This is a genomic window from Acidovorax sp. (assembly GCF_016783915.1).
Taxonomy (GTDB): Bacteria; Pseudomonadota; Gammaproteobacteria; order Burkholderiales; family Burkholderiaceae_C; genus Acidovorax.
Genome location: NZ_JADHVT010000016.1, coordinates 1 through 54,124 on the forward strand (window position 1 = coordinate 1; position 54,124 = coordinate 54,124).

43 protein-coding genes are annotated in these 54,124 nt (G+C 65.9%); 21 read left to right on the top strand and 22 right to left on the bottom strand.

All coding sequences use genetic code 11. The annotated features are described in order from the left end of the window. Nucleotides 1–1,364: PAS domain S-box protein (locus ISS20_RS05440; RefSeq protein WP_291434480.1), on the bottom strand; the 1,364-nt coding region annotated here is incomplete at its 3' end. A 167-nt stretch (nucleotides 1,365–1,531) separates the two neighbouring features. Here ISS20_RS05440 and aceE point away from each other — a divergent pair. The 5 genes from aceE (at nucleotide 1,532) to ISS20_RS05465 (ending at nucleotide 11,104) form a co-directional block, all read left to right on the top strand. Next, entirely contained in the window at nucleotides 1,532–4,252 is a 2,721-nt protein-coding gene (gene aceE, locus ISS20_RS05445) for a pyruvate dehydrogenase (acetyl-transferring), homodimeric type (protein WP_291434482.1), read from the top strand. A 19-nt stretch (nucleotides 4,253–4,271) separates the two neighbouring features. Further along, entirely contained in the window at nucleotides 4,272–5,951 is a 1,680-nt protein-coding gene (gene aceF / locus ISS20_RS05450; RefSeq protein WP_291434484.1) for a dihydrolipoyllysine-residue acetyltransferase, read from the top strand. A gap of 18 nt (nucleotides 5,952–5,969) precedes the next feature. Then, nucleotides 5,970–7,820 carry a dihydrolipoyl dehydrogenase gene (gene lpdA / locus ISS20_RS05455; protein ID WP_291434486.1) on the top strand — a complete coding sequence of 617 codons (1,851 nt, stop codon included), beginning with the start codon at nucleotides 5,970–5,972 and terminating at the stop codon, nucleotides 7,818–7,820. 183 nt (nucleotides 7,821–8,003) lie between these two features. Further along, a complete protein-coding gene (locus tag ISS20_RS05460) occupies nucleotides 8,004–9,422 on the top strand; it encodes a hypothetical protein (RefSeq protein ID WP_291434488.1) in 1,419 nt (472 codons plus the stop codon). 260 nt (nucleotides 9,423–9,682) lie between these two features. Then, on the top strand, nucleotides 9,683–11,104 hold the full coding sequence (locus ISS20_RS05465; RefSeq protein WP_291434490.1) for an aspartate kinase: 1,422 nt from the start codon (nucleotides 9,683–9,685) through the stop codon (nucleotides 11,102–11,104). A 216-nt stretch (nucleotides 11,105–11,320) separates the two neighbouring features. Here ISS20_RS05465 and ISS20_RS05470 read toward each other — a convergent pair whose 3' ends face one another. Next, complete coding sequence (locus tag ISS20_RS05470) at nucleotides 11,321–12,292, bottom strand: DMT family transporter (protein ID WP_291434491.1); 972 nt, start codon at nucleotides 12,290–12,292, stop codon at nucleotides 11,321–11,323. A 168-nt stretch (nucleotides 12,293–12,460) separates the two neighbouring features. Between ISS20_RS05470 and ISS20_RS05475 the strand changes: the two genes are divergently transcribed. The 3 genes from ISS20_RS05475 (at nucleotide 12,461) to ISS20_RS05485 (ending at nucleotide 15,623) form a co-directional block, all read left to right on the top strand. Further along, nucleotides 12,461–13,375, top strand: a complete 915-nt coding sequence (locus ISS20_RS05475; RefSeq protein WP_291434493.1) for a LysR family transcriptional regulator — start codon at nucleotides 12,461–12,463, stop codon at nucleotides 13,373–13,375. A 113-nt stretch (nucleotides 13,376–13,488) separates the two neighbouring features. Next, a complete protein-coding gene (locus ISS20_RS05480) occupies nucleotides 13,489–14,439 on the top strand; it encodes a class I SAM-dependent methyltransferase (protein ID WP_291434495.1) in 951 nt (316 codons plus the stop codon). Between the two features lie 506 nt (nucleotides 14,440–14,945). After that, nucleotides 14,946–15,623, top strand: coding sequence for a cupin domain-containing protein (locus ISS20_RS05485; RefSeq protein WP_291434498.1), 678 nt, complete (start codon nucleotides 14,946–14,948; stop codon nucleotides 15,621–15,623). A 168-nt stretch (nucleotides 15,624–15,791) separates the two neighbouring features. Here ISS20_RS05485 and ISS20_RS05490 read toward each other — a convergent pair whose 3' ends face one another. Further along, a complete protein-coding gene (locus tag ISS20_RS05490) occupies nucleotides 15,792–16,313 on the bottom strand; it encodes an EVE domain-containing protein (protein WP_291434500.1) in 522 nt (173 codons plus the stop codon). 309 nt (nucleotides 16,314–16,622) lie between these two features. Between ISS20_RS05490 and ISS20_RS05495 the strand changes: the two genes are divergently transcribed. Next, nucleotides 16,623–17,735, top strand: coding sequence for a DUF3592 domain-containing protein (locus ISS20_RS05495; RefSeq protein ID WP_291434501.1), 1,113 nt, complete (start codon nucleotides 16,623–16,625; stop codon nucleotides 17,733–17,735). 25 nt (nucleotides 17,736–17,760) lie between these two features. Here ISS20_RS05495 and alkB read toward each other — a convergent pair whose 3' ends face one another. The 5 genes from alkB to ISS20_RS05520 all read right to left on the bottom strand — a co-directional run bounded on the left by alkB (nucleotide 17,761) and on the right by ISS20_RS05520 (nucleotide 24,383). Beyond that, nucleotides 17,761–18,414: a DNA oxidative demethylase AlkB gene (gene alkB, locus ISS20_RS05500; protein WP_291434559.1), complete on the bottom strand. Its 654-nt coding sequence runs from the start codon at nucleotides 18,412–18,414 to the stop codon at nucleotides 17,761–17,763. A 54-nt stretch (nucleotides 18,415–18,468) separates the two neighbouring features. After that, nucleotides 18,469–19,224, bottom strand: coding sequence for a 2OG-Fe(II) oxygenase (locus ISS20_RS05505; protein WP_291434503.1), 756 nt, complete (start codon nucleotides 19,222–19,224; stop codon nucleotides 18,469–18,471). Continuing rightward, nucleotides 19,221–20,354 (bottom strand): bifunctional DNA-binding transcriptional regulator/O6-methylguanine-DNA methyltransferase Ada, encoded by a 1,134-nt coding sequence (gene ada, locus ISS20_RS05510; RefSeq protein ID WP_291434561.1) that lies wholly within the window; start codon nucleotides 20,352–20,354, stop codon nucleotides 19,221–19,223. The genes ISS20_RS05505 and ada overlap by 4 nt, the downstream gene beginning before the upstream one ends. 223 nt (nucleotides 20,355–20,577) lie before the next feature. After that, complete coding sequence (locus ISS20_RS05515; RefSeq protein ID WP_291434505.1) at nucleotides 20,578–23,472, bottom strand: DEAD/DEAH box helicase; 2,895 nt, start codon at nucleotides 23,470–23,472, stop codon at nucleotides 20,578–20,580. Between the two features lie 38 nt (nucleotides 23,473–23,510). Next, a complete protein-coding gene (locus ISS20_RS05520; protein ID WP_291434506.1) occupies nucleotides 23,511–24,383 on the bottom strand; it encodes a LuxR family transcriptional regulator in 873 nt (290 codons plus the stop codon). Between the two features lie 162 nt (nucleotides 24,384–24,545). On the opposite strand from ISS20_RS05520, the gene ISS20_RS05525 reads away from it, so the two are divergent. The 3 genes from ISS20_RS05525 to ISS20_RS05535 all read left to right on the top strand — a co-directional run bounded on the left by ISS20_RS05525 (nucleotide 24,546) and on the right by ISS20_RS05535 (nucleotide 28,000). After that, on the top strand, nucleotides 24,546–25,022 hold the full coding sequence (locus ISS20_RS05525) for a DUF3237 domain-containing protein (protein WP_291434508.1): 477 nt from the start codon (nucleotides 24,546–24,548) through the stop codon (nucleotides 25,020–25,022). A 71-nt stretch (nucleotides 25,023–25,093) separates the two neighbouring features. Then, on the top strand, nucleotides 25,094–26,131 hold the full coding sequence (locus ISS20_RS05530) for a tripartite tricarboxylate transporter substrate binding protein (RefSeq protein WP_291434510.1): 1,038 nt from the start codon (nucleotides 25,094–25,096) through the stop codon (nucleotides 26,129–26,131). A gap of 189 nt (nucleotides 26,132–26,320) precedes the next feature. Next, nucleotides 26,321–28,000, top strand: a complete 1,680-nt coding sequence (locus ISS20_RS05535; protein ID WP_291434512.1) for a tannase/feruloyl esterase family alpha/beta hydrolase — start codon at nucleotides 26,321–26,323, stop codon at nucleotides 27,998–28,000. Nucleotides 28,001–28,082: 82 nt separating this feature from the next. On the opposite strand, the gene ISS20_RS05540 is transcribed toward ISS20_RS05535, so the two are convergent. The 3 genes from ISS20_RS05540 to ISS20_RS05550 all read right to left on the bottom strand — a co-directional run bounded on the left by ISS20_RS05540 (nucleotide 28,083) and on the right by ISS20_RS05550 (nucleotide 29,742). Continuing rightward, nucleotides 28,083–28,598, bottom strand: coding sequence for a hypothetical protein (locus ISS20_RS05540; RefSeq protein WP_291434514.1), 516 nt, complete (start codon nucleotides 28,596–28,598; stop codon nucleotides 28,083–28,085). Nucleotides 28,599–28,699: 101 nt separating this feature from the next. Next, nucleotides 28,700–28,951, bottom strand: a complete 252-nt coding sequence (locus ISS20_RS05545; RefSeq protein WP_291434516.1) for a GlsB/YeaQ/YmgE family stress response membrane protein — start codon at nucleotides 28,949–28,951, stop codon at nucleotides 28,700–28,702. 83 nt (nucleotides 28,952–29,034) lie between these two features. Then, on the bottom strand, nucleotides 29,035–29,742 hold the full coding sequence (locus ISS20_RS05550; RefSeq protein WP_291434518.1) for an adenylate/guanylate cyclase domain-containing protein: 708 nt from the start codon (nucleotides 29,740–29,742) through the stop codon (nucleotides 29,035–29,037). Nucleotides 29,743–29,911: 169 nt separating this feature from the next. Between ISS20_RS05550 and ISS20_RS05555 the strand changes: the two genes are divergently transcribed. Further along, the gene (locus ISS20_RS05555) at nucleotides 29,912–30,364 is read left to right on the top strand and encodes a hypothetical protein (protein WP_291434521.1); all 453 of its coding nucleotides are present in this window, start codon (nucleotides 29,912–29,914) and stop codon (nucleotides 30,362–30,364) included. 39 nt (nucleotides 30,365–30,403) lie between these two features. On the opposite strand, the gene ISS20_RS05560 is transcribed toward ISS20_RS05555, so the two are convergent. Beyond that, the gene (locus ISS20_RS05560; protein WP_291434523.1) at nucleotides 30,404–30,991 is read right to left on the bottom strand and encodes a C40 family peptidase; all 588 of its coding nucleotides are present in this window, start codon (nucleotides 30,989–30,991) and stop codon (nucleotides 30,404–30,406) included. A gap of 194 nt (nucleotides 30,992–31,185) precedes the next feature. Between ISS20_RS05560 and ISS20_RS05565 the strand changes: the two genes are divergently transcribed. From ISS20_RS05565 to ISS20_RS05580, 4 genes are all read left to right on the top strand, one after another. Further along, the gene (locus ISS20_RS05565; protein ID WP_291434525.1) at nucleotides 31,186–32,358 is read left to right on the top strand and encodes a PQQ-dependent sugar dehydrogenase; all 1,173 of its coding nucleotides are present in this window, start codon (nucleotides 31,186–31,188) and stop codon (nucleotides 32,356–32,358) included. A 222-nt stretch (nucleotides 32,359–32,580) separates the two neighbouring features. Further along, entirely contained in the window at nucleotides 32,581–34,110 is a 1,530-nt protein-coding gene (locus ISS20_RS05570; RefSeq protein WP_291434563.1) for a thymidine phosphorylase family protein, read from the top strand. Between the two features lie 2 nt (nucleotides 34,111–34,112). Then, nucleotides 34,113–35,027 carry a ribose-phosphate diphosphokinase gene (locus tag ISS20_RS05575; protein WP_291434527.1) on the top strand — a complete coding sequence of 305 codons (915 nt, stop codon included), beginning with the start codon at nucleotides 34,113–34,115 and terminating at the stop codon, nucleotides 35,025–35,027. Nucleotides 35,028–35,120: 93 nt separating this feature from the next. Next, on the top strand, nucleotides 35,121–35,729 hold the full coding sequence (locus tag ISS20_RS05580) for an isochorismatase family protein (protein WP_291434529.1): 609 nt from the start codon (nucleotides 35,121–35,123) through the stop codon (nucleotides 35,727–35,729). 84 nt (nucleotides 35,730–35,813) lie between these two features. Here the strand turns inward: ISS20_RS05580 and chrA are convergent, their stop codons facing one another. Further along, nucleotides 35,814–37,166: a chromate efflux transporter gene (chrA, locus tag ISS20_RS05585; protein WP_291434531.1), complete on the bottom strand. Its 1,353-nt coding sequence runs from the start codon at nucleotides 37,164–37,166 to the stop codon at nucleotides 35,814–35,816. 184 nt (nucleotides 37,167–37,350) lie between these two features. On the opposite strand from chrA, the gene ISS20_RS05590 reads away from it, so the two are divergent. Then, nucleotides 37,351–39,252, top strand: coding sequence for a propionate--CoA ligase (locus tag ISS20_RS05590; protein WP_291434533.1), 1,902 nt, complete (start codon nucleotides 37,351–37,353; stop codon nucleotides 39,250–39,252). A 48-nt stretch (nucleotides 39,253–39,300) separates the two neighbouring features. Here the strand turns inward: ISS20_RS05590 and ISS20_RS05595 are convergent, their stop codons facing one another. From ISS20_RS05595 to ISS20_RS05615, 5 genes are all read right to left on the bottom strand, one after another. Further along, nucleotides 39,301–39,747: a GNAT family N-acetyltransferase gene (locus ISS20_RS05595; protein ID WP_291434535.1), complete on the bottom strand. Its 447-nt coding sequence runs from the start codon at nucleotides 39,745–39,747 to the stop codon at nucleotides 39,301–39,303. Between the two features lie 98 nt (nucleotides 39,748–39,845). Then, the gene (locus tag ISS20_RS05600) at nucleotides 39,846–43,664 is read right to left on the bottom strand and encodes an EAL domain-containing protein (protein ID WP_291434537.1); all 3,819 of its coding nucleotides are present in this window, start codon (nucleotides 43,662–43,664) and stop codon (nucleotides 39,846–39,848) included. A gap of 160 nt (nucleotides 43,665–43,824) precedes the next feature. Continuing rightward, complete coding sequence (locus tag ISS20_RS05605) at nucleotides 43,825–44,751, bottom strand: EamA family transporter (RefSeq protein WP_291434539.1); 927 nt, start codon at nucleotides 44,749–44,751, stop codon at nucleotides 43,825–43,827. Further along, nucleotides 44,748–45,299 (bottom strand): methylated-DNA--[protein]-cysteine S-methyltransferase, encoded by a 552-nt coding sequence (locus tag ISS20_RS05610; protein WP_291434541.1) that lies wholly within the window; start codon nucleotides 45,297–45,299, stop codon nucleotides 44,748–44,750. Before ISS20_RS05610 ends, ISS20_RS05605 begins: the two co-directional genes overlap by 4 nt. Nucleotides 45,300–45,379: 80 nt before the next feature. Then, a complete protein-coding gene (locus ISS20_RS05615; RefSeq protein WP_291434543.1) occupies nucleotides 45,380–46,981 on the bottom strand; it encodes an Ada metal-binding domain-containing protein in 1,602 nt (533 codons plus the stop codon). A gap of 170 nt (nucleotides 46,982–47,151) precedes the next feature. Here ISS20_RS05615 and ISS20_RS05620 point away from each other — a divergent pair, with 170 nt between their 5' ends. Genes ISS20_RS05620 through ISS20_RS05630 form a run of 3 tightly spaced genes read left to right on the top strand, consistent with a single transcriptional unit; the run spans nucleotide 47,152 to nucleotide 50,710 of the window. Continuing rightward, nucleotides 47,152–48,540, top strand: a complete 1,389-nt coding sequence (locus tag ISS20_RS05620) for a phosphomannomutase/phosphoglucomutase (protein WP_291434545.1) — start codon at nucleotides 47,152–47,154, stop codon at nucleotides 48,538–48,540. Nucleotides 48,541–48,560: 20 nt separating this feature from the next. Further along, nucleotides 48,561–49,340, top strand: a complete 780-nt coding sequence (locus ISS20_RS05625) for a carbon-nitrogen hydrolase family protein (protein ID WP_291434547.1) — start codon at nucleotides 48,561–48,563, stop codon at nucleotides 49,338–49,340. Beyond that, nucleotides 49,337–50,710 carry a 3-deoxy-D-manno-octulosonic acid transferase gene (locus ISS20_RS05630; protein WP_291434549.1) on the top strand — a complete coding sequence of 458 codons (1,374 nt, stop codon included), beginning with the start codon at nucleotides 49,337–49,339 and terminating at the stop codon, nucleotides 50,708–50,710. The genes ISS20_RS05625 and ISS20_RS05630 overlap by 4 nt, the downstream gene beginning before the upstream one ends. 52 nt (nucleotides 50,711–50,762) lie before the next feature. On the opposite strand, the gene ISS20_RS05635 is transcribed toward ISS20_RS05630, so the two are convergent. The 4 genes from ISS20_RS05635 to ISS20_RS05650 all read right to left on the bottom strand — a co-directional run. Beyond that, entirely contained in the window at nucleotides 50,763–52,097 is a 1,335-nt protein-coding gene (locus ISS20_RS05635) for a TolC family outer membrane protein (RefSeq protein WP_291434551.1), read from the bottom strand. Nucleotides 52,098–52,213: 116 nt separating this feature from the next. Next, complete coding sequence (locus tag ISS20_RS05640) at nucleotides 52,214–52,567, bottom strand: rhodanese-like domain-containing protein (protein WP_291434554.1); 354 nt, start codon at nucleotides 52,565–52,567, stop codon at nucleotides 52,214–52,216. 33 nt (nucleotides 52,568–52,600) lie between these two features. Continuing rightward, complete coding sequence (locus ISS20_RS05645) at nucleotides 52,601–53,314, bottom strand: protein-L-isoaspartate O-methyltransferase (protein ID WP_291434556.1); 714 nt, start codon at nucleotides 53,312–53,314, stop codon at nucleotides 52,601–52,603. A gap of 41 nt (nucleotides 53,315–53,355) precedes the next feature. Next, nucleotides 53,356–54,124: efflux RND transporter permease subunit (locus ISS20_RS05650; protein WP_291434557.1), on the bottom strand; the 769-nt coding region annotated here is incomplete at its 5' end.

The following is a 54,124-nucleotide window of genomic DNA, read 5'->3' on the forward strand; positions in this document are numbered from 1 at the left end:
AATTGTTCCCGGATGCGATTGGGTTCCGTGATGTCGGTCATCGACGTCATCCAGCCCGTCTGCTGGCCATGGGCGTCGATCAGGGGCGACACATAAAGCCGGGCGTCGAACAGCGTGCCGCTTTTGCGTTTGACACGCACCTGGAAGCCCCCCGCCATGGTGTTGCCACGCAGTTCGTCGCGCAGCTTGGCCTGCAGGGTTTCGTGATCGGCCTCGGGCCAGTAGGGGAAGGGGGCCTTCAGGCCCACGAGTTCCTCGGCGCTCCAGCCCGTCATCTGGCAAAAGGCGGCATTCACATAGCTGATGCGGCCTTCCATATCCAGGGCGCGCATGCCGGTGAGGATGGAGTTTTCCATCGCCCGGCGAAAGTTGGTCTCGGCCACCAGTGCCTCTTGCGCCTGCATGCGGCGACGGGTGTGGCGCCAGGTGGCAATCAGCATCCAGGCCGTCATCGCGCTCAGCGTGCCCACTAGCCAGAACAGCCCGCTGCCCACCACACCGAGCGATGTGCGGTAGGCCTGGGCGCGCAGCACCAGGCCGTTGCCGACGGGGGAGACCGGTACCTCGTACTCGTTGGCCTTGGGCGTCCATGGCAGCAACTGCGTGGCCTTGTTGCGCGGGCCCAGCGGCGTGCCCGCCAGCACCTGGTTCTTGCTGTCGAGCAGCGTCACCGCGTAGCGCGCCAGCACTTCGGTGGGGGTGCCGTAGCGCAGCAGGCTGTCGATGGAGTATTCGCCCAGCACCACGCCGCTGAACTTGCCCTGGTTGTTGAGCGGTACCTGCAACTGCAGTAGTGGGGTCGCGTCGCCCGACGTAGCGGCCGGCTGCGCGTACACCGGTTGCTGCAGGTCCCGCGCCAGGCCAAAGGTGTCGGCGGTGTCGCCGGGCTTGAGGACTTCGCCTGCGATGCGCAGCTCACCACTGGCCAGTGTGGGGGCCGCCTGGCTTGCGCGGATGCGTCGGCGGTCGTCAATCCAGGTGATGGCCTGCAGCTCCGGGTACTGGCTGATCAGTGCCTCCGCGCGGCTGATGAACTCTGCCTTGCCCAGGTCCTGGTTGGACACATCGCGGGCGATGCGCATGAGTTGCTCCTGCCGCTCCAGCAGGCGCAGGCGTACGCGCTGCTGGGCGTATTCCACGTCTCGCCGTAGGGCTTCTTGTTCGCGCTCGGCTTCCTCGGCACGCAGGTACCAGAACGCCGCAACGATGGCGGCCAGGAACATCAGCACTGCCGCGAGGGGGGCGAGTGCAGCAAAACGGTCTTGCCGGGTGGGCGACAAGCCGCGCCACCACTTGCGCCACCAGCGTATTGGCGCAGCCACGGTCGTGGCCGTGGGGGAGGGGGCGGTGGGCATCGAATCCATGTGGGGAGTGTAGAGGAGCCCCGGCAGTGCTCATGTCTTCTGGATCATGTGCACTTGCAGCAAATTATTGCAATATGAAATGCATAAGCACCATTTGAAATTACGAAAAAATATGCGAAACTAGAGCCAACGTACTAAATTGCTGCCACACCTACAGGAGACAAAGCATGTCAGCTCAGCCCGACCCTCAGGCCGGTTTCGGCATCGGTTCCGATACCGACCAGCAAGAAACCCGTGAATGGATGGACGCGCTGTCCGCCGTGATCGACAAGGAGGGCCCAGAGCGCGCCCACTTCCTGTTGGAACAACTTCTTGAACACGCCCGCCAGAGCAGCATCGACCTGCCGTTTTCTGCCAACACGGGTTACGTCAACACCATCGAACCTGAAAAAGAGGCGCACTGCCCTGGCAACATCGCCATCGAAAAGCGCCTGCGCGCCTACATGCGCTGGAACGCCATGGCCATGGTGGTGCGCGCCAACCGCCTGAACCCTGCCGACGGTGGTGACCTGGGCGGTCACATTGGTTCGTTTGCTTCGGTGGCCAGCATGTTTGGTGCGGGCTTCAACCACTTCTGGCATGCCGCCAGCGAAGACCACGGCGGTGACCTGCTGTACATCCAGGGCCACAGCGCCCCCGGCATCTATGCGCGCGCTTATCTGGAGGGCCGCCTGAGCGAAGAGCAGCTTGATAGCTTCCGCCAGGAAGTGGACGGCAAGGGCCTGTCCAGCTACCCGCATCCCAAGCTGATGCCCGAGTTCTGGCAGTTCCCTACGGTGTCCATGGGCTTGGGGCCATTGATGGCCATCTATCAGGCCCGCTTCCTCAAGTACCTGCACGCCCGTGGCATTGCCAACACCGAAAACCGCAAGGTGTGGGTGTTCTGCGGCGACGGCGAAATGGACGAACCCGAATCCCTGGGCGCCATCGGCCTGGCCGCGCGCGAAAACCTCGACAACCTGGTCTTCGTGATCAACTGCAACCTGCAGCGCCTGGACGGCCCGGTGCGGGGCAACGGCAAGATCGTGCAAGAACTCGAAGGCGAGTTCCGCGGCGCGGGCTGGAACGTGATCAAGCTGCTGTGGGGCAATGGCTGGGATGCCTTGCTGGCCCGCGACAAGACCGGCAAGCTCAAGCAGCTGATGATGGAGACGCTTGACGGCGACTACCAGGCCATGAAGGCCAACGACGGCGCCTTCGTGCGCAAGAACTTCTTCGGCAAGTACCCCGAAACGCTCAAGCTCGTCGAGCACATGACCGACGAAGAGGTGTTCGAGCTGCGCCGTGGCGGCCACGAGCCCGCCAAGGTGTATGCCGCCTTCCATGCTGCCAACGAGCACAAGAACCAGCCCACCGTGCTGCTGGTCAAGACCGTCAAGGGTTATGGCATGGGCAAGGCGGGTGAAGGCAAGAACACCGTGCACCAGACCAAGAAGCTGTCGGACGAGGACATCAAGTACATCCGCGACCGCTTCGCCATCCCGATCCCTGACAGCCAGCTGGCCGAGATCCCGTACTACAAGCCGGCCGACGACACCCCGGAAATGCAGTACCTGCACGAGCGCCGCAAGGCCCTGGGTGGCTACCTGCCCAAGCGCCGTCCCAAGGCCGACGAGCACTTCACCGTGCCCGCCATCGAAACCTTCAAGGCCATCCTGGAGCCCACGGCCGAAGGCCGTGAAATCTCCACCACACAAGCCTACGTGCGTTTCATCACGCAACTGCTGCGCGACCAGGCCCTGGGCCCCCGCGTGGTACCCATCCTGGTGGATGAGGCCCGCACCTTTGGCATGGAAGGCCTGTTCCGCCAGATCGGCATCTACAACCCCAAGGGCCAGCTGTACACCCCGGTCGATCGCGACCAGGTGATGTACTACAAGGAGGACAAGGCCGGCCAGATCCTGCAGGAGGGCATCAACGAAGCCGGCGGCATGGCCAGCTGGATCGCTGCTGCCACCAGCTACAGCACCAACAACCGCATCATGGTGCCGTTCTATGTGTACTACTCGATGTTCGGATTCCAGCGCATTGGCGACCTGGCCTGGGCGGCGGGTGACATGCAGGCCCGTGGCTTCTTGCTGGGCGGGACCTCGGGCCGCACCACGCTCAACGGGGAAGGCCTGCAGCACGAAGATGGCCACAGCCACATCCTGGCCAACACCATCCCCAACTGCGTGAGCTACGACCCCACGTTTGCCCACGAAGTGGCAGTGATCATGCACCGGGGCCTCAAGCGCATGGTCGAGCAGCAAGAGAACGTTTTCTACTACATCACGCTGCTCAACGAGAACTACCCCATGCCAGGCCTTGTGGAAGGCACGGAAGAGCAAATCATCAAGGGCATGTACCTGTGCAAGCCCGGTGCCGAGGGAGACAAGCGCGTGCAACTGCTGGGCTCAGGCACCATCCTGCGCGAGTCGCTGGCCGCACAAACCCTGCTGGCTGCCGATTGGGGTGTGCAGGCCGATGTCTGGAGCTGCCCCAGCTTCAACGAACTCACCCGCGAAGGCCAGGACGCCGACCGCTGGAACCTGTTGCACCCGCTGGAGACGCCGCGTGTGTCGTTCGTGGCGCAGCAACTGGGCAGCAGCACCGGCCCCGTGGTCGCATCGACCGACTACATGAAGGCCTATGCAGAGCAGATCCGTCCCTTTGTGCAGAGCTCGGCCAAGGGTGGCCGCAACTACAAGGTGCTGGGCACCGACGGTTTTGGCCGCAGCGACTTCCGCAGCAAGCTGCGCGAGCATTTCGAGGTCAACCGCCACTACATCGTTGTGGCCGCCCTCAAGGCGCTGAGCGAAGACGGCGTGTTGCCTGTCACCAAGGTGGCGGAGGCCATTGCCAAGTACAACATCCAGGCCGACAAGATCAACCCGCTCTACGCATAAACCGAACGGAGACAGAACAATGGCATTGGTCAACATTCAAGTCCCGGATATCGGGGACTTTGACGAAGTGGGCGTGATCGAGTTGCTGGTCAAGGTGGGTGACACCGTGAAGGCCGAGCAGTCGCTCATCACGGTCGAATCGGACAAGGCATCGATGGAGATCCCATCCAGCCACGCAGGCGTGGTCAAGGAGCTCAAGATTGCGCTGGGTGACAAGGTCAAGCAAGGCTCGGTGATTGCCGTGGTGGAGTCCGCTGACGCGGGCGCTGCCGCAGCCCCCGCTGCTGCATCGGCTCCTGCGGCGGCTGCCGCTCCGGTAGCTGCACCCACACCCGCACCGGCAGCGCCTGTTGCTGCCCCTGCGGCCACTGGCCCGGTCGAAGTGCGAGTGCCCGACATCGGCGACTTCAAAGACGTGGCCGTCATCGAGATGCTGGTCAAGGTCGGCGACACCATCAAGGTCGAGCAGTCCCTGTTCACCGTCGAATCCGACAAGGCCTCCATGGAGATCCCGTCGCCTGCCGCTGGCGTGCTCAAGGAACTCAAGGTCAAGATTGGCGACACCGTCAACATTGGTGATCTGGTGGCTCTGCTTGAAGGTACGGCAGCTGCTGCAGCGCCTGTAGCAGCACCTGTTGCGGCCGCTGCGCCGACACCAGCCCCAGTGGCTGTGGCCGCTCCTGCGGTGGCAGCCGCAGCACCCGCCGCTGCCACCGCTTCGGTGGCTGTCCCTGCCCACCAGCCCGGCACTCCCACGGCAGGCCTGCCCCATGCATCGCCTTCGGTGCGCAAGTTCGCCCGCGAACTGGGTGTGCCCATCGATGAAGTCAAGGGCACCGGCCCCAAGGGCCGCATCACCCAGGACGACGTGGCTGCCTTCACCAAGCAGGTGATGACTGGCGCGGTGCAAACCAAGGCCCAGGCGGCCAAAGCGCCCGCAGCAGCATCTGGCGGCTCCGGCGTGGGTCTGGACCTGCTGCCCTGGCCCAAGGTGGACTTCACCAAGTTCGGCCCCGTGGAGCGCAAGGACCTCTCGCGCATCAAGAAGATCAGCGGCGCCAACCTGCACCGCAACTGGGTCGTCATCCCGCACGTCACCAACCACGACGACGCCGACATCACCGACCTCGAAGCCTTCCGCGTGCAGTTCAACAAGGAAAACGAGAAGAGTGGCGTCAAGGTCACCATGCTCGCCTTCATGATCAAGGCCGCCGTGGCCGCGCTCAAGAAGTTCCCCGAGTTCAACAGCTCGCTCGACGGCGACCAGTTGGTGATGAAGAACTACTTCCACATCGGCTTTGCGGCCGACACGCCCAACGGCCTCGTTGTGCCGGTCATCCGCGACGCCGACCAAAAGGGCATCGTCCAGATCTCGCAAGAGATGGGCGACCTGGCCAAGAAGGCGCGCGACGGCAAGCTCGGCCCGGCCGACATGACCGGCGGTTGCTTCTCCATCAGCTCCCTGGGTGGCATTGGCGGGCGTTACTTCACGCCCATCATCAACGCCCCCGAAGTCGCCATCATGGGAGTGTGCAAGAGCAGCATCGAACCCAAGTGGGACGGCAAGCAGTTCGCACCGCGCCTGATGCTGCCGCTGAGCCTGAGCTGGGACCACCGCGTGATCGACGGCGCCGCTGCTGCGCGCTTCAACGTGTACTTTGCCTCGCTGCTGGCGGACTTCCGCCGCATCGTGATGTAACGAAAGGGCAAGCACACCATGGCAATCATCGACATCAAGGTGCCCGACATCGGCGACTTCGCCGAAGTGGCCATCATCGAAGTGCTGGTCAAACCCGGCGACACCATCAAGGCCGAGCAGAGCCTGATCACCGTGGAGTCCGACAAGGCCTCCATGGAGATCCCGTCCAGCCATGCTGGCGTGGTCAAGGAGCTGAAAGTGAAGCTCGGCGACAAGATCGCCGAAGGCTCGGTGGTGCTGACGCTGGAAGTGCAGGGCGCAGGCGCGGCAGCTCCAGCACCTGCCGCCGCACCAGCGCCCGCAGTTACTGAGCAAAAACAGGCTTCAGCGCCCTTTCCACAAGCACAAGCAGCTACCAATTCAGTAGCATCCAGCTTTGCTGGAACGGCTGACCTGGACTGCGACGTGCTAGTGCTCGGTGGCGGCCCCGGTGGTTACAGCGCCGCCTTCCGCGCGGCAGACTTGGGCCTCAAGGTCGTCATCGTTGAGCGCTACGCAGCCCTGGGCGGCGTGTGCCTGAACGTGGGCTGCATCCCCTCCAAGGCGCTGCTGCACGTGGCAGCCGTTATGGACGAGGTCAGCCACATGGCCGACTTGGGAGTGGACTTTGGTGCGCCGCTGGTCAACATCGACAAGCTGCGCGACCACAAAGAAAAGGTCATCGGCAAGCTCACCGGCGGCCTGGCCGCCATGGCCAAGATGCGCAAGGTGACCACTGTGCGTGGCTACGGTGCTTTCGTCGGCGCCAACCACCTTGAAGTGGAAGAAACCACCGGCACCGGCCAGGAGAAGACGGGCACCAAGAAGGTCATCGCCTTCAAGAAGGCCATCATCGCCGCCGGCAGCCAGGCCGTGCGCCTGCCCTTCATGCCTGACGACCCGCGCGTGGTCGACTCCACCGGCGCCCTGGCGCTCAAGGAAGTGCCCAAGCGCATGCTCATTCTGGGCGGCGGCATCATCGGCCTCGAAATGGGCACCGTCTACAGCACACTGGGCGCGCGCCTCGATGTGGTCGAAATGATGGACGGCCTGATGCAGGGCGCCGACCGCGACCTCGTCAAGATCTGGCAGAAGATGAACGCCAAGCGTTTCGACAACATCATGCTCAAGACCAAGACGGTGGGCGCCAAGGCCACGCCTGAAGGCATTGAAGTGACGTTTGCCGCTGCGGAAGAGGGCGGTACCGCCCCGGCGCCGCAGGTGTACGACCTGGTGCTGCAGGCCGTGGGCCGCACGCCCAACGGCAAGAAGATCGCCGCCGAGAAGGCCGGTGTGGCCGTGACGGACCGCGGTTTCATCAACGTCGACATCCAGATGCGCACCAACGTGCCGCACATCTTCGCCATCGGCGACATCGTGGGCCAGCCCATGTTGGCGCACAAGGCGGTGCACGAGGCACACGTGGCGGCCGAAGTCATCGCGGGTGAACTGCAGGGCAACAAGGAACTGGCAGCCGCCGCCTTCAACGCCCGCGTGATCCCCAGCGTGGCCTACACCGACCCCGAAGTGGCCTGGGTGGGCCTGACCGAAGACCAGGCCAAGGCGCAAGGCATCAAGGTCAAGAAGGGCCTGTTCCCCTGGACGGCCTCCGGCCGCGCCATCGCCAACGGCCGCGACGAGGGCGTGACCAAGCTGCTGTTCGACGACTCGCCCGAAGCCCATGGCCACGGCAAGATCCTGGGCGGCGGCATGGTCGGCACCCATGCGGGTGACATGATTGGCGAGATCGCGCTGGCCATCGAGATGGGCGCGGATGCGGTGGACATCGGCAAGACCATCCACCCGCACCCCACGCTGGGCGAGAGCATCGGCATGGCGGCGGAGATTGCGCACGGCTCGTGCACCGACGTGCCGCCGCAGAAGAAGTAGCAAAGCACGTCCCCATCTCTCCACGCACAAGCCCGAACTGGCAACAGTTCGGGCTTTTTCGCATGTGGGCGGATGGGCAAGAGGCAGGGCAATGGGGTGCAATACTCGCAGCTGGCGGAAATGGTGCCGAAACGGCCAAGTACCGCCATGGCCTCATGTTCCAAATGCCAGCTGCTCAGTCACATGCCTTTGATCCTCCGTGTTTTCCAGAATGCCCTGCTGAGTAGAAATCGCATGGCCCTGCTGGCCTTGTCGCCGTTGCTGTTGTTCGCCCTGGTCGCACCTGTCTACTGGGCGTTCTACATCTTTCAATTGTCGATGGGTGTTGTAGCGCTGCTTTTCCCCTGGGGGCTGTTGCTTGCACCCTCCGGCATTGGGCTTGGTACGGGTCTCATCGTTGGTGCCCTGGCGAGTTTGGTCGCCATGGGCTTCATGTTGTACCGACATCCAAGTTCGCGGGCGTGGGGCTGGGCTTTCCCTGCCATTCCCTTGGCGTTGTTGTGCATCGGTTCTTGGGCGTTCGCACGAGGCAAGCTGGCCGAACAAGTCGCTGCTGGGCTCGATGTGGGCTGGGCAGCATTGGTAATGCTGGCGCAGGGAGCCTACGTACTGGTGGTTGTGCTGCAGTTTCTGCTCATTGCGCTGCCGCAGAAAGTGGCTTCTCGCGAAGGAGCATGGAAACGCTTGGGGGGCGTTGTATTGTTCTGGGCGATGTCCCTTTTGGCCATTGGTCACGCGCAGTCCTGGGCACGAGGCCATCTGACGGGCTTGCGCGACGGCTTGGCGGAAGCAATTGCCACCGACAGCCGAAACCCGTTGGTGCGTGCTACTTGCTCGGGAAACTTGAGCCAAGCGAATGATCTGCTTGAGCGCAGCGGCAAGCCCTTGAGTGAGGGCACCCTGGATGCGCTCAAGCGTGAGTGTCTCAGGAGCAATACCTCACGTTTCTTCGCTGAGCGCATCCCGGTGGTTCTTCAGGCCACACTGGCCTTTGAAGCGCGGGTGCCATCTGCAGGACCCAGAGGATGCAGCAAACGTCAGCAGGCCTTGCTTCGTACTATCTACGAGAACGACTTTCCGGATATCGCCCTGCGCGCCTTCTTGGACCGAGGCCTGCCGATCCAGTGTGCGGTGACACCTGGCAGTGATGAAATTCCCGTCTGGTGGTCTGTGGCCTCCCCTCAACCTGGTTTCGATCTGGATACAGAGCGAATTCGGCGTTTGGAGATTCTAGGGATCGACCTGTTGCAGCAGAACGGTCAGGGCCTGGACCTTGTGGGTGCCAATCCGAACTACTTCATGTCAGGAGCATCAGATGCCACATTGCTGCGGCTCTTTGAGCTTGGCCTGCGCGACCAGGCCGACGGCCGTACGCCCCACGGCCTGGTGATCGAGGTGATGCGGCGCCGGTTCGGCTTGGGCACGGCAGATTCCGATTCTGCGGACTTTGCGCGCCTGTATGAGCGGGTGGGAGACCCGACCAGGGAACAGCTACTGCATGTTGAAGCAAAAGCTCCATGGATGTTGCCATCGACTACACAGGCCTTGAGCGGGAATGAAGCGCGTTTGAGGCAATACGTTGCGCAACGTCTGGCGCAATAGCTGTTTGGGGAAGGCGCAGGGTACGAGACGATTGGCAACAACCTGCGAGATCCCCGCAGCAGCAGACTTGCAACTCAACTGGTGACCCCATCCCGCGGTCCTGGCGGAAGTCACGCACGTACTGGCGCAGACTGATGCCCCTGAAACCGCCCGGAAGGGGCCCGCCAAAAGTCGTGGAAAATAGAGGGTTTCCTGCCGCTGAGCCCCTTGGCAGAACACCCGTCCGGCTTTCCAACTTTTTTGCTCCCCTGAGCCTGTCCATGCAAGACGTTCAAAACTCCAAGATCTCTGTCGAGAAGATCGGCGGCACTTCCATGACCGCCTTTGGCGATGTGCTGCGCCACATCATGCTGCACGACCCCAAGCGCATTTACGGCCGGATTTATGTGGTGTCCGCCTACTCGGGCGTGACGAACCAGTTGCTGGAGCACAAGAAGACGGGCGAGCGCGGCATCTACGCCCTGTTTGCTGAAGGCAAGGGCTACCAGGACGCCTTGACCCAACTGGCCGCCAGCCTGAAAAAGCTGAACGCGGGCTACGCCGACCTGCGCCTGCCGCTGGATGTGGCAGACGCCTTCATCGACCAGCGCGTTGGCCAGGCGCGTGAGTACCTGAACGCCATGCAGCACGTGCTGGCCAGTGGCTATCTGAGCCGCAAGGATGTGCTGCTGGCTGCGCGCGAAGTGTTGGCCTCCATTGGCGAGTCGCACAGCGCGTTCAACTCGGTCGAGATCCTCAAGGCCAATGGTGTCAACGCCATCCTGATGGACCTGGCTGGTTTTGACGACAACGAAGCCTGGACCATCGACGAGCGCATTGCGCAAAGCTTCAAGGGCCTGGACCTGAGCGACAAGGTGGTGGTGGCCACTGGCTACACCAAAGGCACTGAAGGCATCATGCGCGAGTTTGACCGGGGCTACTCCGAAGTCACCTTCAGCAAGATCGCCGTGGAAGTGCGCCCCGCCGAGGCCGTGATCCACAAGGAATTCCACCTCTCGTCCGCCGACCCTAACCTGGTGGGCCTGGAAAACGCCATCGTGGTGGGCGCCACCAACTACGACGTGGCCGACCAGTTGGCCGACGTGGGCATGGAAGCCATCCACCCCAAGGCTGCCAAGCCCATGGAACTGGCGGGCATTCCCATCCGCCTCAAAAACACGTTTGAGCCCGACCACCCCGGCACGCTCATCACCAAAGACTTTGTGGGCGAGCGCGCGCGCGTCGAGATCGTCACTGGCACCGACAAGGTCACGCTGATCGAGATCCACGACCCCAGCATGGTGGGCACCGTGGGCTTTGATGCGGGCCTGATGAACGTGTTCTGCAAGCACGATGTGAGCTACATCCTGAAGGCGACCAACGCCAACTCCATCGCCCATCTGGTGTGGGACAACCAGGTCACGCCCGAGCTGGTGGCCGAGCTGCAGGAGGGCTACCAGGTCGTGACGATCAAGCCCAGCGCCATCGTTTGCACCATTGGCTCCAACATCAGCATCCCAGGCGTGCTCGCCAAGGCGGCGCAAGCGCTGGCGGATGCGCAGGTCAACGTGAACTGCGTGTCGCAAACCTTGCGCCAGGTGAACATGCAGTTCGTGATCGAACGCGAAGACTACAAGACAGCCATCAAGGCGCTGAACATGGCCTTGTGCGTGAACTCCGGCACACCCGTCCCGCGCGTTTGATCCCGCCACGGTGTTATCTGAAAGCCCGCTGCATGCGGGCTTTTTTGTGCATGGTGCGTGGTGCTTCTATCCGTTTGCCAACACTGCACCCCAGCCTCACGTTCTGCCCATCCACCAGCAACATAGCCACTTATCCCAGCAAAACCCGTAACGGCAGCCCCGTCATACGCACCCGCGCGCCTTGGTCGCTGGCGTGGCCGCGCCTATTTGCTGCGGTTAGTGTGATTCGCCTGCGCCGAGCGGGGCGGCCGCTCGCGGCGGTTGTGCCACGGCGGCCACCGGCCGTTTGCTTATCAGCAGTACCCCCGACAGCACCAATCCCGCGCCGCCCATCTGCCAGGCGGTCAGCGGCTCGCCCAGCAGCCATGCGCCAAAGAAGATGGTGAGGATGGGCCCCAGCGTGCCGATCAGCGCGGTTTTGGGTGCGCCGATGCGGCGGATGGCGGCGGAGGTCATGAACACCGGCAGCACGGTGGAGAACACCGCCATGCCCAGGGCATGCAAATACACCGGCGCGGGCTGCACCAGCGCAACCGCCGGCTGGGTGGCGGCGAAGTGCAGCAGGGTGGCAACGGTGGACACCAGCATGGCCAGCGCCGTGAAGCGGGCAGCGCCCAGGCGGCGTATGGCGGGTTCGCTGCCTGCCTGGTAGAACGCATACGACACCGCCGAGCCAAACACAAAGCCCGCGCCGATCAGCACCGCGCGCGTGTCGCCCGCAATGTGAAGGTCGTGCGCAAACGCCAGGCCAATGCCCGCATACGACAGCAGCAGCGCTGCCATCTCCCGGCGCGACGCGGTTTTGCCGAGGAACAGCACGCCGATCAGGATGGTGAGCGTGGGGTAGGTGAACAGAATCAGCCGCTCCAGGCTGGCGGTGATGTATTGCAGCCCCACGAAGTCCAGAATACTGGCGCCGTAGTAGCCCAGCAGGCCCAGCGCCACCACCGCCAGCCAGTCGCGCCGGGCCAGCGGTGCCAGCTTGCGGCTGGCGCGCCAGCCCACCCAGGCGAACACCGGCACCGAAAACAGCATGCGCAGCGCCAGAAGGGTGACCGAGTCCACCTGTACCGCCTGCGGCACGGCGTAGGCCAGCTTCACAAAGATGGCTTTGAACGAGAAGCCGAACGCTGCGAGCACGGCCAGGGCCAGCCCAACGCGTTCGGGGGACCATGTTTTGATGGACATAGGGGCAACTAACTTGGCAAGGGGCTAAGGGACAAGGGTGGGGCGGACCTTTGAGCGCAGTCCTCTGACGCTGTTTCGTTCGGTTTTTGAATGGTCGGTGCATTTGCAGCAAGGCACAATTGCCCATCTCCCAAGCCAGCGTTCGTTGCAGGCGAACACAGCACCCCCATGAACTACGACCTGACGGACCTGCGCCTTTTTGTGGCGGTTGCGGAAGAGGGCAACCTCACCCGTGGCGCGGCGCGCGCGTTTCTGGCGCCGTCTTCGGCCAGCCACCGCATCCGGCGGCTCGAAGACGCGCTCAACGCCACGCTGCTGGACCGCCAGGCGCGCGGCGTGGCGCTGACCCGCGCGGGCGAGGCGCTGCTGCGCAACGCGCGCCAGGTGCTGGCCAGCCTGGAGCAGATGCACGCCAACCTGTCGCCGTTTGCCACGGGCATACGCGGCCATGTCAGCCTGTGGGCCAACACGCATGCCACGCACACGTATTTGCCCGACGACCTGGCAGATTTTTTGCGCCAGCACCCGCAGGTCAGCGTGAGTCTGGAAGAGCGTACCAGCACCGACATCGTGGTGGCCGTGGCCGGCGGCGAGATTGACGTGGGCGTGCTGGCAGACAGCGGCCACAGTGCAGGCGTGGACCTGCTGCCCTACCGGCAAGACCGGCTGGTGCTCATCGTCCCCCGGGGCCACGCGCTGTCGTCACGCACGGGCGTGGGTTTTGCCGAGGTGCTGGGCCACCCGTTTGTCATGCTGCATGCGGGGTCGTCCATTCACACTTTCACCATGAATGCTGCCGCCGCCCTGGGCCAGCACCTGGACGTGCGAATTCAGGTGCGCAGTTTTGAGGCCGTGTGCCGCATGGTGGGCGCGGGTGTGGGCATTGGCATGGTGCCGCGCAGCGCGGTCAGCACGGCGGGCCTGGCCGAGCCGCCCGTGGTGCTGGAAATGAACGAGCCCTGGGCGCAGCGCGACCTGCAGATTTGCACCCGCAAGGGCGTGCTGCTTTCCGGCTTTGCCGCCGCGCTGGTGGCGCATTTGCAGGCGACAGCGCCGGGCCATGTTGCAGATCCCGTGCAGTAGCTGGCGTGATGGCGCCCGCACCCGTTCCTTCTGGTCAGACCAACCATTCAAAAATGATAGCTGCTAGCGCATGATGTATAAGCGCTAGCGGCCAAAAACACTTCAACTTTTCTATGCAAGCCCTGCTCGACACCATTGCCACCATGCCTTTGCCCACCGACGCCATGCGCGTCTTTCATGGGCGGGGTGGCAAACACCCGGGCGATGAGCAGTGGGTGCTGGACGCCTACCCGCCCGTCTTCGTCGTCACCGGCTTTGCACCGGCCACCGATGAGCAACTGGCCGCTATCGGCGCCGCGCTGGAGGCACGCTGGGCGCAGATTGCCCCGGCGGGCGAGGTGTTGAATTGGGTGTTTCAGCACCGGGGCGAGGCCCTTCGCATGGAGGGCCGCAGCGAGACGCGCTTGATGGCCGGCGCCGTGCCCGACCCGCATGTAGTGACCGAGGCGGGCGCGCGCTACCGCGTGCATGTGCTGCGTGGCCAGAACCACGGCCTGTTTCTGGACATGGCCGAAGGTCGGCGCTGGGTGCGCGACTATGCCGCCGCCCGCAGCACCGACCGCTATGGCCTCAAGGTGCTGAACCTGTTTGCCTACACCTGCGCGTTTTCGGTGGTGGCGCTGCAGGCGGGCGCCAAACAGGTGGTGAATGTGGACATGGCCCACGGCGCCATTGCCGTGGGCCAACAAAACCACCAGCTCAACGGCATCACCACCGGCGCGGCGTTTTTGCCGCACGACATTTTCAGCAGCTGGGGCAAGATCAACCGTAGCGGGCCGTATGGTCTGGTCATCGTCGACCCGCCCAGCTACCAAAAGGGCAGCTTTGTGGCCACCAAGGACTACGCCCGCCTGATGCGCCGCCTGCCCGACCTGCTGGCGCCCGGCGGCCACGCGCTGCTGTGCCTGAACGCGCCCGAGCTGGGCCTGGCGTTTTTGCAGGACCAGATGCGCGAGCTGGCGCCTGAGCTGCAGTTTGTAGAGCGCGTGGCCAACCCAACCGTGTTTGCCGATGTGGACGAGGAGCGGGCGCTGAAGGTGCTGGTGTACCGCGCGCCTGCGTGAGGGGGGATGGCACGCGCGAACGCGATCTGGACGAGGGCGCGAACCATGTTCGTGCGAGTCCCGGGGAGTGGAGCGTTTGGTTGGCTGCCCGTTGCGAACTGTGAACCTACGGACGCAGGAGAGATCGCCCTGTTGCGTGGGAGCAGGGTGTATTCGGCTGCGTTCCGCCAAACGGGTGGCCTCAGGCAATGCCCTGCGCCAGGCACTGGCTACCGTCCTCCACCGACAATTCCGGCTGGCCAGTCGCCGGAGCAGGTGGTGCTCCTGTTTCGGCCTTGATTATTTCTTCCACGCCCCATATCGGAGAACCTTATGCCAGACGATGACCGTTGTTGCGGCACCGGCACCTGCATCATTGATACCGAGGGGCGCTGCTGGTGCGGGCAGGTGTGGAATGGCGAACAAATGTGCCGACCTGCGCTGACGGACGCCATTCCCGACGCCACCCCTGACGCCACCCCCGCTCGCGGAACATGTGCCCCTGATCAGCCGGCAGGCACGGCTCCATGAGCGCCATCGCCCACACGCTGCTCAACAACGACTACACGGCACGCTGCGTGATTGATAGCCAGGCATTGCCCTGGCAGCAGTCGCCATCGCCGCTGGTGCACCGCCGCCTGCTCGAGCGTGACGGGGGCGAGGTGGCGCGAGCGACCTCCATCGTGCGCTACGACGCCGGTGCGCGGTTCGACCACCATTCGCATGGCCTGGGTGAGCAGATCCTGGTGCTCGAAGGCACGCTGAGCGATGAACTGGGTGACTACCCCGCAGGCACGTATCTGCAAAACCCGCCGGGTTCCGGGCACGCTCCGTATTCCATTGATGGCTGCACTCTGTTCGTCAAGCTGCGGTATCTCGACCCCGCTGATACGGAACGGGTGGTCATCAACACCCGCACTGCTTCCTGGTTTCAGGGCATGGTCGGCGGGCTGACGGTGCTGCCGCTCAGTGCTTTCGGCTCCCGTCATACCGCCATGGTGCGCTGGGCGCCCGGCACCTATTTCAATCCCCACCGCCACCATGGCGGCGAGGAGATCCTGGTGGTCGAAGGCGTGTTCTCCGACGAGCACGGCCACTACCCGGCGGGCAGCTGGCTGCGCAGCCCGCATGGCAGCCAGCACCAGCCCTACAGTGTCGAGGGCTGCCTGATTCTGGTCACCACGGGGCACCTGCTGAACACCTGACCGGACACGCCGTCCTGTGTGTCCAGTCCGCTCCCGCCCGGGGGGCGCCGCAAGGGGTGCACCATCTGTGCTCCATTTCAGGGTTTCCGTGATCGGGCCTGGCGCTGGTGGGCATGGGCCTGTCCGTCTTCGGTGTCTGGCTGGCGCGCCGCTGATCCGCCGCAAGCCCTATCGCAGCGTCATCAGTTCGGTGGTGATCACCGTCCACTCGTCTTGCGACACGGGTGTGATCGACAGGCGGCTGCCACGCTGCAGCAGGCGCATGGTGGCCAGCTCGGGCCGGGCCCGCAGCTCGGGCAGGCCGATGAGCCGGGTCTTGCGCAGCGCCTGCACGTCCAGCAGCAGCCAGCGGGGCGCGTCTCGTGGCGATTTGGGGTCGTGGTATGGCGACGCGGGGTCAAACTGCGTGGGGTCGGCCCGGATGCCGCTGGCCACACGGGCAATGCCCGCAATGCCGGGCGCAGGACAACTGGAGTGATAGAACAACACCCCATCTCCCACCTGCATGTCGTCGCGCATGAAGTTGCGGGCCTGGTAATTGCGTACGCCCGTCCAGGGCACCGTGGCGTTGGGCGCGGCCAGGGCATCGTCGATGGAGCACTCGTCGGGCTCGGACTTCATGAGCCAGAACTGGGCCGGGCGGCCAGCGGCGGCGTGCGAGGAGCGTGAATGAGTAGGAGCGGTGACCATGGCCGCATTCTGTCAAAGATGCCGAGGGTGGTGGCGGGCGCCTCAGGCCAGGGCGCAGGCGGTGAGCTGCTATCTATGTGATAGCTGTCCAGGCATGTTCCACTAGCGCTTGTGGCTTAAAACACCATAAATCGGCTGCGATCGCGTTGAAATGAGCCTGCTGTCTACATGGCAGATTGCGCAGCCCGGGGACGCGCCGCAGAATCTGACCGTGCAAGGCTGGTCGCACCGGTCCAGGCCGCATGTGGCGGCACTCACCAGGGCCATCACCGCGTCGGTTTGTTGTCTCATTTGCCCTGAACTTTGTCCATGACAAGACGCTCTTCCTCAACCCATGCGCAGGGTGCACGCGACCCGGCTGCCCGTGGCGGCAAGCGCGCTGGGGGCTGGCTGCTGGGCCTGTTTGCCCTGCCATTTGCAGCGGTGGGCGTGGGCATGCTGCTGCTCAGCGTGTTGCCTACGCTGTACGACTGGGCACGCATGCAGTGGTGGCAGCCCGTGCCCGCCACGCTGGTGGCGGCGCGCCTGGAGACCAGCCGCAGCAGCAAATCCAGCTCGTACACCGTCAAGGCCAGCTACCGCTACCAGATGGCGGGGCGTGAGTACCAGGGGGACCGTGTGGCGATCAGTGGCGGGGGCGACAACGTGGGCGATTTTCAGGAAGCGCTGGGTGCGCGGCTGGAGCAGGCACTGCGCGATGGCGCGCCCGTTCAGGTCTGGGTCAGTCCGTCTGACCCGGCAGACGCAGTCATTGACCGCAGCCTGCGGCCCGGCCTGCTGGCCCTGAAGATGGTGTTTGTGGTGGTGTTTGGCGGTGTGGGCGTGGGCCTGCTGGTGCATGTGCTGCGCCCAGCCCGGGCCGCGCGGGGCAGTGCAGGCGGCAGCGCCCAGCCACTGACAGCCGGTATGCCCGGGCGGGTGGAGCGCACGCCCGGCGGGGTGGCCATGTACTTTCCGGCGGGCCGATGGTGGGGACTCAAACTGGCGCTGGCCTTGGTGGGGGCTGTGTTTTTGGCCGTCGGGGCGCTGGTGCCCTGGGAGCAGGAATCATCGGGCGATATGGCGCCGTGGCTGTTCCGCCTGCTGTTTGGCGGTGTGGGCGGTGTGGTGCTGCTGGCCAGCTTCTATGCCCTGGCCAACAGCCTGCGCGTACAGCTGGACCACACCGGCCTGCGCACCGAGCGGCGCCTGCTGGGCCTGATGCTGCGCTGGCACCAGGTGCCCCCGCACGACATTGCCCGGCTGCGGGTGGTGGAGAGCTACACGGTCGAAAGCAACGGCAACCGCCAAGCGTACTTCCGCATCGTGGCTGAGCTGCGGGGTGGGCGGCAGCTCACCATCGCCCAGGACCTGAAGGGGCGCGCCCAGGCCGACAAGCTGCTGGCGTCCATTGGCGGCTGGACCGGCTACGCCACGTGTTGATTTCAGCAGGGTCGCTGAGACGACCTCAACCGGCCTTTCTGAAGGTGAGGTTGATGCGGTGGGCCCCCGTCAGCGGGTGGTGCGCCTGTGGCAAAGGCAACACCCCATGAAAGCGCAACCGCGCGGGCCCGCCCCAGACCACCACGTCGCCGTGCAGCAGCGCAATACGACGGGTCTTGTCCGCCCGCTGCGCGCCGCCCCACAGAAACATCGCCGGAACGCCCAGTGACACCGACACGATGGGGTGGGCGTAGTTGCCTTCATCGCGGTCCTGGTGCAGCGACAGCCGGGTGCCCGGCTCATAGCGGTTGACCAGGCAGGCATCGGGCGCAAAGCCCGGAAAGCCCGCTACTTCCGCAGCATCGAGCGCCAGTTGGCGAAACAGCGGTGGCATGGCGGGCCAGGCCTGCCCGCTGTCTGGGTCGATGGGGTCGTAGCGGTAACCGCTGCGATCACTCACCCAGCCCAGTGCACCGCAGTTGGTCATGGCCACCGACATGCGCAAGCCACCGGGCGTGATGAGATGCCTGAAGGGTGCCTGAGACGTGATCTGCTGCACCGCAGCCAGCAAGTCTGTGGCCTGCCTCAGCGCAAAGCTGCGCAGCACCATGGCGCCGGGCTCCAGCACCTCGGGTGGCTGGGCGGGCTGGGGCGGGTCATCGAACAGGCTGGCGGTCATGGCATTGGTCATGCGTGGCGATGGTGCAGCATGCGACGGCCACCGCGAACGTCGTCACTCTGCGTCATGAAAAATGATGCCCAGCGTGTGCCGCTGACCGCTGCGCAAGCGGCTCACACCGTGGCGCATCTGCACGCGATACGGCCCGCGCGTGCCCTGCAACGGGCGGTGGTGCACGGCAAAGACCACGGCGTCGCCGCGCGAGAGCGGCACCACCTCGGCCCGCGACTGCATGCGCGGGCGCTGCTCGGTCAGTACGAATTCGCCGCCCGAGAAGTCGCGCCCTGGCTGCGACAGCAGGATGGCCACCTGCAGCGGAAACACATGCTCGCCGTACAGGTCCTGGTGCAGGCAGTTGTAGTCGCCAGCGGCGTACTGCAGCAGCAAAGGGGTGGGGCGCACCTGGCCTGCGGCGTGGCAGCGGGCAATGAAGTCGGCATGCCGCGCGGGGTAGCGCACGTCGATGCCCATCACGGAGTTCCACTGGTTGGCGATGGGGGCCAGGTGGGGGTAGAGTGCCTCGCGCAGACCTGCCACCACGTCGGGCAGCGGGTAGCTGAAGTACCGGTACTCGCCCTGTCCAAACCCATGGCGTTGCATCACCACACGGCTGCGAAAGGTAGTCTCACCCGCATGGCCATACAGCCGGGCCAGCGCGGCGCATTCGGTGGCGTCCAGCAGCTGGGGCAGCACTGCGTTGCCTTGCAGGTGCAGGGCCTCGGTGGCGGCATGCCAGTCGATGGCGGCCGCACGCTGGGGCCAAGCCCCATCTGCGGCGGGGGCTGGTGTGGGAGGTGCCACAGCGCTCATGCCACCTTCTCCACCAGCGGCTGGGTGGGCTCCGTAGCGGATTCACGCGTCAACAGCGCCCTTTTGCGCTCCACGCCCCAGCGGTAGCCCGACAGCGCGCCATCGCTTTTCACCACCCGGTGGCAGGGGATGGCCACCGCCAGCGCGTTGGCTGCACAGGCCTGCGCCACGGCGCGCACAGCCTTGGGGCTGCCGATGCGTTGAGCCACTTCGGCGTAGCTGGCCGTCTGCCCTGGGGGAATGGTTTGCAGCACCCGCCACACCCGCTGCTGGAACACCGTGCCACGTACATCCAGCGGCAGGTTCAGCCCCAGGTCCGGGGCCTCGACGAACGCCACCACCTGTGCGACCAGGGCTTCATACGCAGCGTCGCCCCCGATCAGGTGGGCCTGCGCAAATCGGTCCTGCAACTCATGCAACAGCGCCTCGGGGTCGTCCCCCAGCAAGATTGCACAGATGCCCCGGTCGCTTTGTGCCACAAGAATCGCGCCCAGCGAACACTGTCCGATGGCGAAACGGATGTCCTGCGCCGCACCCCTTGCGCGGTAGTCGCTGGGCCTCATGCCCAGCACCTGGGCCGACTGTTCGTAGAACCGGCTGCTGGACTGGTAGCCCGCACCGTAGATGGCATCGGTTACCGAGGCCGTGGGCTGGTTGTCGAGCGCGCTGCGCAGCCGTTGGGCACGCTGGGCCACCGCGTAGGCCTTGGGGGTGAGGCCGGTGGCATGCTTGAAGATGCGGTGCAGGTGTGATGGGCTCAGCCCCACCCGCGCCGCCAGTGCATCGAGCGTGGGGGCTTCACCGGGCGATGCGCTTTCGATGATGCGGCAGGCCTCTGTGACCAGTGCTGCGTGGTGCGACAGCGCGCTGGTCTGGCGCGGCTTACAGCGCTGGCAGGGGCGAAACCCGGCGCGCTCGGCGTCGTCGCAACTGCCATGGAACCGCACGTTCTCCGGCCGTGGCGTGCGCGACGCGCAACTGGGGCGGCAGTACACGCCCGTGGTCTGCACGGAATACCAGAAGATTCCATCCGCCGCCGCGCTGCGTGCCACCACTGCGGCCCAGCGTGGGTCGGCCTGGGTGGTGGTGGCCTGCGCGGCCTTGGCAGAGGTGGGGTTGCGGGTCGGCATGGTGGCGCTGTGGGGAAGGGCGTTCACATTCATCATGGTGCATGGCTCACAAGGTGGGTTGCGATGCCATGCACTCTAGGGATGGGGGGCTTGGGGCGCACTCCGAAGCTTGCTTTTGAATTCTGCGCTTTTTAGGCGCACGCCATTTTCCAACTATTCGCTCATTTATTGATAGCTGTCAGCGCATGATTTACATGCGCTATAGGCCAGAAAGGCTCAAAAACTAAAGCTCGGGAGGCTGCAGCGGCCGGGGCCGCCGTTTGCCCGTGCCACCCCAGCGCAGCGCGTCTTCGCTGGGTATGCCCAGCGGGTTGTTGGCCGGTTCGGTCAAGGGGGCCAGCAGCGCGTGCAGGTCGGCCTCGCTGAACTTGACTGCGCCTTCGGCATCGTGCCCCAGCACGCCCTGGGCCAGCGCGCCCTTGCGGGCCTGCAGCTCCAGCATGTGTTCTTCGATGCTGCCTTCCACCACCAGCTTGTAGACGAACACCGGCTGGCCCTGCCCGATGCGGTGGGCGCGCGCGGTGGCCTGTTCTTCCACGGCGGGGTTCCACCAGGGGTCCAGGTGGATCACGGTGTCGGCGGCCGTGAGGTTCAGGCCCAGGCCCCCGGCCTTGAGGCTGACCAGCAGGATGGGGGCGCTGGTTGCGTCCTGCGACTGGAACTGCCGCACCACCGCGCCACGCTGGCGGGGGGGCGTCTGGCCGGTGAGTGTGAGGTAGGGCAGGGCCAGGTTGTCGAGCATCTCGGCTGCCAGGCCCAGCATTTCGGTGAACTGCGAGAACACCAGCACGCGGCGGCCTTCATCGACCAGGGCGGGCAACAGGTCGGCCAGCAGTTCGAGCTTGGCGCGCTCCATCGAGTGGGCCGTCCTTTTTGCCGCTGGGCCGCCCCAAGGCAAAAAAGCGTCCCCCTCGGGGGGCAGCGACCCGCGCAGCGGCGGAGCGTGGGGGCTTTGTTGTATGCCTTTGACCAATCGTGGGTCGCAGCAGACTTGGCGCAGCTTGAGCAACGCGTCCAGGATGGCGATTTGCGAGCCTTCAAAGCCCTGGCGCTCCAGTGCGCGGCGCACCTGCTTGTCGGCCGTGGTGCGCACGGCCTCGTACAGCTCGCGCTGCTTGCCTTGCAGCTGCACGCGCAGGATGGTTTCGGTGCGCGGCGGCAGTTCGGTGGCCACGTCCTGCTTGCGGCGGCGCAGGATGAAGGGGCGCACACGCTGCGACAGCAGCTGGGCGCGCAGGGTTTCGCCGTTTTCCTCGATGGGCTTGCGCCAGCGGGCGTTGAAGCTGCGCACATCGCCCAGAAAGCCAGGCATCAAAAAGTCGAACTGCGCCCACAGCTCGCCCAGGTGGTTTTTCAGCGGTGTGCCGGTCAGGCACAGCAGGTGCGGCGCCTGCAGCTTGCGCAGGGCGCGGGCACTGCGGCTGCCGGCGTTTTTCACCATCTGGGCCTCGTCCAGGATCAGCAAGTGAAAGGGCTCGGCGGCCAGCGCGTCCACATCGCGCCAGAGCAGCGGGTAGGTGGTCAGTACCAGGTCATGGTCTGCGATGTGCAGGTAGCGTTTGCCACGGTCGGCGCCATGCAGTGCCAGCACCCGCAGGCTGGGCGCCATGCGCGCGGCCTCGGCCTGCCAGTTGAAGAGCAGCGAGGTGGGTAGCACCACCAGCGCCGGGCGCTTCAGCCGCCCGGCCTCCTTTTCGGTCAGCACATGGGCCAGCGCCTGTGCGGTTTTGCCCAGGCCCATGTCGTCGGCCAGGATGCCGCCCAGGCCCTGGGCGCGCAGGTACTGCAGCCAGGCCAGGCCTTCAAGCTGGTAGGGGCGCAGCTGCACCTGCAGGCCCTGCGGTGCGGCCACCGGCTGGGGCGCACCGATAGAGCGCAGGCGCTTGGCGAGCTGCGCCAGGCCCGCGTCGCCCTGCAACTGCCAGTCGTTGTTCCAGCCGTTCACCGTGCCCACGCGGTGCACCTGCACGAGTCCTGCGCGCAGGGCCTCGATGCGGCGGGCCTCCCAGGCGCCCAGGCGCAGCGGGTCGCCGTCTTTCAGCTGTTTGCGGGTGGGGTCGGTCAGCAAGTCCACCATGGCGCCCACGATGGCCTTGAGTGGCCCGGCAGGCGCCTCGATGCGTTTGCCGCCGGGCGCACGCAGCGAAATGATGGCGATGTCATCGATGGCGGCCATCTGCCGCGCGTTGAGCCAGCGGGCGTCGCGGCGCAGCAGGTCGGCCAGCATGGGGGCCAGGTCCAGCGTTTCACCGTCGATCTCTATGCCCAGGCTGAGCAGCCAGGCGCCCTCGCGCTCGGGCAGCATGAGCTTTTGGACGGGGCGTTCGCGTGCGGCCAGCGGGCCGTCCACTTCCTTGCCCAGCAGCTCGCCAGTGTCGGGGGCGATGACCAGCTTCCAGCGCGACACGGGCACGCTTTCATGCGCAAAGCCGGGGTGTACCACCACGCTCCAGCCCTCGGTTCGCAACTGGGGAACCACGTCGGCCCAGAAGTCGCCAAAGTGCGCCTCCTGCGCCAGCGTCCACACGGGGTCCAGCGTGGCAGCGGCTGCGCGGTGGCGCCACTGCAGGCTTTTGGGGTCCACGGGGGTCAGGCCCAGGTCCCACACGCGGTCCATGGCGTCGGCCTCGGCGGCCAGGTTGCGCTGCATACGCACCACCGGGCCACCTGTGTCGAACAGGTCTTGCACCGGGGCCGGGCGCGCGTTGAGGATGGAGGCGGGGGCCGGCGTCTGCCAGGTGGTGCCATCGTCGGTGCGGTAGGTCCAGTCAATTCGCACCAGCGTCACACTGTCGCCGCGCGGCCCCAGCTTGCCCTGGGGTTGCAGGCCCAGCAGGCCATCGCCCCGGCCCAGCGTCATGAGGGTGATGCGCGGGCGGAAGTGGCCGGGGACAACACCATCGGGCAGAACCGACGCCGGACTGATGTCTGCAAGACTACTGCCATCGTCCCGCAGCTGGGCCATGACCTGCGCGGCCTCGGCGTCGGTCAGCGGGGGCAGCTGCCGCAGGGTGGCGCTGTCGGCACGGTTGCGCAGGGCCTGGGCCCATTGCGCGACCACGTGGGCACGGCCTGCGGGGGGCGTTGTTGGGGCGGGAGGCTGCGGCAGGCTGGGCATGGGCTGGCATTGTGCCCATGCGTGGCGTGCCCTTTCGTCTAAACGCTGCGTTGGGTGCCCAGCGCCAGTGCAAACAGCTCGTTGCGAAAGTGGATGCCCAGGCGGCTGAATGCGCGGTTGCGGTAGGTTTTGACGGTGGGAAGGCTCAGGCCCAGGTCGCAGGCAATGCCCTCCTGCGTCATGCCTTGCAGCAGGCGGGCGCACACGTCCAGCTCGCGCTCGGTCAGCCCCGCGTGGGCGCGCAGCAGGCGTTCGCGCAGCGCGGGCAGGCTGTGGGACAGCGCGGGGGCCGTGGCCTGTGTCGGGGGCTGCAGTGCGGGTTGCAACACCCCGGGGCGCTGGGCCAGGGCGATGTGCTTGCGGGTCAGCGCCAGCAGCACCGGGGCCATGCCCTCAAAGTCGCTGATCTGCCGGTCCTGGAACGGCTTTTGGTGCTGGTGGCGGTAGAAGTTGACGGCAAAGACCGAGCCATCGCTCTCGTGTTCGACCACCGACACCCGCTCGGCCACGCCATGGGCCTCGTATACGCGGGCGCGGTGTTCTGCGTCCACCTCGGGGGCCGTCAGGTGGCACAACTGGGTGGGCGATTCGGCCGGAGCCGCTTCATCCAGCGAGCGGCCCCAGGTGCGGTCGGTGCGGTAGGGGCCTGACAGGTAGGCCCACCAGCAGTCCTGCGTGGTGTCGGGAATGCCGTAACTGGCCGACATGAACAAGGTGGGCTTGCAATGGCGCCCGGTGCGGTACACCGACCACGACGCGGCAGGTAACACGGGGGCCAGCTCTTGCAGCATGCCGCACGCAAACCCGTCATCGCCCAGCTGATGAACCAGGGCCCCCAGTGCCGAGCCCGTGAGGTTGGGGCTGGGCGAGATGCCGCCGCCCGAGGTGCTTGCAGGGAGCCAGTGCCTCATGGGTTGCGGGGGTTGTGCCGGGTGGGCGTGGTCATTGCTGTCATCTTCAGGGATGACAGGGGTCAAGCGCCACGGGATTTACGCTAGGTGCAACCCCGCAAGCAGGCTGGGTGCACGCCGCCCCTGGCCCCTTGCCTGCCAGACACCCGAAAGATGGAGCCCATGACCGAACCCGTGCCCTTTGTGGAACCCAGTTTGCGATTTTTTGCCGACCTGCGCGTGGAGGTGGGCGTGCCCCAGGAGGTGGGCCGCACCGTACACGGCCTGCGCCGGCTCATCCCTATCCTGGGCGGGCAGGCCCAGGGCGATGGCTGGCAGGCCCGGGTGATGCCCGGCGGGGCGGATTTTCAGCTCATCGTGAGCGACACCCTGGCCGAGCTGGACGCGCGCTACACGCTGGAGGCGGATGGCGGCGACTTGATCTATGTGCAAAACCGCGCCGTGCGGTCCGGCCCGCCCGAGCTGATGGCGCGCCTGGTGCGTGGCGAGGTGGTGGACCCGGCGCAGATCTACTTTCGCTGCAGCCCCCAGTTCGAGACAGCGTCTCCCGCACTGCGATGGATCGGGGAGCGCATGTTCACGGGCACGGGTGCGAGGTTTCCCGATGCAGTAGCCATGCGGTTCTGGGAGCTGATGTAGCCGCACAGCAGTCCCGTATTTCATTTTTTGATGACCGACACAGCACACAACAACACTTTGGAGACCTTGTCATGACCTCTTTTTCCACGCTCACCCGCACCCTGTCCCGCCGCTTCTCTCGTCGGCATGCCCTGCGCAGCGTCTGCCTGGCAGCCACGGTGGTGGCGGGCCTGGCCCCTGCCGCTAGCGCCCTGGCGCAGACGGCGGGCTACCCCAACAAGCCGGTGCGCATCATCGTGGGCTTTCCGGCGGGCACCGGGCCGGACATCGTGGCGCGGCTGCTGGCGCAGAAGCTGTCGGAAGGCTGGGGCAACCTGGGCGTGATCGTGGACAACAAGCCCGGCGCCGGTGGCCTGATCGCCGCGACCGAGGCCGCGCGTGCCACCCCCGATGGCTACACACTGATGCTGGGGGAAACCGGCCAGCTGAGCATTGCGCCCAGCAGCTACAACAAGCTGCCCTATGACCCGCAAAAGGACTTTGCACCCGTGAGCCAGGTGGTCACCGCCGACTTCGCGTTGCTGGTCAACCCGCAAAAGGTGCCGTCGCGCAATGTGAAGGACTTTGTAACATGGACCCAGCAGCAAAAGGGCCTGTTCCTGGCCACCTTTGGCGCGGGTACCCCGGGGCACTTTGGCGCCTTCATGTTTGGCGAGGCGGTCAAGCTCAAGCCCGAACCCGTGCACTACAAGAACACCACCGACGCGCTGGGTGGCCTGTTCAGCGGCGACGTGCAGGGTGTATTCGCCAGCGTGGGTCTGGCTGCGCCCAACGTGAAGGCAGGCAAGCTGGTGGCGCTGGGCACCACAGGCGGCACCCGGTCCAACGCACTGCCCGATGTACCCACCATCAAGGAGCAGGGCTACCCCAGCCTGGAGTTCAACTCCTGGTTTGGCATCGTGGCCCCGGCCAAGACCCCCCCCGAGATCGTCGCCAAGCTGAGCGCCGACATCATCAAGGCCGTGCAGTCGCCCGAGGGCAAGGCCAAGATGGAAGAGGCTGGTTTCCGCGTGACGGGCACCAACCGCGAGGAGTTCGCCCGCATCATCGCGGCCGATACGGTGACCTGGGGCAAGGCAGTGGCCGCCACGGGCTTCAAGGCCGACTGAGTCGGCACTGCCCAGTTATTGCCGGGCGCTACGCATTCCGCTCGCAGGGCGGCGCCAGGTGATAGGGGCAACGCCCTTCGATTTTCAAAAAATCCGCGCACCTTCCTCAGCGACGCCCTGACGGCCGTCGCCAGGCGTTGCTGCGCCAATGGTTCAACCCCACAAGACCGATCAACCGAGGAGACCACCATGCCATCCCTTTCGCTGGATACCCCCATCGCGCAACGCGTTGCGCTGCCCGCCGCCGTGCTGCTGCCGTTATTGCTCAGTGCCTGCGGCGGCGGCAACGCTGTGCTGGTGACCGAGAGCGCCAACCCGGCCGCCGCTTGCGCCGCATTGAGCACCAACGCGCAGCTCAGCAACACCAACTTGTCCACCAGCTATGTGCCACCGGGCACGCGCCGCCCCGGTGGCGCTGCCACGGGCGACTTTTTGCCCGGGCACTGTGTGGTCACAGGTGCCATCAACCCGCGTGTGGGTGTGGATGGCAAGAACTATGCGATCGGCTTTCAGTTGAGCCTGCCCGACCGCTGGAACGGACGCTTTCTGTTCATCGGCGGGGGCGGCAACGACGGCATCCTGCGCGACACCTCGCTCAGCTCCAGCATTTCGGGCGGCACGCCATCGCCACTGGGGCAGGGCTTTGCGGTGGTGTCCACCGATGCGGGCCATACCGGCACCAGCGCCAGCTTTGGCGCCGACCCGCAGGCGCGCACCGACCATGCCTACAACTCTTACGACAAGACGGCCGTGGCCTCCAAGTCGCTCATCAGCACGCGCTACGGCCGCAAGCCCGACTACTCCTACTTCTCTGGCTGCTCCGGCGGCGGGCGCCACGGCATGATGTTCTCGCAGCGGTTCCCGGACTACTTTGACGGCATCACCGCCGGAGCGCCCGCCATGCGCGTGTCCAGCGGTGCCACGGTGGCCGCCATGTGGAACACCATCCAGTTCAACGCCATTGCGCCCCAAGACGCCAGTGGCAACCGCATCCTGTCGCGCGCCTTCAGCAACACCGACCTGAAACTGGTGGCCAATGCGGTCAATGCCCGCTGCGACGCGGCCGACGGCGTGGTGGACGGCCTGGCCCAGAACGTCAACGCCTGCAAGGCGTTTGACCCCAGCGTGCTGCAATGCGCGGGCAGCAAGACCGACAGTTGCCTGTCGTCCGCCCAGGTGGGTGCGCTCAAGAGCGTGTTTGCCGGGCCCCGCAACTCTGCGGGCAAGGCGCTGTATACGGGCCAGCCTTGGGATGCCGGACTGGCGGCTCCTGGCTGGCGGTCCTGGACACTGGGTAACTCGACCACGGCCACCCCCGACGCACGCTACATCACGCTGATGGTGGATGCCCTGGTCAACGAGTTCTTCACGCCGCCCGATCTCTCGTTCAACCCGCTGGCCTTTAACTTTGATACCGACCCCGCACGCATGGCCGCGTACTCTGCCGTCTACGACACCTATGCCGACGACAAACTGGCGGCCTACCAGCGGCGCGGGGGCAAGCTGTTGTTCATCCACGGGATGTCCGACCCGATCTTCTCGGCGTTTGACACCATCGACTACTATGAGCGCCTGTCCACCAACAACGGCGGCATGGCGGCCACGCAGAACTTTGCGCGAACGTTCCTGGTGCCGGGCATGAACCACTGCTCGGGCGGCCCGGCCACCGACAACTTCGACTCGATCCAGACCATGGTGGACTGGGTAGAGAAGGGCATTGCCCCACAAAGCATCGCGGCCAAGGCGCTGCCCACCAACGCAGACTTTCCCAACCGCACGCGTCCGCTGTGCCCCTACCCGCAGTTTGCCAAGTACAAGGGCTCGGGCAGTGTGGAAGACGCCAGCAGCTTTGTCTGCTCGGCCAGTTGATGCAACGTCAGTGTGAGTCCGTAACGATGCACAAAGGGCCCTCTCGGGCCCTTTGTGCTTTTTGCCGCCGGTTCATTGGGGGTCAGCGCTTGGCCGCTGAAGAGGCCACCGGCGGCGGTAGTCGCAACTGCGCCTGTTGCACCACGCGGATGCAGTCGCGCAGGTGCTGCTCGCCCAGGTAACGTAAGGTGGCGTAGCCAATGGTGGCTGCGATGGCCTGGCCTGCCAGGGGCACGTACTTGGCTGCCTGTTTGGTGCTCAGTCGCAGCCCCACTGTCTGGGTGGCACGGATGACCAGCTCGCGGGTGATCAGCTTGCCGATGAGCACGGACCCCACCAGGCCCACGGCCTTTTGCACCTGCTCCCGCTTTTTCGGGTCCATCTGGTCGATCTGCTCTGCCGACAGGCCGAATTCGGTATTGATCTGAGGGATCAGGCGGGAGAGCAGGGCGGCATCGACCGCCCAGTCAAGCCCCGGCACCGGCACCACGCTGGCCGCCGCCGCCACCATGGCGCGGCGGTGTAGCAGCTTGCGTGCGCGGCGTACAACCGCGGCCAGTTCAGGGTCTCCAGCGGCCATTTGCAATGAGGTGGGCATGGGTGACAAGGTGATGGAGGTTGAATGGGTGGTGAAAGTGGGTGATCCAGTGTGTGATTCAGGGATCGGGTGGCGGCCGGTTCTGCGGGCGCTACTGCCGCTCAGGATTTGCTTTTGACCAGGCTATAGACCACCAGCAGTGCGGCAGCTCCCAGCACAGAGGCAATCCAGCCAGCGCTGTCACCCTGGGCATACCAGCCCATTGCCATGCCCACATAGCTGGCCAGGAACGAGCCTGCAATACCGAGCAGCGCCGTCATGATCCAGCCCAGTTTGTCGTCCCCGGGTTTGATGGCACGGGCAATCAACCCCACCACCAAACCAATCAGTAGCATCCCAAGCAGTGACAGCATGTTTTTCCCCTTGATAGTTGGTTCAGACGATTGAGTCACTTTACAGATGAGGTAGTCAAATCGCTGTCGGACAATGCCCCCTGTCAGCGTCCCCCAGGTGTGGTGCCGCTGAAAGCCCTGGAGCCCCATGGATGCAATGGGCGCTCGAAAAGGCATCGTTCAAAGCGGTGCGCATGCAGTTCCATGCCCGATATCTGGTGGTCGGTGCGGGCACAGACATAGCGGCCCGCAGGCAGGCTGGCGCAGGCGGCCTCTGTGAGCAGGATCTCGTTGGCCGTGGCAATGTCTTCGCCCAGCTTGCATGCGCAGTTCATCTCCGGGCCAAACAGGTCTTCGCGTGCAATTACCAGGGTGGGGCCAAAGCCTATGCCTGCGCTCACGTTCAGTGCCCGCTCGGGCGGCAACACGGTGTTCATGGCACTCAGGGCGCGCAGGGTGTCCAGCGCGGCCTCCAGGGCCTGCTCGGGTGTCGCGAATACCGCAAACAGGTTGTCCGCCTCCTGCTTGATGACTTCACCGCCATTGCCCTCGATAGCGGGGCGCGCTGCCTGCTCCATCTGGTGGATCATCGCCAGAAAGTGAATGATGCCGTGGCGCTGGGTGATGCGGGAGAAGCCGCACATGTCCAGCACCAGTATGGCAACACTGCGCACAAAAGCCTGCTCAATGGCAGCGTCAATCGCTCCGGTGTCGCTGGCGGGGGTCTGGTTGCGCTCTGACAGCAGGCGCTTGAGATAGCCTTTGTCGTGCGCTGTCTCGGTGTCGGGTGGCAGTGCGGGGGTGTGGTGCATGGCAGCGCCCTGTGGGTGGTGTCCGACATGGTAGCGCGGCCCGTGCTGGCGCTGATCAGGTCCAGCCCAAGGCTACAGTGGGCTGTCCCAAGGGCTGGCCGGGTGTGCGCAAGACTTCTCGCATCGCCCCCGCTGCCTGCCCCACTACAGACAGAAAGGTGTACCCACCATGTTCACTACGTCATCCGCCCCCTTGTTTTCGCTCTCCGCTGCGCCAACTCCTGTGGGGAACAGCCCCGCGTGGAAGCGCTTCCTGGCGCGCCCTGCAGCCATTCTGGTTGCTGCACTGGCCTTGGGCGGTGCACTGTCATGGCCCACCGCCGCGCAGGCGCAGAGCGACGAGGCATCTTTAGCGCGCGGTGCGGTGCCCGACACCACGCCCCAGCAGCGCTACCAGTCGGCAATTCGTGAAGCGGGGGGTGGGCTCAAGGTGAGCCTGGAAGAGTGCCGAACCATGCCGACAGTGCAGCGCAAGGGCTGCGAGTCCGAAGCCCGGGCGCGTTACCAGGCCGATATGTCGGCTGCCAAGGCGCTGTTGCGGGGCGATCCATCTGCGGGACCGGTCAACATCAGCGGCGGCCCGGTTCGCAGCACCGAGACGGTGTATGTGATCAAGCCCTGATGCACACATGAGGGCGCAGCGCCCTCAGTGGTCACGCGCTTATTTTTGCGTCTGGGGTGCCTGGGCGCTGTCGACGCCCTCGCCGGGCGTCACGCGGCGTGCGCCGTTGAAGCGGCGGGCCCAGTAGGCCATTCCCATGTCTTCCACCCGGATCTCCGAGCCGCTGCGGGGCGAGTGGATGAACTTGCCATCCCCCACGTAGATGCCCACGTGGCTGAAGTTGCGGCGCATGGTGTTGAAGAACACCAGGTCGCCGGGTTGCAGTTCTTTCTTGTCGATGATCTGGGTGGCTGCAGCCTGCTGATCGGCACGGCGTGGCAGAAGAAGGCCCACAGTCTGCTCATAGATAGCGCGCACAAAGCCGCTGCAGTCAAAGCCGGTCTCGGCGCTGTTGCCGCCGCGCTTGTAGGGCACGCCCAAAAAACCCATGGCGTTGACCACCAGATCCCCCGCGCGGCCTGCCACGGTCTGGGCCTTGTCAGCCACCTTGTGGCTCACGTCTTCGAGTCGGGTGAAAAGCCCTTTGTCCGCGAGCAAGCGGTCCATATCGTCAGAATTGGTGCCCTGGGGCGCAGCATGCGCAGCGGTGGCGCAGGCAAGGATGAGAATACATAACCATCTGGACATGGGGGCGAAGGGTAACACGGTACGGTTGTTTATCAAAAATAAGCGTTTTTGCAAGCTGTTGATTTGATTCAGATAAATGGATTAGCCTTGGTTTTTCAGATGCGAAAGCAGCTTGCAGGACGCGCGCCAGACCGGCTTTGCACCGCCCAGGTGCTGCCGGTGGCCGGGACACAGGCCATGAGGAGCTTGAGAGCATGGGTTGGAAATCAAATCCGCGGGTGGCGCTAGTGAATAAAGCACGGGCTGCTATATTTTTGATAGTGGCTGGGGCGCATGCAGGCAGCCAGGCTCAAAACGCACCGATTCCCGCAGCAGCGGTGTCGCTGGCACCCGTGGCCAGCGGCCTCGCCCATCCGTGGGCGGTGGCCTTTTTGCCAGGCGGGCAGTTTTTGGTGACGGAGCGACCCGGCCGCCTGCGCGTGGTCAGCGCGACCGGGCAGGTGGGCCCTGCGTTGGCTGGCGTGCCGCCGGTGGCGGCGGGCGGGCAGGGTGGCCTGCTGGACGTGGTGACCGACAGCGACTTTGCACGCAACCGCCGCATCTACTTTTGCTTTGCAGAGCCTGCAGCGGGTGGCTCGGCAGGCAACAGCACAGCGGTGGCGCGTGCCAGCTTGTCGGCCGACGCTAGCCGCCTGCAAGAGGTGCGGGTCATCTTCAGCCAGCGCCCCAAGGTAGAGAGCGCACTGCATTTTGGCTGCCGCATTGCGCAGGCGGGAGATGGCAACCTGTTTGTGGCGCTGGGCGAGCGCTACCAGCGCAAGGACGACGCCCAAAAACTCGACAACCACCATGGCAAGGTCATTCGCATCACCCCAGACGGTGCCGTGCCGCCCGACAACCCGTATGCCAAGCAACCCGGCGCCTTGCCCGAGATTTGGAGCTACGGCCACCGCAACCCCCAGGGCGCCACAATAGGCCCCGACGGCAAGCTGTGGATGCACGAACATGGCCCCCAGGGCGGCGACGAGATCAATTTGCCCCAGCCCGGGCGCAACTACGGCTGGCCTGTGATCACCTACGGCGAGAACTACGGCGGCGGAAAGATGGGCGAGGGCACAACCCGCGCGGGCATGGAACAGCCGCTGCACCAGTGGACGCCGTCCATCGCCCCCTCGGGCATGGCATTTCTGACCAGCACGCGCTACGGCGCGGCGTGGCAGGGCAGCTTGTTCGTCGGGTCACTCAAGTTTGGCACCCTGCATCGATTGGAAGTGGCCAGTGGCAAGGTGCAAAAAGAGGAACGGCTGTTGCAAGGCAATGGCGAGCGCATTCGCGATGTGCGCCAGGGGCCAGACGGCTTGCTGTACCTGTTGACCGACAGCCCACAGGGGCGCTTGCTGCGGCTGCAGCCCGCTGTGGCCCCGTGACTGGTTTTGCTTGATGCAGGTCAAGCAAGCCAGGAGATGGGTGCCCGAACCCGTTGACCCGGGTGATCCCGCAGCTTGCGGCGGGCTTTTTCGGTATAGGCTGGCGCGATGCACGCCGAGCCCACCCTCTCATCCTCTGCCGTCCCCTCCGTTCCTGCTGCCGTCTTGGCCAACCCGGGCACCGCCCCCGCCGACACTGCGGGTGCGCCACCCCGTTCCCAGCTGGCCCTGCGCCGCGTGGCCATCGACACCTGGCGCGAAAACGTGGCCTACCTGAACCGTGATTGCGCCGTGTACCGGGCCGAGGGCTTCCAGGCCCTGTCCAAGATCGAGGTGCGCGCCAACGGCCGCCGCATCCTGGCCACTGTGAACGTGGTGGATGACCCCGCCATCGTGGGCTGCCACGAGTTGGGCCTGTCGGAAGACGCGTTTGCCCAGCTGGGTGTGGACAACGGCCACACCGTGTCGGTGGCGCAGGCCGAGCCGCCCGAGTCCATGGGCGCGCTGTTTCGAAAGATTGCCAGCGAGCGCCTCACCCGCGAGGACTTTGGCGCCATCGTGCGGGACATTGCCGACCACCGGTATTCCAAGATCGAACTCACCGCCTTTGTGGTCGCCTGCCACCGCAGTGAGCTGGACCGCGAGGAAGTGTTCTTTCTGACCGATGCCATGGTGGCCAGTGGCCGCAGGCTTGACTGGCACGAGCCACTGGTGGTGGACAAGCACTGCATTGGCGGCATTCCGGGCAACCGCACCACCATGCTGGTCGTGCCCATCGTGGCCGCGCACGGCATGTTGTGCCCCAAGACCTCGTCGCGCGCCATCACCTCGCCTGCGGGCACGGCCGACACCATGGAGGTGCTGGCCAAGGTGGAGCTGCCGTTTGAACAACTGGCCGACATCGTGCGTGACTACCGGGGCTGCCTGGCCTGGGGCGGCACGGCCAATTTGTCACCTGCCGACGATGTGCTGATTTCGGTGGAGCGGCCGCTGTCCATCGACTCGGCCGGCCAGATGGTGGCGTCCATCCTGTCGAAAAAAGTGGCGGCGGGCGCCACGCACCTGGTGCTCGACATTCCCATCGGCCCCACGGCCAAGGTGCGGTCCATGCCCGAGGCGCAGCGCCTGCGCCGCCTGTTTGAATATGTGGCGCGGCGCATGGGCTTGTCGCTGGACGTGGTCATCACCGACGGCCGCCAGCCCGTGGGCAACGGTGTGGGCCCGGTGCTGGAGGCGCGCGACGTGATGCGCGTGCTGCAAAACGACCCACGTGCGCCCGACGACCTGCGGCAAAAGTCGCTGCGCCTGGCCGGACGCCTGATCGAATGCGACCCCGATGTGCGCGGCGGCGACGGCTATGCGATTGCGCGCGACATCCTTGACTCGGGCCGCGCGCTGGCACGCATGAACGCCATCATCGCCGCCCAGGGCAGCACTGGGTTTGACCACAACCACCCGGCGCTTGGTGCGCTGACGCTGGACGTGGTGGCCCCGGCCAGCGGCGTTGTCGCGGGCATCGACAACTACCAGATCGCCCGCGTAGCCCGCCTGGCCGGTGCGCCCAAGGTGCCCGGCGCCGGGGTGGACCTGATGCACAAGCTGGGTGACACCGTGGCCGCCGGAGACCTGCTGTACCGCGTACATGCCAGCTACCCGGCCGACCTGGAGTTTGCGCGCCATGCGTGCGAACGGGACTGCGGCTACCGCCTGGGAACCGCCGACGAGGTGCCTCGTGTGTTTGTGGAGTTCTGATCATGTTCCCGCCCGAAGCTGCCTGTTTGCTGTATTTCGATGACGAAGCCGCACCTGCGCTGCGCCTGGCGCAGGCCGCAGGCCTCACCGCCAAGGCCATCGAACGCCACCGCTTCCCTGATGGCGAACTCAAGTTGCGGCTGCCCGTGGATGCCACAGGCCGAATGCCAAGGCACGCCGTGTTGCTGCGCAGCCTGCACCAGCCCAATGAGAAACTGGTGGACCTGCTGCTGGCCGTGCGCACGGCCCGCAACCTGGGCGTGCAGCACCTCACGCTGGTGGCGCCGTACCTGGCCTACATGAGGCAGGACATCGCCTTCCACCCCGGCGAGGCCGTGAGCCAGCAGGTGGTGGGCGGGTTTCTGGCCGGGCTGTTCGACGCCGTGATCACGGTGGACCCGCACCTGCACCGCATCGAGCGGCTGGAGCAGGCCATCCCCGTGCCGCAGGCGGTGGTGCTCAGCGGCGCCGAGCCGCTGGCCGATCTGATTGCCCAGCGCCGCCCTAATGCTTTGCTGGTGGGGCCTGACGGCGAATCCGCCCAGTGGATTGCCCAGGCCGCCACGCGCCACGGTTTTGACCATGCCGTGTGCACCAAGGTGCGCCATGGTGACCGCCATGTGGCCATCGAGCTGCCCGCGCTCAATGCCCGGGGCAGGGCGGTGGTGTTGCTGGACGACATGGCCAGCACCGGCCGTACGCTGGCGTTGGCAGCACGGCTGCTGCTGCAGGCGGGTGCGGCATCGGTGGATGTGGCCGTGACCCACGCGCTGTTCGCGGGCGATGCGCTGCAGGTGCTGCACGACGCGGGCGTGGGAGAGGTGTGGAGCACCGACTGCATCCCGCACCCCAGCAACGCGGTGGCCATGGCGGGGCCGCTGGCGGCTGCGGTGCGTGCGGTGTTGCCGTCCTCCTAGCCAATCACCCCCGCAGGGCTGCGACAATGCGCCACTCTTTGAAAGCGCTGCCGCCCTGGTCGGTGGCCCCACCAACAAACCACCCATCACACCATGCTGCTTGATGCCACCGAATCCCAACTCGTCCTGATTGACTACCAGGAGCGCCTGATGCCCGCTATCTTTGAGGGCCCCGCTGTGCTGGCCAACGCCCGCCGCCTGGCCGAGATCGCGCGCATGCTGGACGTGCCCGTGTGGGGCACCGAGCAAAATCCTTCGCGCCTGGGTGCCAACGACGCCGCGCTGCGTGCGTTGTGCCAGAAAACCCTGGCCAAGATGCACTTCAGCGCTGCCGAAGAAGGCCTGGGCGAATGGCTGCGCCCACCGACCAAGCCACAGCAGGGCGGCAACGCGCGCAGCCTGCCCAAACACCTGCAAAAGCCCGCTACCGCCCAAGGCGACGAGCGCGGCACCATCGTGATTGCCGGATGCGAAGCCCATGTCTGCCTGCTGCAGACGGCGCTCGACCTGCTGGAAGACGAGTTTGAAGTGTGGGTGGTGACCGACGCCTGCGGCTCGCGCACCGAACGCAACCGCGACGCCGCCTTTGACCGCCTGGCTGGTGCGGGGGCTGAACTGGTGACCACCGAGATGGTGGCGTTTGAGTGGCTGGGCAGCTGCGAGCACCCGGCGTTCAAGGACGTGCTCGGGCTGATCAAATAGCTCTTTTAAGCCAAATTGGCTTCTAGCGCATGATTTTCATGCGCTGGTAGCTATCAAAATAATAGTGATTCATGCAGTTTCCGGTCAGGCGAAGTAAGGCACCGCCAGCTTGACCGCCAGACCCGCCAACGCACACACGCCCAGCAGCGGCATGACGCCCAGCTTGAAGCGGAACAGCGCCACCAGCGCGCCCACGGCGATCAACGCTGACACGGCGTCGAAGCGGCCGCCAAAACCCTGCGGCCACAGCAGGTGGTACGCAAAAAACAGGGCCAGGTTCAGGATCACGCCCACCACGGCGGCGGTGATGGCTGACAGTGGCGCGGTAAAACCGAGCTTGCCGTGTGTGGCCTCCACCAGCGGGCCGCCTGCCAGGATGAAGATGAACGAGGGCAAGAAGGTCACAAAGGTCACCACAGTGGCAGCCGCTGCAGCGCCTGCAAACAGTGCGTCCGCTCCCCACACCTGCTGCAGCCAGCCGCCCACAAAGCCGACGAATGCCACCACCATGATCAGAGGGCCGGGTGTGGTCTCTCCCAGTGCCAAGCCGTCAATCATCTGTGGGCCGCTGAGCCACTGATAGTGCTCTACCGCGCCTTGGTACACATAGGGCAGCACGGCATAGGCGCCGCCAAACGTCACCAGCGCGGCCTTGGTGAAGAACCAGCCCATCTGTGTGAGCGTGCCTTGCCAGCCCTGGGTGGCTACCAGCAGGCCCATGGCCGCCAGCCACAGCGCCAAACCCGCCGCCAGTACCTTGACCAGGTGGCTGCGCGAAAAGCGCGCATGTTGGGGGGTAGGGGTGTGGTCGTCGATCAGCGCCGGGCCATAGCCTTTGTGCGCATTTGCGTGGCCACCTCCCAGCGCAAACACTGACGGCCAGCGCTGGGCGCCCAAGTAACCGATCAGGGCGGCAGCCAGCACGATGGCAGGAAAGGGCGTGTCGAACGCAAAGATGGCCACAAACGACGCGGCGGCAAGGGCCCACATCCAGCCGTTCTTGAGCGCCCTTGTGCCTATGCGGTGCGCCGCATGCAACACCAGGGCCGTCACGGCGGGCTTGATGCCGTAGAAGATGCCGGCCACCACGGGCACATCGCCAAAGCGCAGGTACACCCACGACAGCCCGACCAGAATGAACAGCGAGGGCAGCACAAACAGTGCCCCGGCCACGATGCCGCCCCAGGTGCGGTGCATGAGCCAGCCGATGTAGGTGGCCAGCTGCTGCGCCTCGGGGCCGGGCAGCAGCATGCAGTAGTTGAGTGCGTGCAAGAAGCGGTTTTCGCTGATCCAGCGCCGGCGTTCCACCAGCTCGGAGTGCATGATGGCGATCTGGCCTGCAGGCCCGCCAAAGCTGATGAACCCGAGCTTGAGCCAGAAAAGAAAGGCCTCGCCAAAGGAGATCGACGAGGGAGCTGGGGACGGTTCTTGATGCATGGCCCGGGAGTGTGACAGCCCCGTGTGACGCAGGTTGGCATATTGATATGCCTGCCGCGATGTGGCTCGGCGCTACCAGGGCACAGCGGGCTACGTCAGTTTGCAGCAAGCCCGTCATGAATAATTATGAATTCAAAACCTGCTGTCCTGGCAGGGCGAGAGAGATGCCGAGGAGACACCCACAATGACCGCACACAGCACCTACGCCGACTTCTACCGCCAGTCCATTGACCACCGCGACGCCTTCTGGAGCGAGCAGGCGAAGCTGATCGACTGGAAGACGCCTCCTCAGCAGGTGTGCGACTACAGCAACCCGCCGTTTGCGAAATGGTTTGTGGGCGGCACCACCAATCTGTGCCACAACGCGGTAGACCGCCACCTGGCCACGCGCGCCAGCCAGGCAGCGCTGGTGGCTATATCGACAGAAACCGACACCGAACGCAGCTACAGTTTTGCCGAGCTGCATGCCGAAGTGCAGCGCATGGCGGCCGTGCTGTTGTCGCTGGGTGTGAAGAAGGGCGACCGTGTGCTCATCTACATGCCCATGATTGCAGAAGCCGCGTTTGCCATGCTGGCCTGCGTGCGCATTGGTGCGTTGCATTCGGTGGTGTTTGGCGGCTTTGCGTCTGGCTCGCTCGCCTCGCGCATTGAAGATGCCGAGCCGGTGGCCGTGGTCAGCGCCGACGCCGGCTCGCGCGGCGGCAAGGTGGTGCCCTACAAGCCGCTGCTGGACGAAGCCATTGCGTTGTCCAAACACAAGCCCAGCGCCGTGCTGATGGTGAACCGGGGCCTGGCTCCCATGCACCTGCAGGCAGGCCGCGACCACGAATGGGCGCCGCTGCGAGAGCAGCACCTGAACACCGTGGTGCCCTGCGAATGGGTGGAATCCACCCACCCCAGCTACACGCTGTACACCAGCGGCACCACCGGCAAGCCCAAGGGGGTGCAGCGCGATACAGGCGGCTACACGGTGGCGCTGGCGGCAAGCATGAAGCACATCTTTGACGCCAAGGCGGGCGATGTGTACTTTGCAACCAGCGACATCGGCTGGGTGGTGGGCCACAGCTACATCGTTTACGGCCCGCTGATCGCGGGCATGACCACCATCATGTACGAGGGCCTGCCCACGCGGCCCGATGCGGGCGTGTGGTGGAGCATCGTCGAGAAGTACCAGGTCACGCACATGTTCTCGGCCCCCACGGCGGTGCGGGTGCTGAAGAAGCAGGACCCGGCCTACCTGGCCAAATACAACGTGAAAAGCCTCAAGGCCCTGTGGCTGGCGGGCGAGCCGCTGGACGAGCCCACGGCCCAGTGGATCAGCGACGCGCTGGCCGTGCCCATCATCGACAACTACTGGCAGACCGAAACCGGCTGGCCCATTTTGACCCTGGCCAACGGCGTAGAGCAGCAAACTACTCGTTTTGGCAGCCCTGGCAAGGCCATGTACGGCTACGGCGTGAAGCTGATCGACGAGGCCACGGGAGAGGAATTGACAGCGCCCAACCAGAAGGGCGTGGTTGCCATCGAAGGCCCGCTGCCCCCCGGCTGCATGCAGACGGTGTGGCGCGATGACGCGCGGTTTGTGAACACCTACTGGAAGAGCATTCCCGGCCGTCTGATCTACAGCACGTTTGACTGGGGCATCCGCGATGCCGACGGCTACCACTTCATCCTGGGCCGCACCGACGACGTGATCAACGTGGCAGGCCACCGCCTGGGCACGCGCGAGATCGAGGAGAGCATTGCCTCCCACCCCAACATCGCTGAAGTGGCCGTGGTGGGTGTGGCCGACAGCCTCAAGGGCCAGGTCGCCATGGCATTTGCCGTGGCGCGCGATGCCTCGGGCCTCACTGACGATGCTGCACGCCTCAAGCTCGAAGGCGAGGTGATGAAGCAGGTGGACCACCAGCTCGGCGCCGTGGCGCGGCCGTCGCGCGTGTACTTTGTGACGGTGCTGCCCAAGACCCGCAGCGGCAAACTGCTGCGCCGGGCCCTGCAGGCCGTGGCCGAGCGGCGCGATCCGGGCGACCTGACGACGATGGAAGACCCAGCGGCGTTGCAGCAGGTGAAGGATTTGGTGGGATGAGTTGGCAGCGCGGCGCGGCACCCAAAGCGCAGTGCCTGGCCTGCCAAATCAATGCGGAGGTCTGGCGAAAAAGGCCTGTTTGCCATGCCGGTCAAACCCGGCTTGCTCGTAAAAGCGCAGGGTGTTTTCGTCTTTGCGGCCGGTCATCAGCGTGACCTTGTAGCAGCGCTCCCGCCACGCGTGGGCGAGGGCGTGCTGCAACAGGGCGTGGCCCCGGCCCTGGCCGCGATGGGTCGAGTGCGTCACGACGTTCTCGATGACGCCATAGGGTCTGCATGCGCGGGTGAGGTTGGGTATGACGGTGAGCGTGCAAGACGAGACCAATAGGCCCGCGTCCCACCCCCCAAAGTACCGAATGCGTGGATTGGCAAGCGCCTCGGCCCACACGGCTTGCACCTCGGGGGCCGCGGGTAAGGGGTCGTCGTATTCGTGCAGTTGGGTGTACAGCCCGAGCAGGGGGGCGAGGTCTTCGGCGCAGAGTTCGCGGATGTTCAATGCTCGTCTCCGATATTCACTGGATACCCTTTGAAACTATCAAAAGCATAGCTAGTCAGGCATATAGCACTGGCGCCTGACCGGAATTTCAGTGTTTTTCAAACCGGCCGGTTCCGTTGCCACCCCGCAGGTGGCTGCCAGGTCGGCGTCCAGCCGATGAAATCCTCCAGCGGCATGGGCCGGGCAATGCAGTAGCCCTGCGCCTGCAGGCAGCCCAGCTGCAGCAGCATCTGCCCCTGTTCGACGGTTTCCACCCCTTCGGCGATCACCCGGTAACCGAACGAGCGTGCCAGGCCGATCACACCCTGCACGATGGCCAGATCCCCCGGGTCGCCCATCATGCCGTGCACAAAGCTCTGGTCGATCTTGAGCGTGTCCATGGGCAGGCGGCGCAGGTACGTCAGCGACGAATAGCCGGTGCCAAAGTCGTCCAGCGCCACCGTCACGCCCATGGCGCGCAGGGCGTTCAGGGTGTCGGCGACGGCGCTCAGGTCGTACAGGGCGGCGCTTTCGGTGATCTCGATCTCGACCAGGTGCGCGGGCACACCTGGGTGGCGGGCCAGGCAGCTGGCCACCCAGTTGGCAAAGTCTGGTTGCTGCAGGTGCTGGGCGGCAATATTGATGCTCAGCGGCATGGGCATGCCGCGGTCCTGCAACTGCTCCAGAACTGTGAGCGCGGCCTCGGCCACCCATTCGCCAAAGCTGATCTCCAGCTCGGTGCCCTCCAGCAGCGGCAAGAATTCACCGGGCGGCACCAGGCCCCTCTCGGGGTGCTGCCAGCGTGAAAGCACCTCAGCGCCCACCACCGAGCCACTGCGCATGTCCACCTTGGGCTGCAGGTACAGGGTGAACTGCGCTTGCGCCAGCGCCTCGCGCAGGTAGTGCCCCTGGGCGCGCAGCAGCTGCACGGCACGCTCCTGGGCGGCGTCGAACTGGTGAAAACGGTTGCGCCCCGCTTGCTTGGCCGCATACATGGCCTGGTCGGCATGGCGCAGCAAGGTGTCGGCGTCGGCGTCGTCCTGCGGGAAGATGGTGTAGCCAATGCTGGCCGTGACGACCACGCGCTCGGTGTCGAGCGTGTAGGGGGCCGAGACGCTTTCCATCACACGCTCCAGCATGCGTTCGCAGTCGTTTACCGAGTCCAGGCCGGGCATGAGGATCACGAACTCGTCGCCTCCCAGCCGGGCCACCGTGTCCAGAGGCTGCAGTGCCCGCGTGAGCCGCCCGGCCACCACCACCAGCAGGCGGTCGCCCGCACCGTGGCCCAGGCGGTCATTGACGGGCTTGAAGCCATCCAGGTCGAGATAGGCCACGCCCAGCTGCTTGCCGGTGTCGCGGGCCTGGGCCATGCATTCCTGCAGCTTGCGTGCCAGCAGCACGCGGTTGGGCAGGCCGGTCAGTGCGTCGTACAGCGCCAGGCGTTGCAGCATCACCTCCTGCTCGCGCTGGGGGGTCACGTCAATGGCGACGCCCAGCATGCGTGCAGGGCGGCCTTGCTCGTCAAAGCCCACGATCTTGCCCAGGTTGCGCACCCAGCGCACCGGCTCGTTGGGCTGGTTCAGACGCCAGGTGGCGTCGAACGGCGTGCCCAGGTGGGCGGAGTGGCGCGACAGCTCGATGGTGATGCGGTCGATATCGTCAGGGGCGATGGCCGTGGTCCATTGCACGGCTGCCGAGGTGTCGCCTGTCACCGGTAGTCCTCGCATCGCACGCCAGCGCCGGTCGCCTGTCACCAGGCCGGTCTGCAGGTCCCAGTCCCACAGGCCCAGCGCTGCGGCGGAGATGGTCAGCGAGAGCAGGGCCTCGCGTTCGCGCACCTGCACCTCGTTGCGCTTGCGGTCGGTGATGTCGTGCACCGAAAACAGCCAGCAGGGTTCTCCGTCGAAATCGATGGCGCGCATGGATTGCAGCACGGTGAGCCGGGGGCCGTTGCGCACGTTCAGGGGCACTTCGTAGTCGCTGAGCTGGCCGGTCCGGCTGACCTGCTCCATCAGGCGCTGGCGGTCTTCGGCCGTGAAGATGCCCAACTCCACCGCCGTGCGGCCGATGGCCTCTTCACGGGGAATGCCCAGTATCTCGACCCAGGCGGGGTTGAGGTCCACGTAGCGGCCGTCGCTGCGGTGCGACAGGCCCATGGGGTAGGGCATGAGATGGAAGATGCGCGAGAAACGCTCTTCGGACTGGCGCAGACGCTGTTCGGCGCGTTTGGCCTCGTCGATGTCCTGCATCACGCCGCGCACCTTGACCACGCGGCCGTTTTCGATCACGGGCTCACCACGCGCGCGCACCCACAGCAGGTGGCCATCGGCATGATAGACCTCCATCTCCATGCTCCATTCGGCGCGAGAACGGATGCTCTGACGGAATTTTTCGCGCAGCGGCTCGCGGTACTGCGGGGCCACATGGCGGTCGATGTAGTCGCTGGGCGGGGGCTGGTTGGGGGACAGGCCGTGGATGTCAAAACACATGTCCGACCAGTACACCAGGCCTCGGCCGCGCTCGTCCTCCCACGCGCCCAGCCGGGCCAGTCGGCCGGCTTGCTGCAGCTGGTTGTAGAGCGCCCGAAGTTCGTCGCTGGTGCGTTGGGCTTCGGTCATGTCGTGGAAAACGAAAACAAAGCAGTTTTCGCCATTCACAAGCACAGAGCGTGCCGACATCAGGCCCGGAACCTGCACCCCTTTGTTTTGCGCGATCAGGGGCAACCGGTCCACCTTGCCCTCGCTCTGGTAGGTGTCCAGAAGCCGCTTGCGCTCGTGCTCGTTGGCCCAGATATGCAGCTCGGACGAGGTGTGACCCAGAACCTCCTCGCGCGTGAAGCCCAGCAGCTCGCAGAACGCCGGGTTCACATCGATATAGCGTCCGTCGGCAATGCGGGTGATGCCCGCCGGGTCGGGCAGCGTCTGGTAGAAGGTGGTGTACTTGGCCTCGGCCGACTGCAGGGCCTCCTCGACCTCGCGGTGGGCGGTGATGTCCACGTCCATGCCGATCATGCTGGTTGGGCGACCCTGGGCGTCGCGCCGCGCCACGGCACCGCGCGACATCAGCCAGCGCCACTGGCCCTGGGTGTTCATCACGCGGAACTCGGCCTCATAGCTTTCCTCCAGCCCGTCCATGGCACGTGCCAGCTTGGCGGCATTGCGCTCGGCATCCAGCGGGTGACGCCGGGCGTACCAGCGTTGCCACAAGTCGGGTGACTTCGCATCTGCACCGGAGATGCCGTATGCCTCGTAAAAGCGTCCATCGCAGATAAACCGGCGCTCGACCACGTCCCATTCCCAGCGGCCGCCACCCAAAGCATCCAGCGCCAGGCGCAACTGTTGCTCTTGCTCACCCAGCGTCTGCTGGATGTTGCTACGCGCCAGCTCGGCGCGGGCTTTGCTGGCAATCACCAGCCAGCCGATCCCGAGCATCAGCACCCCTGCGCCGTGGTGCCAGTGCAAGTTGTTGGCACCTCCCTCGGCCGCACCGGTAGCTGCTATAGCCAGCGAAACCACCAGCGGCAGTGTGATGGTCAGGCCAGCCAGCGGCGCCCATTCGGGCCAATGCCAGCGTGCGCCAAGTTTTCGCCAGGCCCAGCCCGAGGTGAGCGCGCTTCCTAGCACGGTGGTGGCGGACAAGGCGGCTGAGGTGTCTGCCCAGAGCGCTGCCTGCAAGGTCAGCAAGGCGGTGATGGCCGCAGCGGGAACGCCAAAAAACAGTGCCATGAAGGCCGTGGCGGTGGGGTAAGCCACGATGTTGAGTTCTGGCGCGTTCCAGCGCAGGGTCTCAAAGGCGGCGATGGAGACAACACCCCCCGCCACCCCCAGCAGGATCAGGGTGCGCCGCGACGGGTGGAGAGATTCCTGCGGCGAGAGCCAGACCAGCACGAGCAGCAGCAGCATGACGGCGGTGCCTGCCAGCAGCGTGGCGTTACCCATGGCGTTTTCCTTGGTTTGCCTGGGCTGGGCGGAAGGCTGCGGCGTGTCTGCGGGCTCGCAGTACGGCGGCGTGGGCCGGAATCGGGAGCGGGGGCGTGTCGCAGCCTGCGCCGCATGTGGTCAGAAGGCGTGCACCCGATAAAAAACCCATGTAGCAAGTTTAGGCCCGTTCTGACGATGCGGCGGCGGCGCGACCCGTCCTGATAAGCCCGGTTGACAACAACGTGCCGCACACGATCACCAGCGCGCAGCCCACCATCCACGGCGTAATGGTCTCGCCCAGGAACAGCGTGCCGTACAGCACGGCAAACACCGGGGTGATGAAGGTCACGGCCAGCGCACGGCTGGGGCCCGCGTGTTCGATGAGGCGAAAGTACAGGATGTAGGCAATTCCGGTGCACAGCACGGCAATCGCCACGATGGCACCCCAGGCGCGCGGGCCCGGCATCTGGGCCGGCCACAGCCACAGCGTGGGCAGGGCCAGGCCGAGCGCGGCACCCAGCTGGCTGCCAGCGGCCGTGGCCAGCGGTGGCAGCCCCGTGAGGTGGCGCCGCGCGAAACTGGCCGACACACCGTAGAACGCCGACGCCAGCAGGCACGCCGCAATGGCCCAGTGGGCGTGGTCGGTCTTGAACCCGGTACCGGCCGGTGCGCGCCAGGCCAGCAGGGCCACACCCAGAAAACCCAAAGCCAGCCCCACCCAGCGCAGACGGTTGATGCGGTCGCCCAGCCACACCCAGGCGATCAGGGCACCGAACAGCGGCACCGTGGCGTTGAGGATCGAGGTCAGGCCGGTGGCAATGTGCAGCACCGCCCAGGAGAACAGCGAAAACGGAATCGCCGAGTTGATGACCCCCGCAAACAGGATGGGCCGCCAGTGCTGGCGCAGAGCGGGCCAGTGCCCCTGCCGCAGCATGATGGGCCACAGGAACACCGTGGCCAGCGCCACCCGCAGCCCGGCAGTGGGCAAGGGGCCAAAGTCGGACGCCCCCAGGCGCATGAACAGGAACGACGCGCCCCACAGTGCAGCCAGCAGGATGAATTCTCCGATCCAGGCGGAGACGGGCCGGGTGGCGGGGCTGTTCATGCGGTGGCTTCCATGGGATGGGCTGCGGCGGCAAAAAGGGGTGCATTCTCCAGCGTCAGCAAAGCCCTCTTGCGATCGAGGCCGCCTGCATAGCCGGTCAGGCTGCCGTTGGCACCCAGCACACGGTGGCAGGGCACCACCACGCTCAGCGGGTTGCGACCCACGGCGGCACCCACCGCCCGCACCGCGCTGGGGTTGCCCAGCTGGAGGCCCAGCGCGCCATAGCTGATGGTCTGGCCCCGGTCTATCTGCAGCAGCGCACGCCACACCGACTGCTGAAAAGCCGTGCCACCCGACAGGTCCAGAGGCAGTTCGAAATGCAGGCGTTGCCCGCCCAGGTATTGCTGCAGCTGACGGGCGGCCTCTCGCAGCACGGGGTGGTCGCCTGGCCCGATGGCCCAGGCGTCGGGGCCGTGCAACTGGGCGGTAGGTTCGTGGCGCTGGCCCTCAAACCAGACGCCCGACAGGCCAGCGGGCGAGGCCGCCAGCCGCACGGGCCCCAGCGAGGTGTCGGCCCGTGCCTGCACGGTGAGGGGGTGAAACTGCATGCCGGGAGGTCTCCAGAGAGTTGTGTGTGTCGTTTTTGATGGAGATCAGCACGATGCGCCAGTGCTGATTGCCTGGGGTGCTATTGTTTTGGTAGTAAACGGGGTTCTGTACCCTTGGCCAGGGCCACACTGCTGACACCAGCGGCCCAGGCGCGCAGTACCGCGTAGCTGCGCCAGGGGCGCCAGGCTTGGGAGGCCTCCAGCGCCGCGCGTGCCGGGTTCTTGTGCTGCTGCACCCCCAGCGCCTTGTGCAGGGCCACGTCACCCGCCGGGAAGGCGTCAGGCCAGCGCAGCACCCGCATGGCGATGTACTGCGCCGTCCAGTCGCCAATGCCAGGCAGTGCGCACAGGGCTGTGGTGGTGCTGGGCACGTCGGCGCCTGCATTCAGGGCCAGGGCGCCACTGTCCACCGCGCGGGCCAGCGCCACAATGGCCGCCTGCCGCTGGCGCACGATGCCCAACTGGCCCAGCGTGTCTCCATCCGCGTGGGCCAGGGTGGCGGCGGTGGGGAACAGCCGGTGCAGCTCTGGCCAGGGCGTGGCGATAGGCTCGCCCAGCCGCTCCACCAGCCGCTGGCCCAGCGTGCGTGCGGCGGCTACGGTGATCTGCTGCCCCAGCACGGCGCGCACGGCCAGCTCAAAACCGTCAAACGCCCCGGGCACACGCAGGCCGTCACCCTCCGGGAAGTGCGCGTGCAGCACGGTGTTGATGGCCGCGGGGTCGGCGTCCAGGTCCAGCATGGCGCGCACGCGGCGGATGATGAGCGGCAGCACGGGGTACAGGCTGTCGCTGGTCTGCAGCAGCACCTGGTGGCGCGTTACGTCAAAGCGGGCGCTCAGCCAGCCCGTGGTTTCTTGCGACAGGCCCGTGCAAGTGCTGGGCAACCGCACGGTGCGACGCAGGCCGGGGCCGTCCGCACCATGCACCACACACTCCACGCCGTGGAACTGCCGCTTTTCAAAAAAGGCCAGCAGCGCAGCCACATCCAGCGGCGGGCGCCACGCCAGGCGCACGGCGCTGGTGCCCCCTGCGCTTGCTGCGGCGCTGCCACCGCCGTTGCGCCGCAGCTGGGTGGGGTTGAGCCCGTAGTGCCCCACAAAGGCGGCATTGAAACGGCGCACGCTGGCGAACCCGCTGGCCAGTGCCACCTGCGTCACGGGCATGGTGGTGTCGGTGAGCAGCTGCTTGGCCGTGAGCAAGCGCCGCGTCTGCAGATATTGCAGCGGCGATACGCCCAGGGCCGCCTCAAAAATGCGGCGCAGGTGCCGGTCGCTCACGCCCAGGCGCTCGGCCAGCCGGGCCACGGTGGCGCTGCCATCTCCCGGCGCGGACGGGGCCTGCCACAGGTCGGGCGCATCCAGCAGGCGCACGGCCTGCTGCACCAGGATGCCACTGGCGTCCTGCACCGACCACACCAGCGCCTGCGGCGCCAGCTCGGGCCGGCAGCGCAGGCAGGGGCGAAAGCCCGCGTTTTCAGCCTGCGCGGCCAGCACAAAAAAGCGGCAGTTCTCGCGCCGGGGCGTGCGTACGGCGCACACGGGGCGGCAGTAGATGCCGGTGGAGGTCACCCCGGTGAAAAAATGCCCGTCAAACCGCGCGTCGCGCGCCTGCAGTGCCAGGTAGCGGCCTTCGTCGGAAGCCGCATCAGCAGAGATGGACTGGGATGATGCGGTCAGGGTCATGGGCCAGATCATAGGAGCCTTGCTCCACGCTACTGGCCATTTTCGGACCTGTGCCTGCAGCGGCTACCGGGCACTTATCTGCGCAGCGCGGCATCCGCTGACAAAGGCCCCCGAGGGGGCCGCCTACAATGCAGCGGACTTTTCAACCCCATCGCGAAAGGCCCCCCTGCGTGCAACCAACCCCCGCCATCTTCAAAGCCTATGACATCCGCGGCATCGTGCCGTCCACCCTGAACGAAGACGTGGCCCTGGGCCTGGGCCGGGCCTTTGGCACGGCTGCCCGCGCGGAAGGGCAGACCACCGTGGCAGTGGGGCGTGATGGACGCCTGTCGGGCCCCGCCATGTCTGCGGCGCTGATCCGGGGGCTGGTGGAGGCGGGCATCGAGGTGATCGACGTGGGCCTGGTCACCACGCCCCTCTTGTACTTTGCGGCCAGCACGCTGTGCAACAGCGGCATCCAGGTCACCGGCAGCCACAACCCCAAGGACTACAACGGCTTCAAGATGGTGCTGAACGGCCGCGCCATCTATGGCGATGAGATCCAGGCCCTGCGCAGCACCATGGAGCAAGAAAGCTGGCGACTGCTGCCCGGCGGCTCGGTCCGCCATGTGGACGTGCTGCCCGCGTACCGCGAGCGCATCGTGGGCGATGTGAAGCTGGCCCGGCCGCTCAAGATCGTGGTGGACTGCGGCAACGGCATTGCCGGCGCGTCGGCCCCCGCCATCTTCCGTGCGCTGGGCTGCGAGGTGATCGAGCTGTTCTCGGAGGTGGACGGCAACTTCCCGAATCACCACCCCGACCCGAGCAAACCCGAAAATCTGCGTGACCTGATCAACGCCCTGAAGGCCAGCGACGCCGAGCTGGGCCTGGCGTTTGACGGCGACGGCGACCGCCTGGGCATCGTGACCAAGGAAGGCACTAACATCTTTCCTGACCGGCAAATGATGCTGTTTGCGCAAGATGTGCTCTCGCGCGTGCCCGGCGGCGACATCATCTTCGACGTGAAGTGCACCCAGCGCCTGGCGCCCGCCATTGCAGCGGCCGGTGGCGTGCCGGTGATGTACAAGACCGGCCACTCGCTGATCAAGGCGCGCATGAAGGAGACGAACTCTCCCCTGGGTGGCGAGATGAGCGGCCACATCTTCTTCAAGGAGCGCTGGTACGGCTTTGACGACGGTACCTATGCCGGCTGCCGCCTGCTGGAGATCCTGAGCCGCAGCAGCGACCCGAGCGCCGTGCTGAACGCGCTGCCCACCAGCTTTTCGACCCCCGAGCTGAATGTGGCCTGTGCAGAAGGCGAGCCACACCGCCTGACGGCCGAGCTGCAGGCCCTGGCCGCAGAGACCTTTGCCGCGCCCGCCGCCATCAGCAGCATCGACGGCTTGCGCGTGGACTGGCCCGATGGCTTTGGCCTGATCCGCGCCAGCAACACCACCCCCGTGCTGGTGCTGCGCTTCGAGGGCCACACGCCCGAAGCCCTGGCCCGCATCGAGGCCGCCATGCTGGCGCTGCTGCATCGGGTCAAGCCCGACGCCCATGTGGGCGCAGCCAGCCACTGATATTGGCTGCCGCACGCCCGATGCTGTCGCTCTCCACCCCCCTGTGTGTTGCTGCCGCCCAGACGCCGTCGGCGCCGGGCGACTTGGAGCGCAATCTGCAAACGCACCTGGCCTGCGTGCGGGCTGCCGCCCACCAGGGCGTGCAACTGCTGCAGTTCCCGGAGCTGTCGCTCATGGGCTATGAGCCCGCGCTCATGGCAGACCATGTACTGACGGCCGACCACCCCGTGCTGCTGGCCCTGCGCCAGGCCGCCCAAAGCCATGGCATGGCCCTGGTGGTGGGTGCTCCGGCTGAGCCTGCGCAGCAGGGCGCATTGCCCGCCATTGGTGCCTGGCTGCTGGGGCCGGACGGCAGCGTGGCGCTGTACCGCAAGCGCCATCTGCACGACAGCGAAGAGCAATTTGCCAGCGCGGGCACGGACGACGCGCAGGTGCAACTGGTGGCCGGCGAGCCCACGGCACTGGCCGTGTGCGCCGACATCACCCATCCCGAGCATGCCCAGGCGGCCCGCGGGGCGGGCGCGGCCCTGTATGCGGCGGGCGTGCTGATCTCTGAAAAGGCCTATGCGGCCGAATCGGCCATGCTGGAAGGCTACGCGCGTGACCATGACATGGCCGTACTCGCGGCCAACTACAGCGGCACCTCCGGTGGCTACGTGAGTGCGGGGCGCAGCGCCTTCTGGGCGCCCGGTGGCCGCTGTGTGGTGGCTGCGCCGGGTGACGCGCCCTGCATCGTCTGGGCACAGCGCAGCGACAGCGGCTGGGCGGGTGGTGTGCTGAGCCTGTCTGTGCCCGCATGAACGCCGCGCGGGCCCTGTATTCGCTGCTGACCTGGAGCGCGCAGCCGCTGCTGCGCCGCAAGCTGCGCCGCCGTGCAGTGGCCGAGCCGGGCTACGCCTACGCGGTGGGAGAGCGCTTTGGCCGCTACCCGGCCCCCATCGACAGCCTGATGCCCCACAGCAGCACCGACCCGCTGGGGCGGTTTGTGTGGGTGCATGCCGTGTCGCTGGGCGAAACCCGTGCCGCCGCCATCTTGCTGGCCCAGTTGCGTGAACAGCTGCCGGGCATGCGCCTGTTGCTCACCCACGGCACCGCCACAGGGCGGGCCGAGGGCGAAAAGCTGCTGCTGCCTGGCGACGTGCAGGTGTGGCAGCCCTGGGACACGCCGGGCGCCGTGGGTCGGTTTTTGCGCAAGTTCCGCCCGGCCATCGGTATCCTGATGGAAACCGAGGTATGGCCCAACCTGGTGGCGGGCTGCCGGCAGCGGCGCATTCCGCTGGTGCTGGCCAATGCGCGCTTCAACGAGATATCGCTGCGCAAGGCGCAGCGCCTGTCAGCCCTGGCACGTCCTGCGTATGGCGGCCTGACGGCAGTCTGGGCCCAGACGCAGGAAGACGCCACGCGGCTCGCGGCCATAGGCGCGCCGGTGCGTGGTGTGCTGGGCAACCTCAAGTTTGACGTGGTGCCCGACGCTCAGCTGCTGGAGCGGGGCCGCGAGTGGCGCGCGCGCACCGGCCGCCCGGTGGTCTTGCTGGCCAGCAGCCGCGAGGGCGAGGAGGCCATGTGGCTGGAGCAGATCCAGAAAATACGGAAAAAATCGCCCCAAGCGCTAGTGGATCATGCCTTGGCAGCTATCAATAGTGAAGCATCTGGTGGGGATCTTTCCCCCGTGCAATGGCTCATCGTGCCGCGCCACCCGCAGCGGTTTGACGAGGTCCACCAGCTGCTGCAGCGGGCCGGTCTGTCGGTGTCGCGCCGCAGCACCTGGGCTGCGGCACCTGCGGCCGCTGACGTGTGGCTGGGGGACTCGATCGGTGAAATGGCGCTGTATTACGGCCTGGCCGATGTGGCTTTGCTGGGCGGGAGCTTCGCCCCACTGGGCGGCCAGAACCTGATCGAGGCCGCTGCCTGCGGTTGCCCCGTGGTGCTGGGCCCGCACACCTTCAACTTTGCCGAGGCAGCCGAACTGGCGTGCGCGGCGGGGGCAGCCCAGCGGGTGCCCGACCTGGCACAAGGAATGGCACAGGCTGCAGCGCTGGCGGGGGACGCCCGCGCCCACGAACAGGCCAGCGAGCGGGCCACCCGGTTCGCGGCCACGCACCGAGGGGCTGCGCAGGCCACGGCGCGTGCGATTGTGGCACTGGTGCAGCCTGAGGGCGGCCTGCACTAGGCCTCAGCAATTCATGCACGGGATGCACCCCGGCGCGGGGTGCAAGGACCCATTACTTGGCCAGCAGTGCGTTGACCGCTTCGATGTCCTGCTGCGACAGCGTGCCTGCCGCCTGGCGCAGCTTGAGCCCGCCCAGCAGCACGTTGTAGCGGGCCTGGGCCAGGTCACGCTTGGTCTGGTAGAGCTGGCTTTGGGCGTTGAGCACGTCGATGTTGATGCGCACACCCACCTGGTAGCCCAGCTTGTTGGCGTCCAGCGCGCTCTGGCTGGAGGCTTCGGCCGCTTCCAGGGCCTGCACCTGGCCCTGGCCGGACTGCACGCCGTAGAACGCCGCGCGCGTGGCCTGGGCCACGTTGCGGCGGGCGGTTTCGAGGTCGGCCTCGGCCTTGGTTTCGAGGGCCAGGGTTTCCTTCACGCGGTTTTGCACGGCAAAGCCTGCAAACAGGGGCAAGTTCAGCGCCACGCCCACGCTGGCGGCATTGCTGCGGGCCGTGACGCCGGGCGAGGTGATGGTGCCGTGCAGGTTGCGCGTGACGTTGTAACCCGCCTGCAGGTCCACCGTGGGCAGGTGCCCGGTTTCGGCTTTTTTGGTCTCCAGCCGCGCAATGTCCAGCGCAATGGCGGCCTGGCGCACGCCGGGCTGCTGGTCGCGGGCGGTGTCTACCCAGGTGGCAAGGTTGTCCGGCACTACGCCAGGCAGTTGCACTGGCAGTGCCAGGGGCTGCGGCTTGGTGCCAGCGATGCCGACCAGCTGGTCCAGTGCCAGGCGCTTGACTCGCAGGTCGTTCTCGGCGGCAATCTCCTGGGCAATCACCAGGTCGTAGCGGGCCTGGGCTTCACGCGAATCGGTCACCGTGGTGGTGCCGACCTCGAAATTGCGCTTGGCAGAGGCCAGCTGCTCGGACACGGCGGCCTTCTGGGCCTGCACAAAGGTCAGGGTGTCTTGCGCAGCCAGCACGTCGAAGTAAGCCTGGCTCACCCGCACCAGCAGGTCTTGGGTGGCGGCATCCAGCTGGGCCTGGGCCACGTCTACGCCGCGTTGGCCTTGTTCCAGCGTGATGCGGTTGGCAGGCCGGTACAGCGGCTGGGAGGCATTGACCCCCACGGTCTGTGCCGTGCCGGTGTTCTCGATCTTGGGTTTGGTCAGCTCCACGTTGGAGCGGGTGAGGCCCCCGGTGAGTGCGGCGGAAGGCAGCAGGCCGGCGCGGGCCTGGTCAGCACGGCGGGCTGCGGCGTCCAGCTGCGCACGCGTCGACTGCCAGGCCGTGTCATAGGTGCGGGCCGATTCCACCAGCTGCAGCAGGCTTTGGGCCTGGGCTGGTGCACACAGCGCTGCACCCAGCGCCAGGGTCAGGATGGACAGGGACAGGGGCCTAAACGGTGTCATTGCGGGTCCTTCGGAAGAGTCTGCGAATCGAATCGGGGTGGGCAGCGGCGGGCAGCACTGGGGCATGGGTGCGGCAAGTGCGGTCCATCAACAACGGTCCATCAACCACAAGGGCGTCAGTAGCGCGGTACCGCCGGATCGCTTTCGTGCGACCAGGCGTCAATCCCGCCGGTGATGTTGGCCAGATGCTCGAACCCGTGGTGCTGCAAGAACGAGGCCACGCGCAGGCTGCGGGCGCCGTGGTGGCACAGGCAGGCGATGGGGCGTTGCGCCTGGCGGGCGGGCTCCAGCTCGGCCAGCCGCGCGGGCAGCTCTCCCATGGGGATGGCCACCAGCTCAAACCCGTCGGCGCGCACGCTGGCGGTCTGCAGCTCCCAAGGCTCACGCACGTCCAGCACCAGGGGCTGGCTGCCTTCAGGTGCGGCGGCAAACCAGGCGGGCAGCTGGGCGGGGCGGACGTGATCGATCATGCAAAACTCCGAAGGCAACCGAAGGGCAGGGGGTCAGAAAGTGAAGCCAGAGGGCTCGGGGAAGTTCACCAGGCGCGGCGCGATGGTGTCCCACGGCGATGTGGTCTCAAAGCGGTCGCCAGTGCGGCGGGTCAGGGTGAAACGCATCACGGGTTCACCGCCCACGATGGCGCCCAGGCGGCCACCGTCGCGCAGCAGGGGCAGCAGGTGGCTGGGCACTTCGGCCACAGAGCCGCTGAGCACGATCACGTCAAATGGGCCATCGGGAATGGCATCGCGGGCACCATCGGCCTGGCGCACGTCGGCGTTGTGAACACCCGCATCGCGCAGGTTCTCGCGGGCCATTTCGGCCAGCTCGGGGTGGATTTCGAGGGACACCACACGTTCGGCGCGGGCGGCCAGCAGAGCGGCCATGTAGCCCGAGCCCGCGCCGATTTCCAGCACGCGGTCGGTCGGCTTGATCTGCAGGTCTTGCAGGATGCGCGCTTCCACACGCGGCTGCAGCATGCTGTGGCCCTTGCGCACGGCCTCTTCCGCGTCGTCGCCCAGCAGGGGCACTTCGATGTCCATGAAGGCCAGGCTGCGGTAGGCCGGGGGCACAAAGTCTTCGCGGCGCACCACGGCCAGCAGGTCCAGCACGTCGGCGTCGAGCACATTCCAGGGGCGGATCTGCTGCTCGATCATGTTGTAGCGGGCCTGGGCGATGGGATCGCTGATGTTGGCGGACGTGTTCAGGGGCAGGTTCATGGGATTTCTCCGTGGGGCAGATGCAAGGCCGATCGGGGCGATCAGGACAAACCTTCGATTTTAGGCGCTGCCGGGGCGCGTCCCATCTTGCGAAGGGCCCACTGGGCCAAGTCGTCCATATAGCAATACACCACCGGCACCACCACCAGGGTCAACAAGGAAGAGGTAATGACCCCGCCAATCACGGCCTGGCCCATGGGCGCGCGCTGTTCGGACCCTTCGGACAACGCAAACGCCAATGGCACCATGCCAAAAATCATGGCCAGCGTGGTCATGAGGATGGGGCGCAGCCGCACGCGGGCGGCCAGCAGCAGCGCGTCGGCGCGGGGCAGACCGGGCACGGTCTGGCCCTGGTCATTCACGTGTTCCTCGCGGGCACGGATCGCAAAGTCCACCAGCAAGATGGCGTTCTTGGTCACCAGACCCATGAGCATCACCACGCCGATGATGGAGAACATCGACAGCGTGGAGCGGAACATCAGCAGCGCCAGCACCACGCCGATGAGCGTGAGCGGCAGCGAGGTCATGAGCGCCAGAGGCTGCAAAAAGCTCTTGAACTGGCTGGCCAGGATCATGTAAATGAAGATGATCGCCATGGCCAAGGCCGAGATGGCGTAGCCAAACGACTCGGCCATGTTCTTGGTGGAGCCGCCAAACTGGTAGCGATAGCCGGGCGGGAAGGTCACGGTCTCCAGTGCCTTTTTGATGTCATTCGAGACTTCACCCGCCGAGCGCTGGGACACGTTGGCGTTCACCGCCACTTCGCGGGTCAGGTCACGGCGGTTGATCTGGTTGGCGCCGGTGGATTCG

Excerpts from the sequence above, each read along its gene's own strand:
- ISS20_RS05545 (WP_291434516.1), bottom strand. The coding sequence starts at position 28,951 with ATGCTGTCACTGCTTGGGATGCTACTGATTGGTTTGGTGGTGGGGTTG.
- ISS20_RS05590 (WP_291434533.1), top strand. The coding sequence starts at position 37,351 with ATGACCGCACACAGCACCTACGCCGACTTCTACCGCCAGTCCATTGAC.
- ISS20_RS05610 (WP_291434541.1), bottom strand. The coding sequence starts at position 45,299 with ATGCAGTTTCACCCCCTCACCGTGCAGGCACGGGCCGACACCTCGCTG.
- ISS20_RS05480 (WP_291434495.1), top strand. The coding sequence starts at position 13,489 with ATGCAAGCCCTGCTCGACACCATTGCCACCATGCCTTTGCCCACCGAC.
- ISS20_RS05525 (WP_291434508.1), top strand. The coding sequence starts at position 24,546 with ATGACCGAACCCGTGCCCTTTGTGGAACCCAGTTTGCGATTTTTTGCC.
- ISS20_RS05530 (WP_291434510.1), top strand. The coding sequence starts at position 25,094 with ATGACCTCTTTTTCCACGCTCACCCGCACCCTGTCCCGCCGCTTCTCT.
- lpdA (WP_291434486.1), top strand. The coding sequence starts at position 5,970 with ATGGCAATCATCGACATCAAGGTGCCCGACATCGGCGACTTCGCCGAA.
- ISS20_RS05540 (WP_291434514.1), bottom strand. The coding sequence starts at position 28,598 with ATGCCCACCTCATTGCAAATGGCCGCTGGAGACCCTGAACTGGCCGCG.
- ISS20_RS05520 (WP_291434506.1), bottom strand. The coding sequence starts at position 24,383 with ATGAGGCACTGGCTCCCTGCAAGCACCTCGGGCGGCGGCATCTCGCCC.
- ISS20_RS05580 (WP_291434529.1), top strand. The coding sequence starts at position 35,121 with ATGCTGCTTGATGCCACCGAATCCCAACTCGTCCTGATTGACTACCAG.
- ISS20_RS05575 (WP_291434527.1), top strand. The coding sequence starts at position 34,113 with ATGTTCCCGCCCGAAGCTGCCTGTTTGCTGTATTTCGATGACGAAGCC.
- ISS20_RS05475 (WP_291434493.1), top strand. The coding sequence starts at position 12,461 with ATGAACTACGACCTGACGGACCTGCGCCTTTTTGTGGCGGTTGCGGAA.
- ISS20_RS05625 (WP_291434547.1), top strand. The coding sequence starts at position 48,561 with ATGCTGTCGCTCTCCACCCCCCTGTGTGTTGCTGCCGCCCAGACGCCG.
- ada (WP_291434561.1), bottom strand. The coding sequence starts at position 20,354 with ATGCCGACCCGCAACCCCACCTCTGCCAAGGCCGCGCAGGCCACCACC.
- chrA (WP_291434531.1), bottom strand. The coding sequence starts at position 37,166 with ATGCATCAAGAACCGTCCCCAGCTCCCTCGTCGATCTCCTTTGGCGAG.
- ISS20_RS05615 (WP_291434543.1), bottom strand. The coding sequence starts at position 46,981 with ATGACCCTGACCGCATCATCCCAGTCCATCTCTGCTGATGCGGCTTCC.
- alkB (WP_291434559.1), bottom strand. The coding sequence starts at position 18,414 with ATGACCGCCAGCCTGTTCGATGACCCGCCCCAGCCCGCCCAGCCACCC.
- aceF (WP_291434484.1), top strand. The coding sequence starts at position 4,272 with ATGGCATTGGTCAACATTCAAGTCCCGGATATCGGGGACTTTGACGAA.
- ISS20_RS05605 (WP_291434539.1), bottom strand. The coding sequence starts at position 44,751 with ATGAACAGCCCCGCCACCCGGCCCGTCTCCGCCTGGATCGGAGAATTC.
- ISS20_RS05515 (WP_291434505.1), bottom strand. The coding sequence starts at position 23,472 with ATGCCCAGCCTGCCGCAGCCTCCCGCCCCAACAACGCCCCCCGCAGGC.
- ISS20_RS05600 (WP_291434537.1), bottom strand. The coding sequence starts at position 43,664 with ATGGGTAACGCCACGCTGCTGGCAGGCACCGCCGTCATGCTGCTGCTG.
- ISS20_RS05495 (WP_291434501.1), top strand. The coding sequence starts at position 16,623 with ATGACAAGACGCTCTTCCTCAACCCATGCGCAGGGTGCACGCGACCCG.
- aceE (WP_291434482.1), top strand. The coding sequence starts at position 1,532 with ATGTCAGCTCAGCCCGACCCTCAGGCCGGTTTCGGCATCGGTTCCGAT.
- ISS20_RS05645 (WP_291434556.1), bottom strand. The coding sequence starts at position 53,314 with ATGAACCTGCCCCTGAACACGTCCGCCAACATCAGCGATCCCATCGCC.
- ISS20_RS05460 (WP_291434488.1), top strand. The coding sequence starts at position 8,004 with ATGCCTTTGATCCTCCGTGTTTTCCAGAATGCCCTGCTGAGTAGAAAT.
- ISS20_RS05550 (WP_291434518.1), bottom strand. The coding sequence starts at position 29,742 with ATGCACCACACCCCCGCACTGCCACCCGACACCGAGACAGCGCACGAC.
- ISS20_RS05505 (WP_291434503.1), bottom strand. The coding sequence starts at position 19,224 with ATGAGCGCTGTGGCACCTCCCACACCAGCCCCCGCCGCAGATGGGGCT.
- ISS20_RS05485 (WP_291434498.1), top strand. The coding sequence starts at position 14,946 with ATGAGCGCCATCGCCCACACGCTGCTCAACAACGACTACACGGCACGC.
- ISS20_RS05470 (WP_291434491.1), bottom strand. The coding sequence starts at position 12,292 with ATGTCCATCAAAACATGGTCCCCCGAACGCGTTGGGCTGGCCCTGGCC.
- ISS20_RS05535 (WP_291434512.1), top strand. The coding sequence starts at position 26,321 with ATGCCATCCCTTTCGCTGGATACCCCCATCGCGCAACGCGTTGCGCTG.
- ISS20_RS05490 (WP_291434500.1), bottom strand. The coding sequence starts at position 16,313 with ATGGTCACCGCTCCTACTCATTCACGCTCCTCGCACGCCGCCGCTGGC.
- ISS20_RS05565 (WP_291434525.1), top strand. The coding sequence starts at position 31,186 with ATGGGTTGGAAATCAAATCCGCGGGTGGCGCTAGTGAATAAAGCACGG.
- ISS20_RS05555 (WP_291434521.1), top strand. The coding sequence starts at position 29,912 with ATGTTCACTACGTCATCCGCCCCCTTGTTTTCGCTCTCCGCTGCGCCA.
- ISS20_RS05630 (WP_291434549.1), top strand. The coding sequence starts at position 49,337 with ATGAACGCCGCGCGGGCCCTGTATTCGCTGCTGACCTGGAGCGCGCAG.
- ISS20_RS05465 (WP_291434490.1), top strand. The coding sequence starts at position 9,683 with ATGCAAGACGTTCAAAACTCCAAGATCTCTGTCGAGAAGATCGGCGGC.
- ISS20_RS05635 (WP_291434551.1), bottom strand. The coding sequence starts at position 52,097 with ATGACACCGTTTAGGCCCCTGTCCCTGTCCATCCTGACCCTGGCGCTG.
- ISS20_RS05640 (WP_291434554.1), bottom strand. The coding sequence starts at position 52,567 with ATGATCGATCACGTCCGCCCCGCCCAGCTGCCCGCCTGGTTTGCCGCC.
- ISS20_RS05560 (WP_291434523.1), bottom strand. The coding sequence starts at position 30,991 with ATGTCCAGATGGTTATGTATTCTCATCCTTGCCTGCGCCACCGCTGCG.